Source organism: Nonomuraea soli (genome assembly GCF_013761175.1).
Taxonomy (GTDB): Bacteria; Actinomycetota; Actinomycetes; order Streptosporangiales; family Streptosporangiaceae; genus Nonomuraea; species Nonomuraea soli.
This window is the reverse complement of the sequence record NZ_JACDUR010000003.1, coordinates 110,786-167,472: the sequence shown is the minus strand read 5'-3', so window position 1 is coordinate 167,472 and position 56,687 is coordinate 110,786. Positions and strand designations below refer to the sequence as shown.

General features: G+C 69.9%; 51 protein-coding genes (2 of these 51 running past the window's edge). 29 read left to right on the top strand and 22 right to left on the bottom strand.

Annotated features, from left to right (window positions below; all coding sequences use genetic code 11):
- The 5 genes in view from HNR30_RS13580 to HNR30_RS13560 are tightly spaced (at most 23 nt apart) and all read right to left on the bottom strand, a layout consistent with a single transcriptional unit that may run on beyond the window.
- Positions 1-848 carry the 5' portion of a glycosyltransferase gene (locus HNR30_RS13580; RefSeq protein ID WP_181610202.1) on the bottom strand. It extends 280 nt beyond the left edge of the window, so the window shows 848 of its 1,128 coding nt (coding positions 1-848); its start codon is at positions 846-848; the stop codon falls past the left edge of the window.
- Positions 845-1,552 carry a polysaccharide deacetylase family protein gene (locus tag HNR30_RS13575; protein ID WP_220133567.1) on the bottom strand — a complete coding sequence of 236 codons (708 nt, stop codon included), beginning with the start codon at positions 1,550-1,552 and terminating at the stop codon, positions 845-847. Before HNR30_RS13575 ends, HNR30_RS13580 begins: the two co-directional genes overlap by 4 nt.
- Before the next feature lie 2 nt (positions 1,553-1,554).
- On the bottom strand, positions 1,555-3,096 hold the full coding sequence (gene murJ / locus HNR30_RS13570; RefSeq protein ID WP_181610201.1) for a murein biosynthesis integral membrane protein MurJ: 1,542 nt from the start codon (positions 3,094-3,096) through the stop codon (positions 1,555-1,557).
- On the bottom strand, positions 3,093-4,394 hold the full coding sequence (locus HNR30_RS50105) for an O-antigen ligase family protein (RefSeq protein WP_220133566.1): 1,302 nt from the start codon (positions 4,392-4,394) through the stop codon (positions 3,093-3,095). The genes murJ and HNR30_RS50105 overlap by 4 nt, the downstream gene beginning before the upstream one ends.
- A 23-nt stretch (positions 4,395-4,417) precedes the next feature.
- Positions 4,418-5,767 carry a sugar transferase gene (locus tag HNR30_RS13560; RefSeq protein ID WP_181610199.1) on the bottom strand — a complete coding sequence of 450 codons (1,350 nt, stop codon included), beginning with the start codon at positions 5,765-5,767 and terminating at the stop codon, positions 4,418-4,420.
- An 804-nt stretch (positions 5,768-6,571) separates the two neighbouring features.
- On the opposite strand from HNR30_RS13560, the gene HNR30_RS13555 reads away from it, so the two are divergent.
- The 3 genes from HNR30_RS13555 to HNR30_RS13545 all read left to right on the top strand — a co-directional run bounded on the left by HNR30_RS13555 (position 6,572) and on the right by HNR30_RS13545 (position 10,378).
- Positions 6,572-7,438, top strand: coding sequence for a hypothetical protein (locus tag HNR30_RS13555; RefSeq protein WP_181610198.1), 867 nt, complete (start codon positions 6,572-6,574; stop codon positions 7,436-7,438).
- A 782-nt stretch (positions 7,439-8,220) separates the two neighbouring features.
- The gene (locus HNR30_RS13550) at positions 8,221-8,862 is read left to right on the top strand and encodes a LamG domain-containing protein (RefSeq protein ID WP_246378557.1); all 642 of its coding nucleotides are present in this window, start codon (positions 8,221-8,223) and stop codon (positions 8,860-8,862) included.
- A 310-nt stretch (positions 8,863-9,172) separates the two neighbouring features.
- Entirely contained in the window at positions 9,173-10,378 is a 1,206-nt protein-coding gene (locus HNR30_RS13545; protein ID WP_181610196.1) for a GEVED domain-containing protein, read from the top strand.
- Between the two features lie 261 nt (positions 10,379-10,639).
- On the opposite strand, the gene HNR30_RS13540 is transcribed toward HNR30_RS13545, so the two are convergent.
- Positions 10,640-11,632 carry a DUF8814 domain-containing protein gene (locus tag HNR30_RS13540; protein ID WP_181610195.1) on the bottom strand — a complete coding sequence of 331 codons (993 nt, stop codon included), beginning with the start codon at positions 11,630-11,632 and terminating at the stop codon, positions 10,640-10,642.
- Positions 11,633-11,907: 275 nt separating this feature from the next.
- Here HNR30_RS13540 and HNR30_RS13535 point away from each other — a divergent pair, with 275 nt between their 5' ends.
- Positions 11,908-12,510, top strand: coding sequence for a C40 family peptidase (locus HNR30_RS13535; RefSeq protein ID WP_181610194.1), 603 nt, complete (start codon positions 11,908-11,910; stop codon positions 12,508-12,510).
- A 209-nt stretch (positions 12,511-12,719) separates the two neighbouring features.
- Here the strand turns inward: HNR30_RS13535 and HNR30_RS13530 are convergent, their stop codons facing one another.
- On the bottom strand, positions 12,720-12,989 hold the full coding sequence (locus tag HNR30_RS13530) for a hypothetical protein (protein WP_181610193.1): 270 nt from the start codon (positions 12,987-12,989) through the stop codon (positions 12,720-12,722).
- Positions 12,990-13,496: 507 nt separating this feature from the next.
- Here HNR30_RS13530 and HNR30_RS13525 point away from each other — a divergent pair.
- Together HNR30_RS13525 and HNR30_RS13520 are read left to right on the top strand one after the other, a co-directional pair.
- Positions 13,497-14,288 (top strand): NUDIX hydrolase, encoded by a 792-nt coding sequence (locus HNR30_RS13525; RefSeq protein ID WP_181610192.1) that lies wholly within the window; start codon positions 13,497-13,499, stop codon positions 14,286-14,288.
- Complete coding sequence (locus tag HNR30_RS13520; RefSeq protein WP_181610191.1) at positions 14,285-15,073, top strand: MBL fold metallo-hydrolase; 789 nt, start codon at positions 14,285-14,287, stop codon at positions 15,071-15,073. The genes HNR30_RS13525 and HNR30_RS13520 overlap by 4 nt, the downstream gene beginning before the upstream one ends.
- Here the strand turns inward: HNR30_RS13520 and HNR30_RS13515 are convergent.
- A complete protein-coding gene (locus HNR30_RS13515) occupies positions 15,055-15,735 on the bottom strand; it encodes a Crp/Fnr family transcriptional regulator (protein WP_181610190.1) in 681 nt (226 codons plus the stop codon). The genes HNR30_RS13520 and HNR30_RS13515 overlap by 19 nt on opposite strands.
- Positions 15,736-15,781: 46 nt before the next feature.
- Positions 15,782-18,046 (bottom strand): helix-turn-helix transcriptional regulator, encoded by a 2,265-nt coding sequence (locus HNR30_RS13510; RefSeq protein ID WP_181610189.1) that lies wholly within the window; start codon positions 18,044-18,046, stop codon positions 15,782-15,784.
- 228 nt (positions 18,047-18,274) lie between these two features.
- Here HNR30_RS13510 and nth point away from each other — a divergent pair, with 228 nt between their 5' ends.
- Genes nth through HNR30_RS13495 form a run of 3 tightly spaced genes read left to right on the top strand, consistent with a single transcriptional unit; the run spans position 18,275 to position 20,432 of the window.
- Positions 18,275-18,982: an endonuclease III gene (gene nth, locus HNR30_RS13505; RefSeq protein WP_181610188.1), complete on the top strand. Its 708-nt coding sequence runs from the start codon at positions 18,275-18,277 to the stop codon at positions 18,980-18,982.
- Between the two features lie 40 nt (positions 18,983-19,022).
- Positions 19,023-19,655, top strand: a complete 633-nt coding sequence (locus HNR30_RS13500; RefSeq protein WP_181610187.1) for an NUDIX hydrolase — start codon at positions 19,023-19,025, stop codon at positions 19,653-19,655.
- Between the two features lie 18 nt (positions 19,656-19,673).
- A complete protein-coding gene (locus HNR30_RS13495; protein ID WP_246378555.1) occupies positions 19,674-20,432 on the top strand; it encodes a PIG-L deacetylase family protein in 759 nt (252 codons plus the stop codon).
- A gap of 5 nt (positions 20,433-20,437) precedes the next feature.
- Here the strand turns inward: HNR30_RS13495 and HNR30_RS13490 are convergent, their stop codons facing one another.
- Positions 20,438-21,607, bottom strand: coding sequence for a WS/DGAT domain-containing protein (locus HNR30_RS13490; RefSeq protein ID WP_181610185.1), 1,170 nt, complete (start codon positions 21,605-21,607; stop codon positions 20,438-20,440).
- A gap of 33 nt (positions 21,608-21,640) precedes the next feature.
- Positions 21,641-21,862 carry a hypothetical protein gene (locus HNR30_RS13485; protein WP_181610184.1) on the bottom strand — a complete coding sequence of 74 codons (222 nt, stop codon included), beginning with the start codon at positions 21,860-21,862 and terminating at the stop codon, positions 21,641-21,643.
- Positions 21,863-21,943: 81 nt separating this feature from the next.
- On the opposite strand from HNR30_RS13485, the gene HNR30_RS13480 reads away from it, so the two are divergent.
- On the top strand, positions 21,944-23,137 hold the full coding sequence (locus HNR30_RS13480) for a MarP family serine protease (protein ID WP_181610183.1): 1,194 nt from the start codon (positions 21,944-21,946) through the stop codon (positions 23,135-23,137).
- Positions 23,138-23,145: 8 nt separating this feature from the next.
- Here the strand turns inward: HNR30_RS13480 and HNR30_RS13475 are convergent, their stop codons facing one another.
- The 5 genes from HNR30_RS13475 to acs all read right to left on the bottom strand — a co-directional run bounded on the left by HNR30_RS13475 (position 23,146) and on the right by acs (position 28,767).
- Positions 23,146-23,586, bottom strand: a complete 441-nt coding sequence (locus HNR30_RS13475; RefSeq protein WP_181610182.1) for a DUF309 domain-containing protein — start codon at positions 23,584-23,586, stop codon at positions 23,146-23,148.
- On the bottom strand, positions 23,583-24,488 hold the full coding sequence (locus HNR30_RS13470) for an alpha/beta fold hydrolase (protein ID WP_181610181.1): 906 nt from the start codon (positions 24,486-24,488) through the stop codon (positions 23,583-23,585). Before HNR30_RS13470 ends, HNR30_RS13475 begins: the two co-directional genes overlap by 4 nt.
- Entirely contained in the window at positions 24,481-25,299 is an 819-nt protein-coding gene (locus HNR30_RS46750) for a phage holin family protein (RefSeq protein WP_220133565.1), read from the bottom strand. The genes HNR30_RS13470 and HNR30_RS46750 overlap by 8 nt, the downstream gene beginning before the upstream one ends.
- A gap of 31 nt (positions 25,300-25,330) precedes the next feature.
- Positions 25,331-26,509 carry a Na+/H+ antiporter NhaA gene (gene nhaA / locus HNR30_RS13455; protein WP_181610180.1) on the bottom strand — a complete coding sequence of 393 codons (1,179 nt, stop codon included), beginning with the start codon at positions 26,507-26,509 and terminating at the stop codon, positions 25,331-25,333.
- A gap of 266 nt (positions 26,510-26,775) precedes the next feature.
- Complete coding sequence (gene acs, locus HNR30_RS13450) at positions 26,776-28,767, bottom strand: acetate--CoA ligase (protein ID WP_181610179.1); 1,992 nt, start codon at positions 28,765-28,767, stop codon at positions 26,776-26,778.
- A 209-nt stretch (positions 28,768-28,976) separates the two neighbouring features.
- Here acs and HNR30_RS13445 point away from each other — a divergent pair, with 209 nt between their 5' ends.
- The 5 genes from HNR30_RS13445 to HNR30_RS13425 all read left to right on the top strand — a co-directional run bounded on the left by HNR30_RS13445 (position 28,977) and on the right by HNR30_RS13425 (position 34,371).
- Positions 28,977-29,702 (top strand): Fic family protein, encoded by a 726-nt coding sequence (locus HNR30_RS13445; RefSeq protein ID WP_181610178.1) that lies wholly within the window; start codon positions 28,977-28,979, stop codon positions 29,700-29,702.
- Positions 29,703-30,489: 787 nt separating this feature from the next.
- Positions 30,490-31,536, top strand: coding sequence for a septum site-determining protein Ssd (ssd, locus tag HNR30_RS13440; RefSeq protein WP_181610177.1), 1,047 nt, complete (start codon positions 30,490-30,492; stop codon positions 31,534-31,536).
- A 3-nt stretch (positions 31,537-31,539) separates the two neighbouring features.
- Positions 31,540-32,697, top strand: coding sequence for a TadA family conjugal transfer-associated ATPase (locus tag HNR30_RS13435; RefSeq protein ID WP_181610176.1), 1,158 nt, complete (start codon positions 31,540-31,542; stop codon positions 32,695-32,697).
- A 247-nt stretch (positions 32,698-32,944) separates the two neighbouring features.
- Positions 32,945-33,628, top strand: a complete 684-nt coding sequence (locus HNR30_RS13430) for a type II secretion system F family protein (RefSeq protein WP_181610175.1) — start codon at positions 32,945-32,947, stop codon at positions 33,626-33,628.
- Between the two features lie 5 nt (positions 33,629-33,633).
- Positions 33,634-34,371 (top strand): type II secretion system F family protein, encoded by a 738-nt coding sequence (locus HNR30_RS13425; RefSeq protein ID WP_181610174.1) that lies wholly within the window; start codon positions 33,634-33,636, stop codon positions 34,369-34,371.
- Positions 34,372-34,586: 215 nt separating this feature from the next.
- Here HNR30_RS13425 and HNR30_RS13420 read toward each other — a convergent pair whose 3' ends face one another.
- Positions 34,587-34,994 (bottom strand): VOC family protein, encoded by a 408-nt coding sequence (locus HNR30_RS13420; RefSeq protein WP_181610173.1) that lies wholly within the window; start codon positions 34,992-34,994, stop codon positions 34,587-34,589.
- A gap of 79 nt (positions 34,995-35,073) precedes the next feature.
- On the opposite strand from HNR30_RS13420, the gene HNR30_RS13415 reads away from it, so the two are divergent.
- The 5 genes from HNR30_RS13415 (at position 35,074) to HNR30_RS13395 (ending at position 39,952) form a co-directional block, all read left to right on the top strand.
- Positions 35,074-35,679: a TetR/AcrR family transcriptional regulator gene (locus tag HNR30_RS13415; protein ID WP_181610172.1), complete on the top strand. Its 606-nt coding sequence runs from the start codon at positions 35,074-35,076 to the stop codon at positions 35,677-35,679.
- Positions 35,680-36,048: 369 nt separating this feature from the next.
- The gene (locus HNR30_RS13410; RefSeq protein WP_181610171.1) at positions 36,049-36,309 is read left to right on the top strand and encodes a DUF4244 domain-containing protein; all 261 of its coding nucleotides are present in this window, start codon (positions 36,049-36,051) and stop codon (positions 36,307-36,309) included.
- Positions 36,310-36,390: 81 nt separating this feature from the next.
- Positions 36,391-36,711: a TadE family type IV pilus minor pilin gene (locus HNR30_RS13405; RefSeq protein WP_181610170.1), complete on the top strand. Its 321-nt coding sequence runs from the start codon at positions 36,391-36,393 to the stop codon at positions 36,709-36,711.
- A gap of 194 nt (positions 36,712-36,905) precedes the next feature.
- The gene (locus HNR30_RS13400) at positions 36,906-37,277 is read left to right on the top strand and encodes an Rv3654c family TadE-like protein (protein WP_181610169.1); all 372 of its coding nucleotides are present in this window, start codon (positions 36,906-36,908) and stop codon (positions 37,275-37,277) included.
- A gap of 689 nt (positions 37,278-37,966) precedes the next feature.
- On the top strand, positions 37,967-39,952 hold the full coding sequence (locus HNR30_RS13395) for a fibronectin type III domain-containing protein (protein ID WP_181610168.1): 1,986 nt from the start codon (positions 37,967-37,969) through the stop codon (positions 39,950-39,952).
- A 374-nt stretch (positions 39,953-40,326) separates the two neighbouring features.
- On the opposite strand, the gene HNR30_RS13390 is transcribed toward HNR30_RS13395, so the two are convergent.
- Positions 40,327-43,047 carry a DEAD/DEAH box helicase gene (locus HNR30_RS13390; RefSeq protein ID WP_181610167.1) on the bottom strand — a complete coding sequence of 907 codons (2,721 nt, stop codon included), beginning with the start codon at positions 43,045-43,047 and terminating at the stop codon, positions 40,327-40,329.
- Positions 43,048-43,186: 139 nt separating this feature from the next.
- On the opposite strand from HNR30_RS13390, the gene HNR30_RS13385 reads away from it, so the two are divergent.
- The 5 genes from HNR30_RS13385 to HNR30_RS49230 all read left to right on the top strand — a co-directional run bounded on the left by HNR30_RS13385 (position 43,187) and on the right by HNR30_RS49230 (position 49,781).
- Positions 43,187-43,537 (top strand): STAS domain-containing protein, encoded by a 351-nt coding sequence (locus HNR30_RS13385; protein ID WP_181610166.1) that lies wholly within the window; start codon positions 43,187-43,189, stop codon positions 43,535-43,537.
- A gap of 2 nt (positions 43,538-43,539) precedes the next feature.
- Positions 43,540-43,968 carry an ATP-binding protein gene (locus HNR30_RS13380; RefSeq protein WP_181610165.1) on the top strand — a complete coding sequence of 143 codons (429 nt, stop codon included), beginning with the start codon at positions 43,540-43,542 and terminating at the stop codon, positions 43,966-43,968.
- A 763-nt stretch (positions 43,969-44,731) separates the two neighbouring features.
- The gene (locus tag HNR30_RS13375) at positions 44,732-47,041 is read left to right on the top strand and encodes a sodium-translocating pyrophosphatase (RefSeq protein WP_181610164.1); all 2,310 of its coding nucleotides are present in this window, start codon (positions 44,732-44,734) and stop codon (positions 47,039-47,041) included.
- Between the two features lie 295 nt (positions 47,042-47,336).
- A complete protein-coding gene (locus HNR30_RS13370; protein ID WP_246378551.1) occupies positions 47,337-47,798 on the top strand; it encodes a SixA phosphatase family protein in 462 nt (153 codons plus the stop codon).
- Between the two features lie 15 nt (positions 47,799-47,813).
- Entirely contained in the window at positions 47,814-49,781 is a 1,968-nt protein-coding gene (locus tag HNR30_RS49230) for an FUSC family protein (RefSeq protein ID WP_181610163.1), read from the top strand.
- Here the strand turns inward: HNR30_RS49230 and serB are convergent.
- Complete coding sequence (gene serB, locus HNR30_RS13360) at positions 49,721-50,929, bottom strand: phosphoserine phosphatase SerB (protein WP_312894388.1); 1,209 nt, start codon at positions 50,927-50,929, stop codon at positions 49,721-49,723. The two genes, HNR30_RS49230 and serB, sit on opposite strands and share 61 nt — an antisense overlap.
- 104 nt (positions 50,930-51,033) lie before the next feature.
- On the opposite strand from serB, the gene HNR30_RS13355 reads away from it, so the two are divergent.
- Positions 51,034-51,711 carry a GNAT family N-acetyltransferase gene (locus HNR30_RS13355; RefSeq protein WP_181610161.1) on the top strand — a complete coding sequence of 226 codons (678 nt, stop codon included), beginning with the start codon at positions 51,034-51,036 and terminating at the stop codon, positions 51,709-51,711.
- Complete coding sequence (locus HNR30_RS13350; RefSeq protein WP_181610160.1) at positions 51,708-52,547, top strand: lysophospholipid acyltransferase family protein; 840 nt, start codon at positions 51,708-51,710, stop codon at positions 52,545-52,547. Before HNR30_RS13355 ends, HNR30_RS13350 begins: the two co-directional genes overlap by 4 nt.
- Here HNR30_RS13350 and HNR30_RS13345 read toward each other — a convergent pair.
- The 3 genes from HNR30_RS13345 to HNR30_RS13335 all read right to left on the bottom strand — a co-directional run bounded on the left by HNR30_RS13345 (position 52,544) and on the right by HNR30_RS13335 (position 54,833).
- Positions 52,544-53,080 carry a DUF11 domain-containing protein gene (locus HNR30_RS13345; protein WP_181610159.1) on the bottom strand — a complete coding sequence of 179 codons (537 nt, stop codon included), beginning with the start codon at positions 53,078-53,080 and terminating at the stop codon, positions 52,544-52,546. The two genes, HNR30_RS13350 and HNR30_RS13345, sit on opposite strands and share 4 nt — an antisense overlap.
- A 98-nt stretch (positions 53,081-53,178) precedes the next feature.
- Positions 53,179-54,186, bottom strand: coding sequence for an S-adenosylmethionine:tRNA ribosyltransferase-isomerase (locus HNR30_RS13340; protein ID WP_181610158.1), 1,008 nt, complete (start codon positions 54,184-54,186; stop codon positions 53,179-53,181).
- Positions 54,183-54,833 (bottom strand): SDR family NAD(P)-dependent oxidoreductase, encoded by a 651-nt coding sequence (locus HNR30_RS13335; protein ID WP_181610157.1) that lies wholly within the window; start codon positions 54,831-54,833, stop codon positions 54,183-54,185. The genes HNR30_RS13340 and HNR30_RS13335 overlap by 4 nt, the downstream gene beginning before the upstream one ends.
- A gap of 141 nt (positions 54,834-54,974) precedes the next feature.
- Here HNR30_RS13335 and HNR30_RS13330 point away from each other — a divergent pair, with 141 nt between their 5' ends.
- Both HNR30_RS13330 and HNR30_RS13325 read left to right on the top strand, forming a co-directional pair.
- Positions 54,975-55,727 (top strand): ABC transporter permease, encoded by a 753-nt coding sequence (locus HNR30_RS13330; protein WP_312894387.1) that lies wholly within the window; start codon positions 54,975-54,977, stop codon positions 55,725-55,727.
- A 15-nt stretch (positions 55,728-55,742) separates the two neighbouring features.
- Positions 55,743-56,687, top strand: partial view of a taurine ABC transporter substrate-binding protein gene (locus HNR30_RS13325; RefSeq protein WP_181610155.1) — the 5' portion only. It continues 54 nt past the right edge of the window; the window shows 945 of its 999 coding nt (coding positions 1-945); its start codon is at positions 55,743-55,745; its stop codon lies off the right edge, out of view.

Genomic DNA, 56,687 nt, shown 5'->3' with positions numbered 1-56,687 from the left:
ATCGCCTCGATGACCGCCAGGCCGAAGGTTTCCTCCTGGGAGGGGGCGGCGAAGACGTCCATGGCCGACAACAACGCCGGTACCTCGTCGCTCGCGCCCGTCAGGATGACGCGATGGAGGATGCCCAGCCGTCGGGCGAGCTCGACCAGCCTGGCGCGCTCCGGCCCGTCGCCCACCAGGAGCAGCACCGTGTCGGGAATCGTCGCGATGGCCTCGATGAGCACGTCGAACCGTTTGCCCGGCTCCAGCCTGCCGACCGCGCCCACGACGATGCCGCCGGACGGGATGGTCAGCTGAGTGCGTGTGCTCTGCCGTACGGCGGGATCGAAGGCGAAGGCCTTCGCGTCGACACCGTTGGCGATCACCTCGATGCGCTCGGCGGGGATCCCCCAACCGGCCAGCCGCCGGGCAGCGGCCGACGAAACGGCGATGGTCACGTTCCCCAGCCGTTCCACGGCCCGCGACAGCGCGCGGATGGCACCGGTGATACGACGCCCTTCGAAGTGTTGGTCTCCGATGGAGTGCTCGCTGGCGACGACGACGGAGGTCCCGGCCATCCAGGCGGCGATCCGGCCGTACAGGCCCGCGCGGAACAGGTGGGTGTGGATCACGTCGTAGCCGCCGCTGCGCACCAGGCGCCACAGGGGCACCAGGACACGCACGTCCCGGTTGTTCCTCATGCCGAGGTGATGGACCTTGACCCCGTCGGCCTGCATGACCTGGCTGATCAACCCCGGCCGGGTGAGTACCGCCACCTCCGAGGCGAAGCGCTGACGCGCCACGAGGTCACGTAGCTGGCGTTCCGCACCGCCGGCCTCCAGGCCGGTGATGACATGCAAGATCTTCATCGCTGCCGTCCCCAGGTCCAGCGATGCAGTGCCCGCTTGGCCTTGAGCCGCAGATAGCGGTCCCGGTCGCCGACGTGGGTACGCGGCAGGCAGTAGCGGTCGGCCCCGTCGGGCTTGATGCCGCAGGCATAGGTGTAGCCGGCCGCGCGCACCGCGTCGATCGCGGCCCGATCGGCGTGGCCGTACGGGTAGGCCAGACCGGTCACCTCGTGGCCGAGCACGGCACTCAGCTGCTGGCGGCTGTCCTCCACCTCGGCGCGAATCTCGGCCGCGGTCGCGCCGGGAAGCGACAGATGGGTCTGGGTGTGAGAACCGACCTCCATGCCGTGGCCGGTTATCGCCCGCAGCTGCTGGGCGTCCATCAGGGGCTTGCGCGGTCCGAGCGGATCCCAGCTGTTGTCGCCGCCCAGGCGGGAGGTGACGGCGAACACGGTCGCCGTGAAGCCGTGCTGCAGGAGCACGGGCAGCGCGTGGATGGCGAAGTCGGCGTAGCCGTCGTCGAAGGTCAGGCCGACGAGCCGGTCAGCGCGGGCCGCCTTCTGGGCCCGCAGGAGCTCCTTCATGCTGACGCCTCGAAGCCGGTGCCGTTTCAGCCACGCCATCTGCGCCCTGAAGCGCTGCGGCTTGACCGTGATGAGATAGGGGTCCTCTTGGTAATCGTCGACCGAGTGGTACATGAGGACCTGTTGCCTGGTTGGGCTCATGGTCACGACTCCTCTCCACCTCGTCTCAGCGTCAGGCTGAGATCCCGTCGGCAACCGGTCAGGACCGCGCCGACCGCGAACAGCGCGGTCGTCACGACCGCTTCGAACGGCACCGCCACGGCCAGGGGCCACGTGGCGGAGACAGGGCGGAGCAGGAACGCCCCGCCGGCGGCGGCCGCGGCCGCCACGCTGAGCCTGGCCAGCGTGCTCAGGAGCGCGGCCTGGGGAAACACCCGGATGGGCCCTCGCATCCCCCGCAGCAGGAGCAGCGCGGTCAGCGAGATCCCGGCCGCGTTGGCCAGCGCGATGCCGCCCACTCCCAGGGGCGCCGTCAGGAGGGGAGCGGCCAGCCCGGTCACGATCAGACCGGCCGCCATGACGAGCGCCGGATACCAGGCCGGTCGCGTCCCGCAGAAGTAGACGCGGCACAGGACCCCGACCAGGGCCTGGCCCATGAGGCCGAGGCAGTACAGGCGCAGGCTCCAGGCCGTGGCCTGGGTGTCGGCGGCGGTGAAGGCGCCGTGCTCCAGCAGCAGGCCCACCACGTCGGGCGCGTGGGCCACGAAGAAGGCGGTCGACAGCAGGACGAGGGTCGCCGCCACCCGCGCGTCGGCCATGACCCGCCTGGCCGCCGCCGCATGATCGCCCGCGGCGAGGCTGCGGGCCAGGAGGGGAAAGGAGATCGTGGCGAGGACGAGGGAGGCCACCATGGGCACCTGGGCGATCTTCTGGGCGTAGTTGAGGTACGAGATCGACCCGGCGGGAAGCGACGAACCGACGAAACGCTCCACGAACACCTGGGCCTGCCGTACGAGGGTGTAGACCGCGATGGGCGCGAACAACATCCAGGGGATGGCCGTGTGGTACCTGCTGCGAACCGGTGGCCCGACGTGGGTGAGGAGGGCGGGGGCCTGGATCAGCACCATGAGCAGGCTGCCGAGGGCGACGCCGTAGGCCGCGGAGATGATGCCCCACCGGTCGTGGCCGATGGCGATGGCGGCGATGATGGCGGCGTTGTAGACGAGGTAGATGGCCGCCGCCGGGCCGAAGATCTTCTGGGTGCGCAGCGCGGCGCTGCACAGCCCGGTGAGCCCGAAGCCGAGGACGGTCAGCGAGATGACCTGCATGCTCTGGCTGGCCAGCGCGTGCTCCTGCATCCCTGGAGCGATGGCGCGGGTGATCAGCGGCGCGGCCGCGGCCGTGACACCGGTCAGCAGGACCAGCGCGAACGCGGCCTTCGGCAGCATGGCCCAGACGACGTGGTTCAACGACTGGCCGGCTTCGACCGCCCGGCTGAAGTAGGGGATGAGCAGGAAGGACAGCGCGCCCTCGATGAGGAGGGGCGCGGCGGTCTCGGGAACGCTCCAGGCGACCATGAAGGCGTCGGTGCCCGCCCCGGCGCCGAAGAGGTTGGCCAGCAGGAGGTCCCGGGCGAAACCGGAAGCCGACCCGGCGATGAACAGCAGGGTGGTCACGGTGGCCGCGCGGGCGACCACCTTGCTCTCGCGCGACTGCGATCCCTTGACGTCGGCGACCACCATCATGCCGCCGCCCGGGTCCAGGTGCCCAGCGCCCAGCAGGTCAGCAGGCCGAGCATGATCGACATGGCGACGGTGGGAGGTCCGCCGATGTCGGAGTAGAGGAAGTTGGTGGACTGCCAGGCCAGCAGGCCGATCGCCGCCGGCGTCGCGGCACGTTCTGGAGCCGGGTCGCCGAGCGACCTTCGCCTGAGGGTGTACACCAGCAGTCCGCCCCACAGCAGGACGAAGGCCAGGAGCCCGATCAGTCCCTGCTCGCTCAGGACCAGCAGGTACATGTTGTGCGGCGAGCGCAGCTCCTGGCGTTGGAACCCGTTGACCGGATCGGCGATGTCGCTGCCGGCCGAGACCTGCAAGGGGGCGTAGGTGTCACGGAAGGCGACGAACCCGCGGGGGCCCACGCCCACGATGGGATGATCTCGCCAGATCCCCGTCGCCGCCTCCCACAGCCCGTACCGGTCGTTGACGGACTGGTCGGGCTGCGAGGAGACCGAGGCCAGAGACTCCACGCGCTCCTTGAGCGTCGTCGATCCCCACCCGCCGGCCAGGCCGGCGCCCACCACCAGACAGGCGAGGCAGGCCACGCCCAGCAGCTTGCGCCACCCCGACAGAATCAGCATGATGACGGCCGCCATGAGGCAGGCCAGCCAGGCACCACGGCTGAGGGACAGCACGAGCGCGAGGGACAGGAAGGCCACCACGACGACGGCGGCGGTGCGTATCCAGCCCCGCTGCGACAGGGCGACGGCCAACGCGATGACGAATCCGTAGCTGACGACGGTCGACATGCCCATGATGTCGGACGAGCCGAAGGTGCCGACCGCGCGGATGGAGAGCCCCGCGTAGGAGGCGCCGCTCTCGGTGGCCGACTGCCAGCAGCCCACTGCGGCCTGGACGAGGGCGGCGAACACGACGGCCCCAGCCACCAGGCGCAGGTCGAAGGCGTCGCGGACGACGATGGCCACCGCGAGGGGCACCAGGACGAAGATCTCCACGTAGCGGACGAACCCGGGCAGCGAGGCGATGACGTCGGTGGAGGCGAGCGTGGCCAGGACGACGGCCATCGCGGGCAGGAGCAGCAGGACGACACCCCTGGGCAGGCGCTGCCGATGAACAAGCGCGCTCAATCCCGCCACGCCGACCAGCACCCCCGCGGCGACGTCCGCGGGAGTGACGTTGAAGGCCGCCCCGAGCTGGGAGCGGCCCTGCGGCAGGCACACCAGCCCCACTGTCACGACGGCGAACCAGCTCGGCCGCAGCCATCGTGGCCGCGGCGCATGGGAGACCTTCGCGGGTTCGATCACCACACCTGGTTGCATCGGGGGCACTACGCCCCGCCCAGCCGGAACACGCAGCCGATCGTCCTGATGATGATCTTCAGATCCAGGATCGGCGACCACTTGTCGATGTAGTAGTTGTCCAGGCGCGCCCGCTCGGCGATCGAGGTGTCACCCCGCAGACCATGGACCTGCGCCCAGCCGGTGATCCCGACGGGTACGCGGTGGCGCCGCTCGTAGTGGGGAATCTGCCGGGAGAACTGGGCCACGAAGTAGGGGCGCTCTGGACGCGGGCCTACCAGCGACATCCTGCCCGTGACCACGTTCCACAACTGCGGGAGCTCGTCGAGGGATGTGCGACGCAGGAAGCCGCCGATCGGGCCGGTGCGGGTGGACTCGCCGGCCGCCCACCTGGTCGCCGAATCGTGGGCGCTGGTCTGCTTGAGTGTCCGGATCTTCAGCATCTCGAAGGGACGGCCGTTCATGCCGATGCGCACCTGGCGGAACAGGACGCCCCGGCCGCCCTCGACCCAGGCGGCCAGCAGGCATGCCACGAGCACGGGCGCGCACAGGAGCAGAAGCAGCGACGCCAGCACGACGTCGCACACCCGCTTGACCGTCCACCAGGGCCGTCTCGGGGCGGAGGGCGTCAGGGCCAGCAGGGGGAAGCTGCCCAGCTCCTGGCCGGTCGGGACGAAGTCCTGGACGAAGTCGCCGGGTTCCGGCGCGAACATGACCTGGCAACCGTCCCGGTCGAGATCCTGCAGCTCCGCCCGGGAAAGCGTGGGCCGGCCCGCCAGAAGGAGAACGCTCGCCGCGGAACGCCGTACCGTCTGCAGGCAGTCGGCAGGCGAAGCCGGCAGCGGCAGCCCGGAGCCGGCCTCGACGCCTGCCTCGCCGCCGTCCACGACGGCGACCGGCTCCATCCCGTACTCAGGGCATCGCTGGAGCATCTGCGCCAAGGCCATGCCGTGCTCGCCCTCGGCGACGATGACCGTCCTGCGCGGACGGCTCCTGCGCAGCAGGGCGGCCCTGGCGGCTTCCGCCCCGCGGACCAGGCTCGTGAGCACCACGTAGGCCACGCCTGTCAGGAGCCAGGTCGTCGAGGGGCCCGCCGGAACGGACGCGCACGCCCAGGATTCGAGACTCAGCGCGCACAACGCCGCCACCAGCAGGCCTGGAGCGAACCGCAACACCGCGGTGCTCGATCGGGGCGGCGTGATGAGGACGACCAGGGCGTAGACGAGCGTGATCGCGACCAGTGTGTTGGTCGTGGTCCACCCGGTCAGGGCGGCGGCGGACAGGAGGCAGGCGCCTTCACGGCAGAAGACCCAGCTGTTGCGGGCGAGTCCACGCAGAGCCTGTCGTGCTCGCCGGCCCGAGGCCGGGACCGGGCGCATGGAGGGAGTCCCGGGTGCAGAAGGAGGGCCCGGCATACCTTCGGCTGGGTCGCTGGTGCCAACAGCAATGGCCATCTGTTGTCTCCAAAGATCGCGGTCACATGCCGGCGCTACAGCAGTGCTGGTCGCGGTAGGCCAGGGAGTCGAGGGTTTCTCTCAGGTGCTGGCGCGAGGACAAGAAGGAATAGGAGTCATTCGCATCCCAAGATCATTGAGATGGTATCCGGGCGAACGGCATCTGCGACTTATTGACGGTCTGCGAAATATTCAGTTGTCGGCAAACATTTCTCCATTGCCGGGTCGGCGAAATTCGGCGAGCCGGGAAGTGGTGTCAAACAAAGCCGGGTCGAGCTGTGCATTCTTCGCTGCCGGAGGTCCTGATCCGCCCGTGTGCGTGATTGAATATCACTTACCTTTCGAATGAAGGGATATATCCGGGCAAGTACGGCCTTCTCCCTCCGAAGGCGCTGCTCACCCCCTCTCCGGGGTGGCCCATCCACTATGTGGCTCAGAAGGCGCGTTGTCCGGTATGGGGCAAGCAGGATCGGCGCCGCATTCGGCCGCGCGCATACAAGGCAATGAAGTCAAAGCCTGTTCTCGCTTCGTTCAAGGGCAGCGATTGTCGCGGAGCGGCGGTGATAGAACTTCTCGGGTAGCTCGACCGCGGCGCCCATTGCGTAGTGCCCGCAGTAACAGGCGTCGCGGTATTCGGAGTAATCGGTTCGCGAGTCACGCTTCGTGATGAATGAAATCGATCACAACGCCGGAAAGGCAAATATGAATCGCGTACTCAAGGGTGCGTCCATGGCAGTCGCGTGCCTTGGAATGGCCGCAGCATTGGCCGGCACCGCCCAGGCCCAATCCGTAGCCGACGCGGGAGACCCGGTCAGCGGGCTGCTCGGCGGAGGCGGCAGCCTGCTCGGCGGCAAGGGTCAGAACCCGATCATGTCGCTCACGGGCCCGGTCACCTCCCTGACCGGAAGCAAGAGCCCTCTGGACGGGCTCACCCGTTCGACCGACGGGGCCGCCCAGTCCCTCGACGGTGCCGCTCGGCTCCTGCCGCAGGGCGCTTTCCGCAACGGCGTGCCGCTCAACGACGCGGCGCAGGCCGCCGGCGTGATGCCCTGGACCAAGGCCGACGGGCTGACCGGCGCCGGGAGCGCCCCCATGCGCCTGGCCCTGCTCGACGGACGCGAGATCGTCGGGCTGAGCCACGAGGCCGACCCCATGCCCGGCATGCTCGGGGCCGTGACGGGTCGCACCGAGGCCGTCACGACCTCTCCGGCCCTGGCGCCGGTGACGGGCGCGGCCGTCCCGCAGGTCACCGACCGGCTGGCCGCCCACACCGACCAGGCCTCCTACATGGCCAGGACCGCCACCGGTCAGCTCGCCGCTGTTCCCACCGGCGACCTGCTGAACGGGCCCACGGACGCGCTCAAGTCGGCGGTGCCGGACGCGGTGGCCAACGAGCTTGAGCCCGTCATCGGGGCTCCGGCGATCCAGCCTCAGAGGTCGAAGACGGACGTTCCTCTCGACGAGATCGCCCCGCTCGTCGAAAACCCGCTGTCGTCCCCGCTGACTCAGACCAAGGGCGTTCCCGACATGGTCGGGGACACGCTGCAGTCGACGACCGGCTCGACCGGCGGCCTTCCGAACCTGGCCGGCTCCTAAGACCTCAAGGCAGTGCTGAGCCCGGAACGTTCTTCGTCTCCGGCCAGACGAACTTGAAGCCACTATCGTCGCCGCAGCAATGACACGGTGCCTGTTGTCGTGCGCGAAGCGAGTGTGGCTTCAGCACTTCCCGCGGGGAAAGCCGACCAGTGCCCATGCCGGCTGGCTCCCGCAGAACCACCTCAGGCCGTGGAGACCCAACCACGGCCGGAACGAATGAGATCTTGACAGTGCGAACCACCGAGAGTGGTGAAGGTGCCCGCTTCGCTCCCACTCGGTGGTCTCACTCCGTCATGGCTATCCATCCTGGGGCCGACGACGACTGTGCCTGGCAACGCTCGTCGTCGCCCCGGGGGCCTGACCATCGCCTCCGGCTCCGGCCGGAACGGTTCTTCTCACCCAAACGCGGCAGGCCGGATCCCCGCGCTCCGCGCTCCAGAGTGCAAGCCCCCGATCAGCCCAGTCGCTGCCGTGCAGGAGCGCCGCTGACTACCGGGAGTAGCGTGAATCCTGCCGGCCTCACCTCTTGGCTCCTCTCACGGGCCGCCCGCGAACGCCCTCGCCTGGCTCACGCCGCAGCCGTGGTCCTGCTGGTCCTGACCACGTCCGCCTGCGGTCTGGCCGGCTTTCGCGAAGACGGCTTCCGGCCGGCGAAGAGCTCCCTCGGGATCGCCGGCTTCCCGCCGGCGAATGACGAGGCGAGCGGGCCAGGGCCGCGATCGTGGCAGGGCCGCCGACCGGTCCTGAACGAACCGTTCACCTATGGGCGCGTAGGCCCGGCCATGCCGTGGGGCTGGCAGACGGGCGCCTATCCCGACTGCCGGACCAACCCGGACAACAACAAGCTGGACCTGCTGTCCAAGCGCGCGCTCGCCTTCTCCCGCGGCAGGCTGCGCATCACGGCCTCGAAGGCTCGTGACGGGCGATGGCAGACCGGGCTCGTGACCACCGGTGACTCCTGCGGTTCCGGAGGGCTCGGCTTCGAGGTGATCACGGACGACCTCGTGACGGCCCGCGTCAAGCTCCCCCGCTCCAACACCGGAGCCTGGCCAGGCATCTGGACCTGGCGGGAGGGAGGCAATGAGGTCGACCTCTTCGAATGGCACTCCGACCGGCCCCACACGCTGGAGTTCGTCAATCACCTCCGCGGTGACGGGAAGTACTGGACCGACCCCGCCGTCGTCGACCGGGGCAAGTGGTTGAACGTGGCCGTCCACCTCGGCCGCCGCCAGGTGACCTGGTACGTCGGCTCGACCCGCGGCCGGATGAGAAGGGTGTTCGCCGACAGGTTCGGCGTCGGCCCCGGGTTCCGAGCACACTTGATCGTCAACCTGTCCGTCGACGACGGACGGCTGCACGCGTCGCCTCAGACGTCCAGCCCCTTCACCTTTCAGATCGACTCGGTCGCGGTCCACCGCCGGTAGACGAAGGCGGGGCGGACGCGAAACGCCGAGAAGAACAATCCCGAGCCCGTCGCGAGCGTGAAAGCCGCTCATTCCTTTAACCATTCATCGGCGGCCACCGCTTGCCAGAACTTTATGTCGCGCCACCTCCGGTCCAGTTGCTTTGGAGTACGGACACCGGGCAGCATTCCAAGCGAAGCCGACATGGGTGTCGCACGAGCATGCCCTTCCTCAGCCGTTTCGCTGAATCGCCTTCCTGAAAGAACGTCACCTGCGCACGCATGAAAGGGTAAGCAGATTGCACTACCAGCGGAATGGATTCTCGCGATCCATGGTCATCCTGCTGTCAACGGTTCTTGTGGCCGCAGCACCCTCGTCCATCGCATTCGCCGCGGCACAACCCGGTAAGAGCCACAGCGCAGGCAAGGACTCCGCCACCTCTCCGTGGGCCATGGTGAATTCACCGGAGCGAGCCCGCGCGGTCGCGCCCTCCGGGATCACCATGACGGTCGTCAAGAAGATGGCCTCGGGAACCCGGATCACCCAGGCCGAGGTTCTGCCGGCCAACGCGAAGGCACCCGCGGACGAGTACCTGATTCCGGTCAACGCGAAAGCGGCCGCGGGAATCAGTGACCTGTACGAGGGTTTCCGGGTTCGGCCCAACGGATGGAGCGACGTCGCGAGCCTGACCTTCAGCTTCTCCAAGCCGGTGCGCAACCCGCGACTCCATGTCGCGGGGACGGGAGGCGCCAGCGCCGACAAGTCGGGAAACCGCGAAGACTATTGGCCCGGATTGCGCATGGCCCAGGGCGGCGCAGGCAGCCCCACCTTCACCAAGGTGGCCGGCTTCCCCGGTTTTGAGGTCAGCCCCCGTGTCATCGCCCCCGCAGCCGTCGGCCCCGAGCAGGAGACGACCTGCGGCGTGGTCTACATGTGCGGAACCGCGCAGGTCAATGGCATGATCTCTTCGTTCACGCTGGACCTTCTCGCCCGCAACGTCCGTCGTGGACTCCCCGCGGGTGATCCGTTCGTCTGGGGTGTCTTCCGCGTCACGTTCGAGGAGGACGCGTCGGACGCGCCTGCGTCGTACGGAGCGGCGACGCACTCGATCTCGGCCCTGTCGATCGGAGCCGACGTCACGGCGGACATCCCCAACACCATCAGCTTCACGCCCAGGGGCGTCCCCGCCGACGTCGACGACGGTGCCGCGGACGTCCTGCCGGAAGGCACGCTGCGGGCCCAGCAAGGTCACCAGATCCGCATGCCGGTCCCGATGAGGAGCGCGTCGGCGGCCGTCCTGGCCGGATGGATCGACTTCAACGGCGACGGCGCCTTCCAGCCCTCGGAAAGAGCGTCGGTCTCGGCGCCGGCCGGGTCGTCCAGGCCCGTGCTGACATGGACCACACCGCGCGCGGTGAAGTACGGCACGTCGTGGGTGCGGCTGCGTGCGGCCGCGACCCCGGAAACGCTGGCCACGCCTTCGGGCTGGGCCGCCACGGGCGAGGTGGAGGACTACCGCGTCACCCTGGGCCGATAGCCGGAGCCCATGCGCGACTTTATCCCTTGTCCCGGTTTCCAGATGCGGCGGCGGCATAACTAACCGCCGAAAATTGTCGAGAAGTGGTCTGGAAAACCTCCAGGGATCACCATGTGGGCTATCCGGCAGGGAGCATCGGCTACAGTTCTCTATGTGGTCGCCCGCCACGTGGATGGGCTTTCCCTTCCATCCTGGGCCCGGCGTTGCGTCGAACTTGAAATGCCTTCCTCAAGTTTGGGCGCAGAAAAAGCCGGGCCCTCTTCATGCTTGTGAGTCCGCACCAGTCCACAAGTATGTGACCTTGACCCAGCCGTTGGTGGTCATGCCGAGATCTTTCCAGAAGATCCCGTCCGCGAGATCAATACCGGCTGGGTTGAGGACCTTTCTCGAACGGTCGTCGAGACCCTGGTTGTGACCCTGGAGATAGGCGCTTTCTGCTTGCGGCCGGCCGCGCGGCAGGTCTTTCCACATCTGGCGCACCGATCGCACGTTCCAGTAGTCGTCACGGATGTTCCACGGCCCGACGTCCCACACCGGTGCCACGGTGCACCTCTTCTTGTGGCAGACCCGCACCTCGTAGGCCCGATCGTCGATCGCGATATTGAGCGCGCGACGTGAAGGCAGGGCGACGAAGCGGTCCGACGGCTGGATCGTGTGCCCGTTCGCGGTCGTGCCGCCGACCAGTCCTATTCTCGTGGCGAACACCCGGCTCGAAAAGGGCTTACGGCCCTGCCGCCGCTCGGCCGCGCTCTGGTCGGCCACGAGAACCAGGCGCAGGCTCTTCACCTCCGGGCTGGCGGCGCCCTCGTCGCGAAGCAGGGTGATCCTGGCCTGCACACTCTCCGCGGGGTGCGGCAGGACGATCGCCTGGCCGTCCGCCGACGACTCTCTCCACTCCGTCCATTTTCCGCCGGTCAGCCGGCCGCGCAGCTCGAGCATCACTCTCGAGCCGGTGGACGTCCGGGCGTCCAGGTAGGGCTTGACCTGGGAGACCCGCATGTCCGCCCGGATGATTCCGGTGACGTAGAAGCCCTCGGTCTGGCCGGCCGCCGCCGCGCGCTCGTGCTGTATCTCGGGCAGCCGCAGGCCCCGGCCCGCGTGATCGATGTTGTATTCACTCGCGCCGGTGGCGGTCAGATCAATGGTGAGGTCACGAGACGTTGAATGCGCTCGGCGTTCATCGGCGAACGCCACACAGGAGAAGGCGGTGACGGCGAAGGCGAGCAACGTGCCGACGATGATGAGATTCCGCAATGCCTTCCCTTTCGAGATTTGCGTGATTGCCGACCGGAATCACACGGCCGGCCATGCGTCACCCAACAGCACAAGGAATGTCACCCGGCTGTCGACGGCAGCGACTCTTTTAGCGGAATAAGCGGCACCGAATCAATGCCCTCTCGCCTTACCGCCAAACCTCGCATTACGCCTCTTCGGGTTGTCCTTGCTTGCCATCACATGGTCGAAATGTAACCCTATATCGGCACCTATCCGGGCATACCGCTCACGGTACTTTCCTGCTGAGAAAGGACGTGGACAACGTGCTGGCCATAGGCAAGGCTGCACTGTTGAGTGCGCTTTTGGCGGGGCCATTCGAGCCCGGCTCGGAAGAGCAAGATCACCGGTACGACAATCTCGCATGTTCCATCACGTTCGAAGAGCGCCCAGGCGGCAGGCCGCTCTATGGCTGCCGCACAGGAATGGTTCACGACAGCGGGCGGATCGCCGCGCGGTCCGCGCTGGGTGCCATCGGAGAGCCCTATGTGTGGGGAGGGGGAGGGCCGAAGGGCGCGACAACCGGAGTGAAGCGCGGAAACAACGTCAAAGGGTTCGACTGCGCCGGGCTGACCGAGTACGCCTGGGCTCAGGCGGGTATCGACATCGGCCCCGACACCTACGCGCAGTGGCGTTCCGGGCCGCGGGTCGCCCGTCGCGCGATGCGACCTGGCGATCTGGCGTTCTTCGAGACGGACGCCAAGCGTCGAGGGCCTGACCACGTGGGCGTGGCGATCAACGTGGAACAGATGGTCGTGGCGCCGTTCACGGGGGCGTCGGTCCGCATCGAGAAGATCGACCGAAGGAGCTTCGCCGGTGCCGTCCGCCCTGTTGAGGACCTTCGAGGTGATGACCGATAGCGGGCAGCAAATTGCCCCCTGATCCGGCTCCCCGGGAGCGGGGGCGGGATCAGGGGGCAATCTATGACTGAGCGACGGAGAGTGCCCGTCTCCGTCCACCTTCGTACCGCGTCGGGAAGGTTAGTACCTTCCTGCGGAAAGATGCCCCCCGCCAGTGCTAACCGCTAGAGGCGCACCGGCGGGAAAGGGAGCTAGTCGGGTGCCTGGACTCAGCCGTCGTTGCCCTCGACGTCGGTGAGGCTGGTGTTGTTGGTCAGCAGGTTGAGGTTGATGCGCTCCAGGTGCGCGATCGTCAGGACGTCAACCTCGTTGTTGTTGAGCGCGTGGTTGAGCACCGGCACGACGATCGACGCCGGGCTGTGAGCGTTGCCGACGTTGTCGTCGTTGCCGCCCTCCCACGTGGCCGCAGAGGCGGCGGTGGACGAGGCGGCCAGGAAAGCCCCTGCGGCGAGCGCACCGATGACAATGCGACGAAGCATGTTTACTTCCTCCAGTATGCGAACGGAATTGGTGGCGCCGCCTAATGACTACGGCAGCTGCGCCATGACTACCTTGCCGCGCCACGGGGATTGGTTCCACCATGTCACGGCGCAATAAGGTCAAGGCCAGCCATTGATTCTTTGGTACTGCCCCCGGCGGCCATGCCGGAGTGCGGCGACTTTTCGATTGCCCTGCATGTTCGCTGATCTCTTATGCGCGGCATGAGATAAGTCTGAACCTTTCCTTGCCCGTACTGCCGAGGGCGCTGGATGGGAATCCGGGAGGCCTGTGGCCGCCAGTCGCGGCGCGGTCGGATTCGTGAATTGGAATAGCCGGACCGCCGGGAATTACTTAATGATCTTGTGTCTCCGGGCGCCGGAAGAAGCGGCGCGGCCGCCCCGGCCGGGGTGTGGACCCCCGGGCGCCCAGCCGGATCCCTGACCGCCCTTCCCCATACGAAAGCGCTGCTCGTAATATGACCGAGTAATGTTCTACTGGGGGCCGCCGTGACACTTCCCGACCAACTCCTCGACCGCGCCAGGGCGATCGCCGCCGGCACACTCGAACCCGTCCCCGCCAAGGACGCCGCCACCGTCGTCCTCCTGCGCGACGACATGCACGTCTACCTGCTCAGACGCAAGGCCACGATGGCCTTCGCCGCGGGCGCCTACGTCTTCCCCGGCGGCTCGGTCGACCCGCGCGACACCGACCACGCCATCGCCTGGGCGGGACCGAGCGTCCAGCAGTGGGCGAGCGTCCTCAGATCGGACGAGGCGACGGCACGCGGACTGGTCTGCGCCGCCGTACGGGAGACCTTCGAGGAGTCCGGCGTCCTGCTCGCGGGCCTGAGCGAGGACGAGGTGGTCGCCGACACGACAGGCGACGACTGGGAGGCCGACAGGCTGGCCCTGATCGACCGCAGCCTGGCCTTCGCCGACTTCCTGGCCAAGCGCGGCCTGGTGCTGCGCACCGACCTGCTGAAGGCGTGGGCCCACTGGATCACCCCCGACGTCGAGACCAGGCGCTTCGACACCCGCTTCTTCGTGGCCGCCCTGCCGTACGGCCAGCGCACCCGCGACGTGGGCGGCGAGGCGGACAAGGTCGTGTGGCAGCGCCCCCAGGAGGCGCTGGAGCTGGCCGACGACGGCAAGATCTTCCTCATGCCCCCGACGTACGTCACCCTCCAGGAGCTGACCGCGTACGCGCAGGCGGAGGAGGTCTTCGCGGCGGAGCGGGAGATCACGCCGATCCAGCCGCGCGTGATCGAGGTCGACGGAGAGGTCAAGCTGGTCCTATGAGCGGCCTGTACATCCCCATCGACACGCCGGACGGCTCCCGCACCGAGCATGCGGAGAACCTCCTGGCGCCCAACCCCGGCATGATGACGCTCGACGGCACCAACACCTGGGTCATCGGCGGCGAGCAGTGCATCGTGGTCGATCCGGGCCCCGACGACGAGGCTCACCTGCTGAGGGTGCGTGATCACCTCGGCGACCGGAACGTCACCCAGATCCTCCTGACCCACGGGCACGTAGACCACAGCGGCGGCGCCCGCCGGTTCGCGGAGCTGGTGAAGGCCCCGGTCAGAGCGCTCGACCCCGCGCACCGCCTGGGCGAGGAGGGCCTGCGCGACGGCGACGTCGTCACCGTCGCGGGCGTGGAGCTGCATGTGTACGGCACGCCGGGCCACTCGTTCGACTCGCTGTGCTTCTGGCTGGCGCAGGACCGGGCGATGCTGACCGGCGACACCGTGCTGGGCCGCGGCACCACGGTCATCGCGCAGGACGGCGGCCTGGGCGACTACCTGCGCAGCCTCGACAGGCTGAGGGCGGCGGCCGAGGAACTGGAGGCGATGGCGCTGCTGCCGGGGCACGGCCCGGTGCTGCCCGACCCCCTGAAGGCCCTGGACGGCTACATCGCCCACCGGCGCGAGCGCCTCGACCAGATCAGGAAGGCGCAGGCCGCGGGCGCCAGGACGGCGAGCGAGGTCGTGGCGATCGTCTACGCGGACGTGGACCGGGCCCTCTGGCCGGTGGCAGAGGTCTCGGTCCGCGCGCAGCTGGACTACCTGGAGCGGTTGTAGAGCCGGTCGAGGTCGAGGATGGTGACCGCCTTGGCCTCGATGCGCAGCCAGCCGCGCTGGGCGAAGTCGGCCAGGGCCTTGTTGACCGTCTCGCGGGAGGCGCCGACGAGCTGGGCGAGCTCCTCCTGGGTGAGGTCGTGGTGCACCCGCACGCCGTCGTCGGTCTTGGTGCCGAAGCGCTCGGCCAGGTCGAGCAGCTGCTTGGCGACACGTCCGGGCACGTCGGTGAAGACCAGGTCGGCCAGGACGTCGTTGGTGCGGCGCAGCCGCTGGGCCAGGGCGCGCAGCAGGTGGAGCGCGACCTCGGGGCGGCCGGTCAGCCAGGGGCGCAGGTCGTCGTGGCCGAGCCCGGCCAGCCGCACGTCGGTGAGCGCCGTGGCGGTCGCCGTACGCGGGCGGGGGTCGAACAACGACAGCTCGCCGAACATCTCGCTCGGCCCGAGCACGCTGAGGAGGTTCTCGCGCCCGTCCGACGAGGTGCGCGACAACTTGATCTTGCCGTCGAGCACGACGTACAACCGGTCGCCGGTCTCGCCCTCGTTGAAGAGCGTCTGTCCCTTGGACAGCTGGACCTCGGTGATGCTCGTGCGCAGCGCCGCGGCGCTCTCGCGATCGAGCGCTGCGAACAGGGGGGCCTTGCCCAGCACGTCTTCGGTGTTCACTCTGCCTCCTCTGTTCTCATTGTGACGTACGGCACGCACCGGGTGGCTAATCGGGGCGGGTCAGCTCCAGCACGTCACGAATATAGGCGCGTCGCGACACATCCAGCTTCGTGAGGATATGGTCCATGTGGGCGTCCACGGTGCGTTTGGAGATGACGAGCTTCTCGGAGATCTCCCGGTTGGACAGCCCCCGCGCCGCCAGCACCGCCACCTCGTACTCCCGCTGGGTCAGCGCGGAGATCGCCGGCGCCGACACCTTGCGCAGCAGCCGGTCGCTGTCGTGCTCGGCCGAGGCGATGGTCAGCTCCAGCGGATGCGCCGCGCCCGCGCGCCAGGCCTCCTGGTGCCGCCCCTCGTCCATACCGGCCTGGATGGCCTTCATCGCCCGCTGGTGCAGGCTCTCCAGCACCACCTGGCCGCTGAGCCGCTCGCTGGCCCGCCGCCACAGCATGTCGGCGGCCCCCAGCAGCCACGAGGCGCGCTCGAAACGTTCCTGGGCGGCGCTGATCCAGGCCAGCACCTCCAGGCCGTAGGCGGTGCCCACGGGGTCCTCCAGGTCGTGTTTCATGCGCATGGCCAGGCGCGCGGACTCCGTCGCCTCCTCCATCCGGCCCTGCAGGAACTGCGCCATGCCGCTGATGAGGTAGGCGTAGCTGTTCATCCACCGCTCGGCGGGATCGAGCTGGTCGCGCGTGCGGCGGCAGTCGGCGATGGCCTCGTCGAGCTTGCCGATGTGGAGCATGAGGTTGCCGCGCACGCCGTAGAACAGGCCGAGCCCGGCGTAGTTGTCGTGGGCCTCCAGCAGCCGGGTGGTGATCTCCGACGCCTTGATCGCGGTCTCGAAGTCGCCGAGGAAGTCGGAGCCCATCAGGATGTACAGCTGGCCCCTGCCCTCCAGCCACGGATCGCCCAGCAGGCGGCCGATCTCGGTGGCCTCGCGGGCGTCACGCACGCCCTCGCGCGAATGGCCGCAGAACATCGACAGATGGGCGCGGATGTTGAGTGTCCACGAACGTTCCCTGGACGGCTCGGGCGGCAGCAGGTCGAGCACGCGGGTCTGCCAGGTGCAGCCCTCGGCGGGCCGGCCGACCAGGTGCCAGTAGCACCACAGGCCGCCGCTGAGCGCCGTGGCCCGCTCCAGGTCGGGCTTGGTGACCGCGTGCTCCAGGGCGACCTGCAGGTTCTCGTGGTCGACGCGCAGCCGCCTGGTGCGCGGGAGCTGGTCGGCGGCGAAGGTGTGCTCGCCGTACTCCACCGCCAGCGCGGTGAAGCGCGCCAGGTGCAGGTCACGCATCCTGACCAGGTCGCCGGCGGCCTCCAGTTGCTCGGCGCCGAACTCGCGGATCGTGTCGAGCATCCGGTAGCGGTCGTCGCCCACCCGCCGCACGATGCACCGCTCGACCAGCCCGGCCAGCGACTCCAGCACGTCGTCGCCGGTGAGCTCCCGGCTCCTGCACACGTCCTCGGCGGAGTCGAGGTCGAAGCCGCCCGCGAAGACCGACAACCGCCGCCACAGCAGTCGTTCCTGCTCGGTGCACAGCTCGTGGCTCCACTCGATGGCCATGCGAAGCGTGCGGTGGCGCTCGACGCGCGAGTGGCGGCTGCCTGTGAGCACCTTCAGGCGTTTGCCCAGGTTGGCGGCGAGCCGGTCCAGCGGCATCGTGCGCAGGCGTACTGCTGCCAGCTCGATGGCCAGGGGGATGCCGTCGAGGCAGCTGCAGATGTCGACGACCCGCTGCCGGTTGGCCGCCTCCACGGTGAAGCCGGGCACGACCGCCGAGGCCCGCTGCTCGAACAGCTCGAGGGCGTCGCCGCCGCCCGCGGTGATCGGCAGCGGTTCGAGGACGAAGATGTGCTCGCCGGGCGTGTTGAGCGGCTGGCGGCTGGTGGCCAGCACGCACGCCCATCCCGTACGGCTCAGCACCTCGTCGGCCAGCGCGCCGCAGGCGCCGATGAGGTGCTCGCAGGTGTCCAGGATGATCAGGAAACGGGTGTCGCGCAGGAAGTCGATGATCGCGTCCATCGGGGCGCGCTGGTCCGGCAGGCCCAGCCGGGCCGCCAGGGCGCCGGGCAGCAGGTCGGGATCGCGCAGGCCGGACAGCTCGATCATGCAGACCCCGCCGTCGTACCTGTGGGAGATCGCCGCGACGGCCTGCAGGGTCAGGCGTGTCTTGCCCACCCCGCCGGGGCCCACCACCGTGACCAGGCGATGGGAGTCGAGCGCGTCCACCAGGGCTGGGACCTCGAGCCGGCGTCCGACGAAGCTGGTGACGGCGGAGGGGAGGTCGACGGCGCGGGCGGCGGGGGACATGGCGCCTCCAGTGATCGACATATGACGCTGAGTCAGCAATTCACCCTAGTCCGGCATGGCGGACGGTGACGGCCCAATCACATACCTACAAGGCCCTCGCGGCCTCGAATACGTATGTGTCCCGATGCCGGTACGACAGGGCGACGGCACCCTGGGGGTCCGGCCGCGTCACCGTGTCGGAGGGGACATCGAGGGTGGCGCGGCCGCATCGGCCTCTACCCTTGCCGCATGGCCATGGACGAGCGTCCCTCACTCGCGCTGGTACGACGCGCCCGCAAGATCAACCGCATCCTGGCGGAGACCTACCCCGACGCCCACTGCGAGCTCGACTTCGCCAACCCGCTCGAGCTCCTGGTCGCCACCATCCTGTCGGCGCAGTGCACCGACAAGCGGGTCAACATGGTGACCCCGACGCTGTTCGCCAAGTACCCCACGGTGGAGGACTACGCCGCGGCCGACCGGGCCGAGATGGAAGAGATCATCAAGTCCACGGGCTTCTTCCGCGCCAAGACCAACAGCATCATCGGCATGGCCCAGGCGGTGTGCGACCGCTACAAGGGCGTCGTGCCGCACCGGCTGAAGGACCTGGTCACGCTCCCCGGCGTCGGACGCAAGACCGCCAACGTCGTGCTCGGCAACGCCTTCGGCGTTCCTGGGCTGACCGTCGACACCCACTTCCAGCGGCTGGTGCGCCGCTTCGGCTGGACCGACGAGACCGACCCGGTCAAGATCGAGCACATCGTCGCCGAGCTGCTCCCGCGCAAGGAATGGACGATGTTCTCCCACCGCGTCATCTGGCACGGAAGGCGCATGTGCCACGCCCGCCGTCCCGCCTGCGGCGTGTGCCCGCTGGCCGCGCTGTGCCCGGCGTACGGCACGGGCCCGACGGCGGAGAAGGAAGCCTCCAAACTGGTGCGACCCGGACCGTTTTCCTGACCGGGGAAGCATTTCCCGCCGGGCGAGCGTTGGAGATCGCATGGCCCCCGACTGGCTGCACACCCTCGTGGCGAAGGCAGCACGATCCCCCGTGCCCGCGGGCATGCGTCCGCCGGCCGACGGCAGCGGCCGTCCGGCGGCGGTCCTGATGCTGTTCGGCGAGGGCCCCGACGTCCTGCTCATCCAGCGCAGCTCGCGCGGGAGGCGCCACGCCGGCCAGCCCGCCTTCCCCGGCGGCGGCCTCGACCCCGACGACGACGGAGCCGTCGGAGCGGCCCTGCGCGAGGCCCAGGAGGAGACCGGCCTCGTCCCCGACGGCGTCGAGATCGTCGGCACCCTGCCCGAGTTGTACGTCTGGCGCAGCGACAACCGCGTGACCCCCGTCGTGGGCTGGTGGCACACCCCCTGTGCCGTGCACCCCGCATCGCCCGACGAGGTCGAGGCGGTCGAACGGGTGCCCATCGCCGAGCTCGCCGACCCCGCCAACCGGCTCAAGCTGCGCCACCCCAGCGGTTACTCCGGCCCCGCCTTCCAGGTGCGAGGCCTGCTGGTGTGGGGCTTCACCGCGGGCATCCTCGACAACATGCTGCGCTGGTGCGACTTCGAGCGTCCCTGGGACCACCACCGCGTCGAGGACCTGCCGCCGGACGTGGTCAACCTCGCCGCCCGCTAGTGCGGAAGAATGTCCGGCATGACGACTCTGCCTGCCCTGCCCGAAGAGTCCTTCCAGCGTGTGCTCTGCGTCGTCGCACACCCTGACGACATGGAGTACGGCACGTCCGCGGCCGTCGCCCGCTGGACCGCACGCGGCATCGAGGTCGGCTACCTCCTGCTTACTCGCGGCGAGGCTGGCATGCCCAACCCTCCCGAAGAGACGGCACGCCTGCGCGTGGCCGAGCAGCAGGCCGCCTGCGCCGCCGTCGGCGTCAAGCACCTGACCGTCCTCGAACACCCGGACGGCGTGCTCGTCTACGGGCTCGACCTGCGCCGTGACATCTGCCGCGAGATCCGCCGGTTCAAGCCCGACGTCGTCCTCGGCTCCGGATTCGACATCGAGACGCCCTACGGCTTCGACCAGGCCGACCACCGCGCGGCCGGGCTCGCGACGCTCGACGCGATCCGCGACGCCGGCAACCGGTGGGTCTTCCCCGAGCAGATCGACGACGAAGGACTCGAACCGCACTCCGCGCGCTGGTACATCGTCCCCGGCCTCGCCGCCTCCGCGACCCACGGCGTCGAGGTCACCGGCGAGCCGCTGCGCAGGGGAGTCGCCTCGCTCGAGGCCCACGCCGCGTACCTGGCCGCGCTCCCTGGACACCCCGTGCCGTCGGACTTCATCCCGAAGTTCGCCGCCATGAGCGGCAAGGCCATGGGCGTCGAGCACGCGGTGCTGTTCCGCGCCCACGACCTGCAGGCGCCGCCGGAGTTCCCCGACGACACGCAGGACTGACGGGGCTACAGGGCGAGGTCGTGCAGCTCCTGCTGCAGCTCGTTGGCGAACTTGTCGGCGAACTGGGCCCGCTGCGCGTCGGAGACGACGCTGATCGTCACCGTCTCGCCGTAGCCGTGCAGCATCATGCAGATGCCGTGCGGCGGCTGCAGGATCGTCGCCCCCACGATGTCGGTGACCGGACGGCCCGCCAGCGCGAGCGGCTCCGTGGGAATCGGGACGTTCGAGCAGACGATGTTGCTCATCAGCGGCATCCAGATCGTGCGCATGAGCGCGACCTGGCCCGCCACGCCCATCGCGGCCGTCGCCTGGGTGAGCAGGGCCAGCCCGCGTGCCTGCGACAGCCGTTTGGCCCTGGCGGTGCGCGCGTGCACGGTGGCCAGGCGTCCCTTCGGCAACGACACGTTGAGCGGCAGGCGCACCCTGATCATGGCGAGCTGGTTGCCGAGCACGTGCGCGGTGCCCGCCGTACGCAGGTCGACCGGGACCATGACGAAGTGGGGGCCCTGCGTGCGGCCCATGCGGCGTACGGCGCCCGCCACGGCGGCCAGGTAGACGTCGTTGAGCGTCTCAGGACGGGTCCTGGCGGTGTCGAGGAGCCTGCGTGGCACTCTGACCACGGCCAGGTGCCTGCCGGGGCCGTGCGGGCCGTTGAAGGGCAGCCTGCGCCCCGGGCGTTCGGCCAGCGCGGTCAGCAGCCCGGCCAGATGGCGGCGGGTCGCGGGCTGGCTGACCGTGGCGGGCTCCCGCGACCAGTCAGGGTGCGGCTCGCCCTCGCCGAGCAGGTGGCGCAGGATGAGCGAGGCGGCCACGCCGTCGAGCAGCGCGTGGTGCGCGCGGAACAGCAGGGCGAACTCCCCGTCGGCGTAGCCGGTGAGCAGGTCGAGCCGCCACGGGGGATCGAGGCGCGCGCCGAGCAGGGCCGCGGCGGTCTCCGACTCGGAGGCGGTGGCGTGGATGCCGACGTGCTCGGTGGGGTCGAGGCGCTCGCGCACCACCCAGCGGCGGCCGTCGAAGCGGCACCGCAACCGGGCCAGCGGCGCCAGCCGTACGGCCACCAGGTCCTGGAGCTCCTCGCACGACGGCGCGGCCCCCTGGAAGCGAACCAGGAACCCGAATGTCGCGGCGCCCTGGAGCCGGTCCTGGGTGAGGAAATGACGATCGACACGATTCATGCCCGCCTCCTACGCAAGGTAGCGGACCAAATACTAAACGCGAGTATCGGCGGATTGCTCGGCTTTTCCGATATCGGTGAGTGCGCCGTCGATCGCCCACAGCAACGTCTCGTCCGTCTCGCTCGCACGCAGGTACCGCAGCACCAGCAGTGCCCGGCGCCGCTCGGGCACCGTACGCATCATCTCCACCCCGCGCAGCCGCTCGCTGAGCGTCTCCCCGGCGCACATCCGGCGGGCCAGCATGAAAGCTTCCACAATCCGACGGTATTCCCGCAGGTCAACCGCTCCTCACAGAAGAGGTGCACAATTGACTTCCGCGCTGGATACCTTTGAAGCGTGCGCGGCGATCTGCTTGACCTCATTTTGATCGGCCTCGTGATCGCCTTCGGCATCTCGGGCTACCGTCAGGGCTTCATCATCGGGGCGATGAGCTTTGTCGGCTTCGCGGGTGGGGTCGTGCTGGGCGTCTTCATCGCGCCGCCCATCGCCAAGGCCGTCGTCGACGGCGACATCGAGCAGGCTCTGCTGGCCATCGTCATCGTCTTCCTGACCGCCACCATCGGCCAGTTCGCCTCCTCCACCATCGGCGCCGTCGTCCGCAGCCACGTCACCTGGGAGCCCGCCAAGGTCGTCGACGCCCTCGGCGGCACCCTGGCCAGCGGCCTGTCCGTGCTGGTGTTCGCCTGGCTCGTGGGCAGCCTGCTGGTCTCCAGCTCCTTCACCCCGATCGTCGACCAGATCCGCAACTCCCTGCTGCTCAGCACGGTCGACGAGGCCGTGCCGGAAGCGGCCAAGGACTGGCAGAAGCCGTTCAAGGAGTTCATCGACCGCTCGGAGTTCCCGCCGGTCTTCGACGCCATAGGCGGCAGCAACCTCATCGAGGTCGCCGAGCCCGACGTCGGCGTGCTGAAGGGCAACCCGCGCCTCGAACGCGCGCGCAACAGCATCGTCAAGGTCCAGGGCACCGCCGAGAGCTGCGGCAAGCGCATCGAGGGCACCGGCTTCGTCTTCGCCCGCGACCACGTCATGACCAACGCCCACGTCGTCGCCGGCGTCACGGCCGACCTGCGGGTCACCGACTACCGCTTCGACACCAAGGAAGCCGTGGTCGTGCGCTACAACCCCAGCCGCGACATCGCCGTCCTCTACGTGCCGGGGCTGAGCCTCCGGGCGCTGTCGTTCGACGGCTCCGCCAAGTCGGGCGACAACGCGATCATCGCCGGCTATCCCAAGGGCAAGGGCTTCACCCCCGAGGCGGCCCGCATCCGCGGCACCCAGAAGGCCACAGGACCTGACATCTACCGCAGCGAGAACGTCACCCGCGAGGTCTACGCCATCCGCGGCAGGGTCCTGCCGGGCAACTCGGGCGGCCCGCTCCTGACCGACCAGGGCCAGGTCTTCGGCGTCATCTTCGCCGCCGCCACCGACCGCAAGGACACCGGCTACGCCCTCACGGCGGCCGAGGTCTCGCAGGACGTGAAGCTCGGACAGGCCGACACGACACCGGCCAGCACCCAGTCCTGCGACTAAGGGATCGGCTAGGGGAGTGCCCGCAGGATGACGCCGATCGCCTGGCCGGCGTCGCTGTCGTCGGCCAGGCCCGAGGCGACGCGGCCGACCTGGTGGTACGGCCCGCCGTACGCCTGCACCTTGGCCGCTCCCCGGCTGAAGAGCGTCACCGCGCCGCGGCCGTTGCCGCGCTGCAGATGGGTGAGGCCGACGCAGATCTGGGCCAGGCCCTGCCACAACTCGCGCTCGTCGTCGGGGGCGCACTTCCAGCGCCCCTCGAAGATCTCGTGCGCGTGGAAGGGGCGCTGCGCCGCGAGCATCTCGCGCGCGTCGGCCAGCGCCTGCGCCGTGGTGGGCGCGTAATCGTCGGGCACGCGTTCCACACCTTCCGAGCCGTACGGCAGCGGCCTGCCGTACTCGTCTCTGGGCCTGGCGTTGCGCGGGCGGCCCAGCGGGTCTCTGTCTCTCACCGGTCGGGCTCCGGATCGGCCAGCCAGCCGGCCAGCTCGGTGTCGAACGCCTCCGGCTGCTCCTCGTGCGGGAAGTGCCCGGCGCCCTCGATGAGCTTCCAGCGGTACGGCGCGGCCACGTAACGGCTCGAACCCTGGGCGGTACGGGGGAGCGTGCAGCGGTCGAGCGCGCCGTGCAACTGCAGGGTGGGCGCCTCGATCTCGGTGTGCATCGCACGCGCGTAGCGCAGGCCGTCAGGGCGCAGCTGCGAGCGGGCGAACCAGCGGTGGTACTCCAGCGCGGAGTGCGGCACCGCGTTGATCCGGAAGGCCTCCTCGTAGACCCTCGCGGTCTCGTCGTCGGGAAAGCCGGGACCCGCCCAGTCGGTCAGGATCCGCCTGACCTGCTTGGGCAGCCGCCTCTCCGGCAGGAACGGCAGCTGGAAGCCCAGGGAGTAGGCGCTGGCGCGCAGCTGGCCGAACGGGTCGGTCAGCAGCGAGCTGCGCAGCCGCAGGGGGTGCGGTGCGCCGACCACGACCAGGCGCTGCACCGACTTGGGCGACAACGCCGCCATCGTCCAGGCGAGCAGCCCGCCCCAGTCGTGACCGACCACGATCGCGCCGGTCTCGCCGAGCGCGCGGATCAGACCGGTCGCGTCGCCGGCCAGCGTCGGCAGGTCGTAGCCGCGCGGCGGCTTGTCGCTTCCGCCGTAGCCGCGCAGGTCGACGGCGACGGCGCGGTAACCGCGCTCGGGCAGGCTCCTCAGCTGGTTGCGCCATGTCCACCAGAACTGCGGGAAGCCGTGCAGCAGCAGGACCAGCGGGCCCTCGCCCGCCTCGACCGCGTGGAAGCGGGTGCCGGCCGCGTGGATGGACCGGTGCGTCCAGGGGCCGTCGAGCTGGACGACCGACTCGTCAGCCATCGGCGGGCTCCGCCACGTCCTTCAGGCCCTTCAGCGAGTCGCGGGTGCGCTTCATACCGGTCAACCCCTTGAACCGGCGCGTGCCGACGAGGACGGCCACCCCCGCGACCAGCAGGTAGAAGAGCGTCACGATGAGGAAGGCCGCCGAGCTCGGCAGTCCGGCCGCCAGCTTCGGGACGAACAGGTAGGCGAGGTAGCCGAAGAGCACGGCCAGAGCCAGGTAGGCCAGACCGAACAGCGTGATGGCCGCTCCGGGCGCGATGCCCTGGGCCAGGCGCCGCGCCAGCAGCGAGGCGAGGTAGCCCAGGACCCCCGCCACGATCACCGCGATCACGACGGGCAGGCTGGCGGTCAGCCACGCCGGCATCGAGAACGACTCGATCCAGCGCTGGAGTGGCGGGAGGCCGAAGAAGAGGACGGCGCCGGTGACCTCCAGGAAGAGCACGCCCGCGAGCGCGGCGCCGACCGGCTGCGACGGGCCCTTGCCGAGCGTGCGCGCGCCCAGGAGGGCGAGATAGCCCAGGAACGCGCCGGTGGCCAGGTAGGCCAGCACCGTCAGCACGACCGCCAGCCACGTCCACATGCCCTCGGACAGCAGGAAACCGAGGGTGAAGGAGGCGAGGATCAGGCACAGGTGCGCGATGAAGGCCGCACCGGCCAGCAACCCGACGCCCGTGCCCACCCGCTGGGCGTCGAAGCGCAGCTCGGACTTGGCGAGCTCGATCTCGGCGCGTACCAGCGTGGAGATCTGGTCGCTGGCCTTGGCGACCAGAGAGCCGAGGGTCTCCTCGACTTCGGGAGCTTGTGACATGAGGGTCTCCTATCTGGACACGCCGGCCGTGTCAAACATCATCCTGTGTCCGCAGGCGCTTGCGCACCCTGACATGCAACAGCACCGCGGCGAGAACCGAGGCGATGAGGCTGGCGATGAGGACCCCCGTCGTCACCGCCCTGAACCGTGTCGGATCGTCGCCGTAGGCCAGCTCCCCGATCAGCAGCGAAACCGTGAACCCGATGCCCGCCAGGCACGACACCGCGGCCATGTCACGCCATTGCAACTCCTCCGACAGTCTGGCCAGGCCGAGCCGTACGGCGAGCCAGGCCCCGCCGAACACGCCGAGGAACTTCCCGATCACGAGCCCCGCAATCACGCCGAGCACCACACGATCGGAGAAGATCGCGCCGAAGTCGTCGAGCACGACACCCGCCGACAGGAAGGCGAAGACGGGTACGGCGAAGCCGGCCGACAGCGGGCGGACGTAGTGGTCGGCCTTCTCGGCGTGGTCGAGGTTGGTGAGCAGGCCGAGCGCGACGCCGGCGACGGTCGCGTGCACGCCGCTGAGCTCGACGAACAACCACGCCATCAGGGCCAGCGGAAGGTAGAGCCACAGCGCCTTGACCTTCCTGCGCTGCAGGACACCGTAGACGGCGATCGTCAGCGCGCCCAGCACCAGCATGAGCAGGTCGACGTTCTCCGTGTAGAAGATCGCGATGATGCTGATCGCGCCCAGATCGTCGACGACCGCGCAGGTCAGCAGGAAGGCGCGCAGCGCCGCCGGCATCGCGCTGGCGGTGACGGCCAGCACGGCCAGGGCGAAGGCGATGTCGGTCGCGGTCGGAATGGCCCAGCCGTCCGCCGCTCCTGGCGCGCCCCAGCTCACGGCCAGGAAGACGAGCGCCGGGACGATCATGCCGGCGACGGCGGCGATGATGGGCAGGGCGGCCTTCCTGACGTTGGACAGCTCGCCGTGGACGAACTCCTCCTTGACCTCCAGGCCGGCGACGAAGAAGAAGATGGCCAGCAGGCCGCTCTGCGCCCAGTGATAGAGCTCCAGCGGGCCCAGAGTGGTGTGCCGGAGTGCGGCGTAGCTGTCGTGCGCCACGTTCGCCCAGATCAGGGCGGCGACGGTGGCGACGAGCATAATGATGCCGCCGATGGTCTCCGTGCGGAGCGCCTCGGCCAGCGTGCGGGCGTATCGGACGGTTGGGCGGATGGGCCACATTTCCGCGGCGCGGCGCACAGCATGTCCCCCTTGGTGACGGGTATCGCGGGTCGGTCCCCCGAATGCCGACCAGACTTCCCGGCTCACCTGGTGATCAGCTTACATGTCGTGCTTTCGCCGCGTTCGCTGTGGTGGCGGGCCTGGGCCAGGCCGATGCCGCTGGTGCCGCCGGTTCCGCCGCCCTGCCCGGGCATGGGAACGCCCCCGCCTGCCGTACGGCAGGGGCGGGGGCGTCGTGGCGCGAGCTCAGTCCTCGGGTTTGGCGCTCGGCAGCTTCTCCCAGCTCAGTCCTCGGACTTGGCGCTCGGCAGCTTCTCCGAGATCAGGTTCATCACCGTGCTGTCGGCCAGCGTGGTGACGTCGCCGATGCTGCGGTTCTCCGCCACGTCGCGCAGGAGGCGACGCATGATCTTGCCGGAGCGGGTCTTGGGCAGCTCGGGCACGACCAGGATCTGGCGCGGCTTGGCGATCGGGCCCAGCGTCTTGGCGACGTGGTTGCGCAGCTCGGCGCCGATGTCGTCGCTCTCCTCCGCGTTGCCGCGCAGGATCACGAACGACACGATGGCCTGGCCGGTGACCGGGTCGGTGGCGCCCACGACCGCCGCCTCGGCGACCTTCGGATGGCTGACCAGGGCCGACTCCACCTCGGTGGTCGAGATGTTGTGCCCCGAGACGAGCATGACGTCGTCGACGCGGCCGAGCAGCCACAGGTCGCCGTCCTCGTCCTTCTTGGCGCCGTCGCCCGGGAAGTACATGTTCTCGAAGCGCGACCAGTAGGTGTCGATGTAGCGCTGGTCGTCACCCCAGATCGTGCGGAGCATCGACGGCCACGGCTCCTTGACGACCAGGAAGCCGCCACCGCCGTTGGGAACGCTGTTGCCCTGGTCGTCGACCACGTCGGCGACGATGCCGGGAAGCGGCTTCATCGCGGCGCCCGGCTTGGCGTGCGAGATGCCGGGCAGCGGGCTGATCATGATGGCGCCGGTCTCGGTCTGCCACCAGGTGTCCACGACAGGCGTCTTGCTCGCGCCGATGTGCTCGCGGTACCAGACGTAGGCCTCGGGGTTGATGGGCTCGCCCACGGAGCCGAGAACCCTGAGCGACGACATGTCGAACTTCGCGGGGATGTCGTCGCCCCACTTCATGAACGTCCTGATCGCGGTGGGCGCGGTGTAGAGGATCGTGACCTTGTACTTCTGGACGATCTCCCAGAACCGGCCGCGGTGCGGGGTGTCGGGGGTGCCCTCGTAGATGACGCTGGTGGCGCCGTTGGCGAGCGGGCCGTACACGATGTAGCTGTGCCCGGTCACCCAGCCGATGTCGGCGGTGCACCAGTAGATGTCGGTTTCGGGCTTGAGGTCGAAGACCGCGTGGTGGGTCCAGGCGGTCTGGGTCAGGTAACCGCCGGTCGTGTGCAGGATGCCCTTGGGCTTACCGGTCGTGCCGCTCGTGTACAGGATGTACAGCGGGTCCTCGGCGTCGTGCGGCTGCGCCTCGTGCTGGTCGCTCTGCTTGGCGACCACGTCCTCCCAGAAGACGTCGCGGTCGTTGACGGCGATCTCCTGGTTGGTCCGGCGCACGACCAGGACCTTCTCGACGTTCGGCGTGTTGGCGACGGCCTCGTCGACGGTCGGCTTGAGGGCCGACGGGTTGCCGCGGCGGTAACCGCCGTCGGCCGTGATGACCAGCTTGGCGTCGGCGTCCTCGATGCGCGACTGCAGCGCGCTGGCGCTGAACCCTCCGAAGACGACGCTGTGGATCGCGCCGATGCGGGCGCAGGCCAGCAGCGAGATCGGCAGCTCGGGGATCATCGGCATGTAGATGGCCACCCGGTCGCCCTTGCGGACTCCGAGCTCCTGCAGGGCGTTGGCGGCCCGGTTGACCTCGCGCTGGAGGTCGGCGTAGGTGATGGTCCTGCTGTCGCCCTCGGGCTCGCCCTCCCAGTAGTAGGCGACCTTGTCGCCGTTGCCCGCCTCGACGTGGCGGTCGACGCAGTTGTAGGCGACGTTCAGCTGCCCGCCCACGAACCACTTCGCGAACGGGGGGTTCCACTCGAGCGTGGTGTCCCACTTCCGGGACCAGGTCAACCTGTCGGCCGCCTGCTCCCAGAAGCCCAGTCGGTCGGCGGCGGCCTGCTCGTAGGCGTCCGCGGTGATGTTCGCGGCGGCGGCGAGCTCGGCCGGTGGTGCGAACCGGCGGGTCTCCTGCAGGAGATTGGACAGCGTCTCCTGACTCTCTGGGGCGTTATCGGCCACTTTGCACTCCTTCTGCGGCATAGGTCGGATCCAACTCCACCAGCTCAGCGGGTGTGAAGGCAAGAGGTCTAGACAGGTATGTACCGATCTGTCGGAGCCGCCTGCTTGTCAGGTGCCGCTGACTGCTGCAATTAAACCGTTGTCACATTGACATCTTCTAAATATGGAACGAGCCAATTGGGCCCCCTTTATGTGGGAGGTTTGGCTACTCGCCGGTAAGGTCGGGCCTTGTGAGCGATCCGCTGGTTGTCATCGCCGAACTCCCCGGCGTGCAGGAATCCATCGAACAGGCCCGCCAGGCCGTCGACCGGCTCTATCGTCACCGGGTGCTGCGCCGGCGCAGCCCGGAGGTGTCGGCGGAGTCGTCGCTGCGCGGGGCCAGGGCCTCGGCCGCGCTGTCGGGCGTCGACGTCGGCCTCGACGACCTGCGATCAGGCTCGGTGACCGACCCGGTCGTGCAGGGAGCGCTGCGCGCCTCGGCGGAGATCGGACGCCTCGGCTCGACATGGCGCTCGTCGCCCCGCCAGGTGCTCGCCCGCCTCCACACCCTGGCCGCCCGCGGCCTCGCCGACGACGCCACTCTCGGACGGCCCGCCGCCGGAACGCCGCGGCTCGACGCCCTGATGTCCCTGGTGACCTCGGGCTCCAAGGCCCCCGCTCTGGTCCTGGCAGCCATCGTGCACGCGGAACTGGCCGTGCTCGAACCCTTCGGCACCGCCGACGGCGTGGTGGCCCGTGCCGCGGAACGGCTGACGCTGGTCGAGTTCGGGCTCGACCCCAAGGCGCTGGTGCCTGCCGAGCTGGGGCACCTGGGCGCGGACTACCGGGCGGCGCTGGACAGCTATGTGACGGGGACGCCGTCGGGGGTGGCCGCCTGGGTCCAGCACTGCGCTGAGGCCGTCGTGGTGGGGGTCAGGGAGACCACGGCCATCTGCGAGGCCATGCAGCGAGGGTGACGCATTACGGTCATGGCTGACGGCTGGGGGGCGTGTTGCGGACATAGCTGACGGCGCCTCGCAACCGAGACGCCGTCTGCCGTACGTCGCACCTGGCTACCAAGCGTGCACCTCTAATTCGTCGGAGCGGGTCAAGCCCAACTCGACGCGCCTCCCGCGGCTGGTCGCGCGTGGGTACCTGGTCGACGTACCGGACAAGAGGTCCGTGCCACCTTTGTACGTCGGATTCGGCCTGATGGGAACCCCTGGGACCAAGACCTTTACCCATGGTTGGCCGCCAGGCTTGATCACTGGCTGTGATGGGGTGCTGGCGGCCTCGAAAAAACTTAGCGAAAATGCGAGATTGCTCCTCGACGAAACTCGTTCGGATCGGGCAGCATACGGTGGTATCTCCCGAAACTGGAGCGACTGTGCACGGGTTTGCTTTGCAAGTCTCTTGCCATGCTCTGGTCAAGTGATGAAAGCTTTCTTCTGAAACGGGACCGGCTCTACCCCCCCGGAGCCGGACCGGTCAGGCGACCCCCGCTCTCCCCCCCGGCGGGGGTCGCCCCTTTTCCGGCGACTTCCTGAGCCTCCTGAGCCTCCTGCTCTTCGAGCCCCGCGCCGCGCCCCCGCCTCGCCCCCTCCGCGCCGCGCCCCCGCCTCGCCCCCTCCGCGCCTCGCCCCCTGCCCGCCTCGCGCCCTCCGCGCCTCGCCGCCTCCGCGCCCTCGCCGCCCTCTGGCGCTTCATCCACAGAACACGGTTCGGCCCGTCGCCGAGACCCCCGAACCCCCGATCCTTGCCGGCATGAACCGCCGCCCCCTGGTCATCACCGAAGACCGGGCCCTCCTCGACGACCTGGTCCGCATAGCCGCAGCCGCCGGCGCCCAGCTCGACGTGGCCCACGCCCCCGCCCACGCCCGCCCCCACTGGAACCTCGCCCCCATGGTCGTGGTCGGAGCGGACCTCGCCGACGCCCTCGCCGCCACCGCCCCACCTCCGAGAGACCGCGTCCTGCTCGTCACCCAGGCCGCCGACGACCCCGACACCTGGCGCAGATGCGTGGCCGTGGGCGCCCGCACTGTCATCGACCTGCCCGCCTCCGAACGCCGCCTCGTCGAGGAGTTCGCCGACATCTCGGAACCCGAGCCGAGATCCGGCACCCTCGTCTGCGTCATCGGCGGCCGAGGCGGCGCCGGAGCCAGCGTCCTGTCCGCTGGCCTCGCCCTCCACGCCTCGGGCGCCCACCTCCGTACCCTCCTCCTCGACGCCGACCCACTGGGCGGCGGCATCGACGCCCTCTTGGGCCAGGAAGAGGCCCAGGGAGCACGCTGGCCCGACCTGGTGGCACGAGAGGGCAGGGTCAGCTCCACGGCACTCAGAGACGCCCTTCCCGCCTTCGGAGACCTGGCCGTGCTCTCCTTCCACCGGGGCGACACCCGCCCGATCCCCGCGGAGGCCATGCGCTCGGTCCTCGAATCCAGCCTGCGCGGCTTCGACCTGGTGATCGCCGACCTTCCTCGCCACGTCGACCAGGCCGCCGTCGAGGCGCTGACCCGGGCCGCCGGCACCCTCCTGGTGGTCTGCGCCGACGTCAGAGGAGTGCTCTCGGCCGCCCAGGTGCTGGAGTCCATCCGCCACCACACGGCCGACATCCGCCTGGTCAGCCGCCCGGGAGCGATCGCCCCCGACACGATCTCCGCCTCCCTCGACGGCGCGCCTCACGTCGCCCAGATCCCCGACCATCCCCGCCTCGACGCCTCGCTCAACCGCGGCGAGATGCCCGCCCTGGGCCCCCGCACACCCCTCGGCCGCCTGTGCTCCACCCTCCTCCAAGACCTCCTCCCGGCCTGACCCATGACCGTCACACCCGACCTGATGGAAGCGGTCAGGGTCCGCCTGGCCAGAACGGGCGTCGAGCCGACGGCGGCCCAGGTCGCGCTGGCCCTGCGCGCGGAGAAGGCCGTGTACGGCGACGCCGAGATCCTCCACGTCGCCCGCGCCCTGTGCGCCGACCTGATCGGCGCCGGACCTCTCGAGCCGCTCCTCGCCATGCCGGAGACCACCGATGTCCTGGTCAACGGCCCGAGAGACGTGTGGATCGACGACGGCCGGGGCCTGCGCCGCACCACGGTGTCCTTCCCCGACGACCCCGCGGTCCGCCGTCTCGCCCAGCGCCTGGCCGCCTCGGCCGGCCGCCGCCTCGACGACGCCTCGCCGTACGTCGACGCCCGCCTGCCCGGCGGCGTCCGCCTCCACGCGATCCTCCCGCCGGTGGCCTCCGAGGGCACCTGCGTCTCCCTCCGCCTGCCGCCCAGGCGCACCTTCACCCTGCCTGACCTGGTCGCCGCCGGCACCATCGCCCACGACGCCGTCCCGGTGCTGTCGGCGATCGTGCACTCCCGGCTGGCCTTCCTCGTCACGGGCGGCACGGGCACCGGCAAGACGACGCTTCTGAGCGCCCTGCTCTCCCTCGCCGACCCCGGCGAACGCCTCCTGCTCGTCGAAGACTCCGCCGAACTCCGCCCCCTGCACCCCCACGTGGTCCGCCTCGAAACCCGCCCCGCCAACCTGGAGGGCGCGGGCGGGGTCACGCTCCGAGACCTCGTACGGCAGGCGCTGCGCATGCGCCCCGACCGCCTCGTCGTGGGGGAGGTGCGCGGCGCCGAAGTGATCGACCTGCTGGCCGCGCTCAACACCGGCCACGAGGGCGGTTGCGGCACCCTCCACGCCAACGCGGCCGCCGACGTCCCCGCCCGCCTCGAAGCCCTCGCCTGCGCGGGCGGCATGAGCCGGGAGGCGGTGCACAGCCAGCTGGCGGCAGCCCTCGACGTGGTCGTCCACCTGTCGCGAAGCCGGGTCGACGGACGGCGTCGGGTATCGGAGATCTGCCTGCTCACCCGTTCCGCGTCAGGGTTCGTATCGGCCGTCCCGGCGCTGACCTTCGACGCCGAGGGAGGCACTTGCGTAGGGCCGGGCTTCGAGACGCTGATGAACCGAGCCCCGTCACCCTGACCATCCGCCCCTCGGGAGCGCCCACCCACCCATCGCGAGGGCGCATCCACCTGCGGCGGGGGCACACTCACCCGCGCTTGGGGCTCATCCGCGCGCTTTACTCCCCTCGCGCCCGGGCACCCCGCTCGTGCTCCGCCCCCCGCCAAGTCCCATCCCACCGGTGCTTCACCCACCCCCTGTTCGACCCGCGCGGGGGCATCCCGTCACCACCATCACCGTCACCATCCCCGACAGCAGCCGAGGCACCATGACCACCATCCTCGCCACCCTGACCGCCGCCCTCGCGGTGTGGCTCCTAACCGGCCCAAACACCCCCACCACCCGCCTGTCCCACCTCCTCACCCCCACCCATCCCCCGAACTGGCGCCCCCTGCTCCACCGCCTCACCCGCCCCTGCCCGACCCGCCTCCAGGCAGCCTGGCGCGCCGCCTCCATCGACCTCTGCCAAGGCCTGTCCGCCGAACTCTCGGCAGGCCTGACCCCCGCCGACGCCCTCACCAGAGCCGTGGCCACCGTCGACTTCCCCACCCCCGGGCCGGCCCGGCTCCTGACCGCAGCCGCCAGAGACGGCGGCGACATCCCCAAGGTCCTGTCCAGCTTCGGCTTCCACCATCTGGCCGCCTGCTGGACGGTCTCGACCACGGTCGGCGCCGGCCTCTCACCCCTCGTCGACCGCGTGGCCCAGTCCCTGCGCGCCGACCAGGCCCACCGTCAGGACGTGGCCGCCCAACTGGCAGGCCCAAGAGCCACGGCCAGGATGCTCGCCGTCCTGCCCGCCCTCGGCCTCCTCATGGCCGCCGCCCTGGACATGAACCCTCTTGGCTTCCTCTTCGGCGGCCTCCCGGGCCTGTCGTGCCTGACCGCCGGCCTGGCCCTCGACGCTGCCGGCCTGTGGTGGACCCACCGCATGGCCGTACGAGCGGAGTCGTGACGGAGATGTCCCTCCTGATCGCCACCATCAGCGCCGCCCTCGCGACCTGGTTCTGGCTCACCCCGAAAACCCCGGCCGACCGCCTCGCCGCCCTACGCCCAGCAAAGTCCCCCGCAGCCGACGCGCCACCAAAGCTCCCAAGTGCGGCCCGCAAGTCCTGGCTGCCAGCCCTCGCCGCAGGCGCCCTCGCTGCCCTGGCCGCCGGCGGCTGGCCCGCAGCACCGGTAGGCCTCGCCACCGCGATCGCCGTAGCCGCGATCCTCCGCAGACGCGACTCACCAGAAACCGAACAAACCAGACGCAGAATCACCACGGACCTGCCCTTCGCCGCAGACCTGATGGTCGCCTGCCTCCGCGCGGGCCAGCCGGTCAGCGCAGCCACCTCCACCGCCGCCACCACCGTCGGCGGCCCCTTGGGCGAACGGCTGACCTGGGTGAGCACCCAGCTGCGCCTGGGCGCCGACCCCGAGCCCACTTGGCACCACTTCGGCAGCGACCCATCTACCCGCCAACTGGCAAGAGCCATGATCCGCGCCGCCCACAGCGGTGCCCCCGTGGCCGACGTCCTGACAAGGGTCGCCGACGAAGCCCGCTCGACATCCCGCGCAGCCTCCGTGGCCCGCGCCCGCCGAGTCGGCGTCACCGCCGTCGCGCCCCTGGGCCTGTGCTTCCTTCCGGCATTCGTCCTACTCGGCATCATCCCCGTGATCGCCGGCCTGGCCCAGGGGATCGTCCTGCCCTAGATGGCCCATCCTCCGCCGTGCGCCACACCGGTTGATCAACGAGAGCTCAGAAACGAGTGCCCACGGTTCAGGAGGCGAAGGTTTCTGGGAGCAGCAGGCGGCCGTGAACTGGGGTAGCAGGGGCGGCCAGGCAGGATGCCTCCCGGTCCCGACCACCCACCCTGCACGACCGCAGCCCGGCTGGCCGCCCCCCATCACCCCTCACAACCAACCATCTACGCGTACTGCTCGGCGTACTCCTCCGACGGCGGAATGGGCGTGATCACATCGATCAACACCCCGTTCGGATCGGCCACCATGAAGTGACGCTGCCCGAAGTCCTCGCTCCGCAGCTCAAGCTCCGCCTTCAGCCCGCCGCGCACCACGAGCCGCTCGTACTCCGCGTCCACATCCTCAACCTCGAAGTTGAGGAGCAACCCCTGCACAGGCACACGGTAGGCAGCAGGCAACGTCGGATGGTGAAAGTCCAGAAGCGCCAGCTCGTACGGCACAGGCCCGGGCAACCGCAGGCTGACGTACCAATCCGCTTCGAAGGTCGTCTCGAACCCCATCACCTCCGTGTAGAACTCACGCGACTCATCAATCTTCGCCGTGGCGATGACCGGATAGAAGCTCGTCAACATGACACACCCTCCTTCACATACCGCTGGTATGTGAAACCTAGCTGACATACCATTGGTATGTCAAAGCGAGCGGAGGACGATGAGCAGGGCAGAGCAACGCGACCAAACCCGCCGAACACTGCTGCAAGAGGGCAGAAAACAGTTCGCGTCAGCGGGCTACAGCGCCGTGGGCCTAGCCCAGATCGTGAGCGCGGTAGGCGTCACCAAAGGCGCCTTCTACCACCACTTCCAGAGCAAGGAAGACCTCTTCCGCGCCGTGCTGACCGAGATCCAGCAGGAGGTCGCCACCCGCGTCGCCCAAGTGGCCGACGCCGAGCCCGACCCATGGGACCAACTGGTCGCCGGCTGCCACGCCTTCCTGGCGGCGAGCGCCGACCCCGACGTCCAGCAGATCATGCTCATCGACGCCCCAGCCGTCCTGGGCTGGAACGAATGGCGCGCCCTCGACGAAGCAGCCTCCGCCCGCCACCTCACCGAAGCCCTCACCCACCTCATGAAAGTGGGCGTGATCGCCACCCAGCCAGTGGAACCGCTGGCCCGCCTCCTGTCCGGCGCCATGAACGAGGCCGCCCTCTGGCTAGCCGCCACCCCCGACCCCACAGCCCTGGCGACCACCAAAAGGGCCCTGACCACGATGCTCCAAGCCTTCCGCACCACCCCACCCGCTGCCCCCAGCACCCCTTGACCCAAGCCCGCCTACGACCCCGACGTGCACAGATCCCGGGCCGGCCCCTCACCCGACCGGCGCAATCCTCGACCGGCCACCGGCGGCCCCGGCCTCCGGGGCCTGAGCGGCCTCGACAGACCCTGCCCCCGTCGCGCCCCAATTGACCTCGGCCGCCCCGGCCCGCGCGTCCCGATTGCCCCGACCGGCCACTCGGCCGCCCCTCCATCGCCCTTGCGCCCCGGCCCCACATGCCGCGTTTCCTCCCCATCCCCGACGATCTCGCGTTATCCACAGAGCCCCGTTCGGCCCCACCCCACCCCCACCGCTTCGAGCACCCTGAACCTCACCCGCCGGAGCCCACTTCCGGCACCAGGATGAGGAGGCACGATGCCCGACGAGCCCAACGCCGTGGTCGCCGTAACAAGCTCGCCCAAGCCGCCGCTCCAGCGCCTCGCCACCCGACGACGCGCCCTGCTGGCCCGCCTCAGAGCCGACCGCCTCGACCGCGGCATGTCCACCGCCGAATACGCCGTAGGCACCATCGCCGCCTGCGCCTTCGCAGCCCTGCTCTACAAGGTCGTAAGCAGCCCAGAAGTCCAGGAGATGCTGTCCAGCCTCGTAGACCAGGCCCTGAACACCAACGGATGACACCCCGCCCACACCCCCGAAGGCGGTGACCTCCTGCCCCCCACCGACCGGTTGCGCAGCCCAAGAGCGAGCCGCGGCTCGGTGACCGCAGAGACCGCGGCGGTGCTCCCAGCACTCGTCGCGGTCCTCGCGGCCGCCCTCTGGCTCGTCCAGGTCGTGGGCGCCCAACTCGAATGCGTCGACGCCGCCCGCGCCGCCGCCAGAGCGGCCGCCCGCGGCGAACCCCTCGCGGACGTCGAGCACCGCGCCCGCGCAGCCACCCGCCCAGACGCCCTGATCGCCGTTGACCGTGCCACCGACCTAACCCACGTCCGCATCACCGTCCACGTACGGCCAGCCTGGGGTCTTCCACTGCCTCCAGCGACGGTCAACGCCAACGCCATCGCCGCCACCGAGCCATAGGCCGAGTGGGCTTGAGGCCCGCGAGAGGTTCCTAGTCCCAGAGTTTCGTAGTCCCAGAGGTTCATGAGCCCAGGGGTTCATGAGCCCAGGGGTTCATGAAGCCAGGCGTTCATGAGCCCAGGAGTTCATGAGCCCCAGAGGGCTTAGCCAGGAAATGCCACGAACCAACGAGAGCGACGAGAGGACCGCCACACATGAGCCCACCCACCGCCGACCGCGGGTCAGCCACCCTGTGGAGCGTCGCCCTCATGGCCCTCCTGATGATCGCCGCCACAGCCATCACCACCGTCGGCGCAGCCCACGTAGCCCGTCACCGGGCCCAGACAAGTGCCGATCTGAGCGCCCTGGCCGCCGCCAAACTCGCCATCGCCGACCCCGACGAAGCCTGCCGCGCCGCCAAACGCATAGCCGAAGCCAACCGAGCAGCGCTCACCAATTGCGCCCTCGCCGCAGAAATGGTCGACGTCGACACCGCTGTGCGGATCACTCTTCCGGCCATCGGCGAGCGCATCATCACCGCCCACGCCCGAGCCGGCCCAACCCGCATAGGCCCGCTCCGCCCATAGCCTCAGCGCTCAATCGCGCCGCGGCGCGTGTACCTGGCGTCAGGCGCCTCCGGTCCCCGCCCCAGGTCCCGTACCTCGGCTAATGCGCCCGGCTAATGCGTCCCGGCCCTAAGCCCTTCGCTGCCAAGCCAAGGCACCTTGGTCCCAAGGGCCTCAGTCCCAACGCATCTCAGCGCCTGGATCGCGGCTCCCGTGCCCAGGTCTCGGGCCTCGGCTCCCGTGCGTCGGTCTCGGGCCTCGGCTCCCGACTGCACCCCACCTGCTCCTGCCCCTGCTCCCGCTCCTCGCTCCTCGCTCCTGCTCCCGCCCCCGTCCCCGCTCCCCGCTCCCGCTCTCGCCCCGCTCCCGCTCTCGCCCCGCTCCTCGCGCCTGCTCATCTTGGGTCCGACTCCCGGTGCCAGCAGCCCCTGAATCCCCGTCTCTCCTGAGGTGAAAGTGCCGCAAGTGGCAAGGTCGCAAAAGAATCACGACTTCTTGGACGCGGTGTCCAAAAGTGGCACGGCTCACATAAGGTCGCGCTTACCTCCGGGTCCATGCCGTCTGGGCTGAGATCTAGGACATGTCGTGATCCAGTGGCTAGGCTGCTCGGCACCTTGAGGTGGGTATGTCCTAGCACTTCCGGATGCCGTACGAGCGCTTGTGGGGGCGGGCGGAGCGACGGCGCGAGGCTTTCGTTGGAGGGAAGCGTCGTGACGGTGGTTCGCAGACTGTTAGCCGCATCGGCGGTCACGTCGATCGTGACCACCTCCCTGGTCTTGGGCTCGGCGGCGCCGGCGCAGGCCAAGGCGGTGCTCAACGCGCCGGCGAAGGTGACGAGCAACTCCTCGGTGACCATCACCGGCACCGTGGACCCGCTCTTCGACGCGATCCTCTACGTCGACGGTTCCGAGGTGGCCAAGGGTGACCAGCGGGTCAGTTACACCTGGAATCCCTCCGAGCGGCAGAACGGGAGTTACACCCTTAAGCTCGTCCAGAAGGGCAAGCTCGTAGGTGCCCGGTGGGATGAAACGAGCGCCACCCTCAAGCAGGCCATCCCGCCGGCCACGCCTTCAGGGGTCGATGCCAGGCTGCAGGGCAACGACCAGATCGTCGTCACCTGGCCCAAGGGTGACGAGCCGGACCTGCAGAGCTACGAGGTGGCCACGACCCAGTCCGGTGTCGTGGGAAAGCTGCCCGTGGGCCAGGCCTGTTCGAGTTCGTCGTGCAAGGCGGTGCTCGCCGTACCACCCAAGGCCGCCGGGCAGCCGGTCGGATTCACCGTGAAGGCCCACCGCAGCGACGGCGAAGGCGGGAGCATCGCGTCGGGGTTCTCGGCCCCCGCCGTTGTCATGATCCCGGCTCCGCCGGCCGCGAAGCCCAAGAAGACCACCCAGCCGACCACGGCGCCGAAGGACAAGAACAAGCAGGGCGTCGAGGCGTTCCCCACGCTCCCCGCCAAGGACAAGAGCAAGCCCGCGACCACCACCAACGCGCAGACTCCCAAGGTCAAGCAGAAGCTCCCCGAGATTCCCGAAACCGACGAACAGGGCAATTTCCCGCTGCCTTCACCCGAGGCGAGCGGGCCGAAGGCGGACGGTGACGCGGGCACTCTGACGCCGGAATCCGACGGGAGCACCGACGGTAAGGAAGCGCCCGCCGTCGAGACGGGCGTCAAGGCCCAGTCCTCGGAGTCGCCGATCGGCACGATCGGTCAGTACGGCTTGTACGTGGCGGGTGGCCTGATCCTGCTCCTCCTCGCCGCCCATGGTGGTGCCTGGGCCCGCCGCCGCGCCCTGGCCGCCGCCGGCGCTGCCGCTGCTGGTCCAGGCGCGGGCCCGACTAGGGGCTCCGCTGCTGGGGTATGGACCTCTGGCGCCACGCCCCGACCCGGCGGCCAGGTCACCGGTCCGGTCTCCGCTCACAGCCATCTCGCCAACGACAGCCTGCCTCCGACCTCCAGCGCCCCGCGCCGCTCGGCCGTGGTCCTCGCCGTGGCCAAGGTCCGTACGGCCAAGCAGCCCGAGCAGCCAGCGGTGCCCGATCAGTTACGGCAGGACGCGTCACCTGTCTCGCTGCCGCTGTATCTGAGTGCCGACGATTTGAAGGCGGGTCAGCGGGAGGCTGAAGCGGTTCGCTCAGGTCAGCGCGACGCTGAGGTTGTTCGCTCGGGTCAGCGCGACGCTGAGGCGGTTCGCTCGGGTCCGCGTGAAGCTGAAGTGGCTCGCGCAGGACAGCGAGAGGCTGAGGAGGTTCGCTCGGGACAGCGCGATGCCGCTTTCACGGGGGCTGCGCACCAGCTTGACGCTGACATCCCTCGTCCTGAGCTTGGCGCTGGCTCTGGTCTTGGTTCTGGCTCCGTACGGCAGGCGGGTGCCCATGAGGCTCGGGCGGACGCCGTACGAATCTCGGTGGAGCGCGAAGGCGGCCCCGTCAGGGCAGACCTGGGGCCTCGGCATGAGCCCGTACGGCTTGCGCTGCCCAGTTCGGCGGTGACCGTCGTGCCTGAGGGTGAGCGGGGTGCGGCGCGTCCTGCTATCAAGATCGAGGAGCGTTGGGACGACTATCTGCCGCCCAGCCCTCGCTCCATGGAGGACAGCGGCTTCTGGGAGCGGCCGCAGCCGGGGGCAGGAGACTTCTGGGCGGCCGACGAGGACGAGCTCGCCGAACGGCGGCGGCGCCGGGACGAGGAGAGCTGAGCTTCCTCCGCCGGCGGGGGCGAGCGGCCGGGCACTCGGTTGGGTGCCCGGCCGCCTGCCGTCCGCTTGGTCGGTCGGGGCTTGGGCGTCGTGCGTGCTCCGGCTTCGGGGCGCTGGCTGGTTGAGCTCGTCGCGGCCCGTGTGGAGCGGCTGGCCGAGATGGCCTCAGCGCGGGCGATTGGTGTGACGTCGGGCCGGGACGAGGTCAGGGCGAGGGGCCTGGCATCGGGATGACGGCGCGAGTTCCGGTGTCACGGCGCGGGCTGTGGGATTTGGGCGCGGTGCTGGGACGAGGACGCGGGTTCGCGTGAAGGCAGGGTGCGATTCCAGGGCGGGTCCGGGGTCCGGGGTCAGGGTCCGGGTTAGGGGGATTTTCAGAGGGCGGGGTCAGAGGGCCGGTCAGAGGGCCGGGTCAGGGAACCTCGCGTCGCTGGTGTCTCGGCGCTGAGCAGCGTGTCAAGCAAGCGCAACGCCCCCGCCTTGTCCAGTGGCTCGTTGCCGTTCCCGCACTTGGGGGACTGGATGCACGATGGGCACCCCCGCTCGCACTCGCACGACCCGATCGCCTCCCGTGTGGCCGTCAGCCACTCCGAGGCGCGTGAGTAGCCGCGTTCGGCGAAGCCGGCGCCGCCCTCGTGGCCGTCGTAGACGAAGACCGTGAGCGTGCCGGTGTCCGCGTGGAGTTCGGTCGAGACGCCGCCGATGTCCCAGCGGTCGCAGGTGGCGAACAGGGGGAGCAGGCCGATGGCGGCGTGCTCGGCGGCGTGGGCGGAGCCGCCGAGGTCGAAGCCGGCCTCGGCGAGCGGGGCGACGACGTCGGCGGGGAGGGTCCACCAGACGGCGCGGGTGCGGAGGGTGCGCGGGGGCAGGTCGAGGGGCTCGTCGCCGAGCATTTCGCCGGTGTGCATGCGGCGTTTGAGGTACGACACCACCTGACGCGTCACCTCCACCTCGCCGAAGTGCAGGTCGGCGGCGCCGAGGGCGTGGGAGCGGATGGTGGACAGGATGCTGATCTCGGTGATGTCGCGGGCGAAGGTGGAGTAGTCGGGCTGGGCGGCGCACACCAGGGCGACGCCGGAATCGAGGTCGAGCTCTTCGACGAGGAACGTCTCGCCCTGGTGGATGTAGACCGCGCCCGTGTGGACGGTGGTGTGGGAGGAGGGCTCGTCGACGGTGCCGAGGAGGCGGCCGGTCGCGGACTCGACCACCTGGACGGGGGACGCTCCGGAGCCGCGGATGTCGGCCAGGTCGGTGGCGCGTTCGCGGCGGGTCCAGTACCAGCCGGCGGGGCGGCGGCGGAGCAGGCCGTCGGTGACGAGGCCGGCGAGGACCGCTTCCGTGGTGTCGCCGAAGATCTCCAGGTCGGCGTCGGTGAGGGGGATCTCGGCGGCGGCGGCGCACAGGTGCGGGGCCAGGACGTACGGGTTGTCGGGGTCGAGGACGATCGCCTCGACGGGCCGGCCGAACAGCGCCTCGGGGTGGTGGACGAGGTAGGTGTCGAGGGGGTCGTCGCGGGCGATCAGTACGGCCAGCGCGTCCTGACCGTCTCGGCCCGCGCGGCCTGCCTGCTGCCAGAGGGAGGCTCGGGTGCCGGGCCAGCCGGTGATCAGGACGGCGTCGAGGCCGGAGACGTCCACGCCGAGTTCGAGGGCGTTGGTGGAGGCCAGGCCCATGAGGGTGCCGGAGCGGAGCGCCTTTTCGAGGAGGCGGCGGTCTTCGGGGAGGTAGCCGGCGCGGTAGGCGGCGACCTTGTCGGGGAGAGCGCTCCAGTCTTCGGTGCCGGAGGAGCGGGGGGCGGGGACTGTGGGGGTGTGAGCCCCGGGGAGCGGCTCGCCGGGGGGTGGGGTGGTGGGGGACGAGGGTGAAGTGGGGGACGAGGGCGAGGCGGAGGGTGAGAGTGAGGGCTCGAGGGCCGACGGCGAGGCGGGGGGTGAGGGCTGGGCAGCGGTGAACGGCTCGGAGGCGGGTGAGGGCTCGGTGTCAGGGGGCGGCACCGGCGCGGTGGCTGGGCCCGGCGCGGGAGCGTCGTCGGGCAGGGAGTACGGGTCGTCCCATGACATGGGGAACGGCATCGCGGGCCGCTGTGCCGTACTCGACAAGGACACCGCGACGTCGGCGAGTTTGGCCCTGGCCGAGAGGGCCACGCTCTCGGCGCCTCGGCGCGAGCGGACGAACGCGAGGGTTCGGACGTCGGACAGGACGAGATCGGCGAGCAGGTCCGCGGCCTCGGCCGTGGCGGTGCGGCGGACGGGAGCGCCGCCCTCGCCCCGCAGATCGGTCAGGGGCGGCTCCCAGAGCGCGAAGGTGGTCGCCCCACGCGGAGACGCGTCCGTGGCCACCTCGGCCATCTCCAGCCCCGTCAGCCGCATCCCTGACAGCGCCGGGTCGCTCGCGGTGGCCGAGGCGAGGAAGAAGACGGGCCGTGAGCCGTACCTGGCGGCGACGCGGCGCAGGCGCCTGAGGATCTGGGCGACGTGGGAGCCGAAGACGCCGCGGTAGCCGTGGCACTCGTCGACGATGACCATGCGGAGGCGGCGGAAGTAGGACGACCAGGACGAGTGGCGGGGGAGCATGCTGCGGTGGAGCATGTCGGGGTTTGTCAGGACATAGTTGGCGTGCTGGCGGACCCAGGTGCGTTCCTCGAAGGGGGTGTCGCCGTCGAAGGTCGCGGCGCGAAGCTGGGTGATCTTGAGTTCGCGCAGCGATCTGAGCTGGTCGGCGGCCAGAGCCTTGGTCGGCGTGAGATACAGCACAGTGCCGCCGTCGAAGATCGAGGAGACGGCCGGGGTGAGGTACGCGAGCGACTTGCCCGACGCGGTGCCTGTGGCAATGATCACGTTTTGGCCGCGATGTGCCAGATCTGCGGCTTCGTACTGATGTGGCCAGAGACCCGGGATGCCGTGGTTCGCCAAGCGCGTAACCAGCAGCTCGGGCGCCCAATTCGGCCATCTCACTTGACCCGCCTGACGTGCTGGAACATGCTCCACATGAGTGACGCGCTCATGACGTGCAGGAACTCCGAGCAGGTGCTGGAGGAGTGGACCGGCTCGGCGTGGGGAGGAAGTCGAGGAAGTCACTGGTTTCCAGTCTGGCATCCATGGGCAAAGTCGCCGGGAATCGTGATTTCGTATAGACGTAAGCAAGACCCGTGGTTGAATGCCGCGCGTCGGGGTCGGGCAGCTCAAGGCTGTCAGACCTGAAAGAGTACTTCGCAGGCGAGGCGCTGGAGGATCTGTGGATCTGAAGTTGGATCACCACAACGAAGACCGGCTCACCATCGTGGAGGTCGAGGGTGAGATCGACGTCTACACGGCGCCCAGGTTGCGTGAGTTGCTGATCGATCTGGTCAACAAGGGCAACTTCCACCTGCTCGTCAACATGGAGAAGGTCGACTTCCTCGACTCGACCGGCCTGGGTGTCCTGGTCGGCGGGCTGAAGAGGGTTCGAGCGCACGACGGCTCACTCGAGCTGGTGTGCACTCAGGAGCGCATCCTGAAGATCTTCCGGATCACCGGACTCACCAAGGTCTTCGGAATCTACGCTTCGGTCGACGAGGCCAAGGAAGCTCACGGCCGAGACAAGTAGTCATGGCTACCGTCGAGCTGACGTTCAGCGCTCTCCCCGCGCACGTGCGGACCGCCCGGCTCGTGGCGACGGCGATCGCCCGTCGTACAGGCGTCGAGGAGTCGCTGCTGGACGAGGTCAGGCTCGCAGTCGGTGAAGCATGCTCCCGGGCGGTCGAGGCGCACCGCGCCCACTGCCCGGGAGAGCCGATCCGCATCGAGCTGAGTGACGATTCTGGGCGTTTCGAGGTCACCGTGAGTGACCAGGCGCCCAGTGACGAGCATGAGCATGATCGACCACTCGATCTGAGCATGCTGTCCGACTCCTACACGAGCGGCTTCGGCATCGCGGTCATCGCGGGCCTGGCCGACGACGTGGAGGTGTTCCCCAGCCCCAAGGGGATGAGGATTCGGATGAGCTGGCCGGCGTCCGCCAACGGGCGCGCGGGCTGACGCAGCGCGGTTGTTCGTGTTGCGGGTGTGTGTTTGTAGGGCGCTTCCTTGTGAGGGTTTCTCTCGTTTCTCTCGGTGCGGCGCTCTACGGGCGTTTTCTTCACTTGCGGTTGCCGGACGGCCGGCGCGGCGCGGGGTTCCTGCGGGGGCCGGCGCGAGGTTCTTTACGGCCGGTGCGAGGTTCTGTACGGCTGCCGCAAGGTTGGGCCCAGTCGCCGTCCGGGGCCGGGCTCTGTCCAGGGGCACGGCCGGCCGGTGCGCGTGGCCGGGCGCCGTTACGGCCTCATAGCCGGGCGGGCTCACAAGGCAGCCGGGCGGGCTCACAAAGGCAGCCGGGCGAGCTCACGAGAGACAGCCGGGCGCGCTCACGGGAGCGGGGGCGCCGGGGACGGCTGCGTGTGGACGCGCCGTTGACTCCACGACCTGACGCGGCCTTCACAGGGCGCGCGGCTTGGAGCGTTCCTGCCCCGGATTTCGGTTAGGACTTTTAGCCCTTCAGTTGCGACCGTAACGTAAGTGCAATACCCGCAAATCGGCCCACTCCCTGGGGATTACTGGACGCGCAGCCAATTGGCCGACCAAAGAGCCTTCATATCTGTTGAAGCCCTGCGTAGACTCCCGGCACCGGCCAAGGTGATCCGACGTAGCTTCGGACTCAACCGGAAGCGGCTGCCCATAACCCGGATGGCCGCCGCTCCAAAAGATCCCGCCGATTGCGACGTCGCCATCCGGGCAGGACGTACCCGTCTTGCCGAGGAGAACGATGTCTAGGCTCTATCTGGCCGCCGCGCCAGAATCCACGCTCAATCTGAGCGGTAACAACCTCACAATAGTGGTCGTGGTCGCCGCTGTGGCGCTGATCGCACTAGCCGTCGCCGGCGGTTTGGTGCGCGAGGTGCTCAAGGCCGACCAGGGCACCGAGCGCATGCAGAACATCGCCAGGGCTGTCCAGGAGGGCGCGGCGGCGTACCTGTCCAGGCAGTTCAAGACGCTCGCCGTCTTCGTCATCCTGATCCCGATCGTCCTGTTCCTGCTGCCGGGCTCGATGGACGTCAAGATCGGCCGTTCGATCTTCTTCGTGGTCGGCGCGGGATTCTCCGCCCTGACCGGCTTCATGGGCATGTGGCTGGCCGTACGCGGAAACGTGCGCGTGGCCGCCGCCGCCCGGACGAGCGGTGAGAAGAAGGCCATGCGCATCGCCTTCCGCACCGGTGGTGTGGCGGGCATGTTCACCGTCGGCCTGGGCCTGCTCGGCGCCGCCGTGGTCGTGCTGCTTTACAAGGGCGACGCCCCCGGCGTGCTGGAGGGCTTCGGCTTCGGCGCCGCGCTGCTGGCGATGTTCATGCGAGTGGGCGGCGGCATCTTCACCAAGGCCGCGGACGTCGGCGCGGACCTGGTCGGCAAGGTCGAGCAGGGCATCCCCGAGGACGACCCCCGCAACCCGGCGACCATCGCCGACAACGTGGGCGACAACGTCGGCGACTGCGCCGGCATGGCGGCCGACCTCTTCGAGTCGTACGCGGTCATGCTGGTCGCCTCCCTGATCCTGGGCAAGGTGGCCTTCGGTGAAGAGGGCCTGATCTTCCCGCTGATCGTCCCGATGATCGGTGTGCTCACCGCGATCATCGGCATCTTCATCACCGGCATGCGCGACCGCGACCGCAACGGCATGGCCGCGATCAACCGCAGCTTCTTCATCTCCGCCGCGATCTCCGCGGTGCTCGTGGCCGCGGCCGCCTTCTGGTACCTGCCCAGCAGCTTCTCCCAGCTGAGCGGCGCCCAGGTGCAGTCCGACGCCGACCCGCGCCTGGTCGCGATCGGCGCGGTGCTGGTCGGCCTGGTCCTGGCCAGCGCGATCCAGCTGCTCACCGGCTACTTCACCGAGACCAACCGCCGCCCCGTCAAGGAGATCGGCGAGAGCTCGCTCACCGGCCCGGCGACCGTCATCCTGGCCGGCATCAGCGTCGGCCTGGAGTCCGCGGTCTACACGGCGCTGATCATCGGCGGTGCGGTCTACGGCGCGTTCCTGCTCGGCTTCGGGAACGTGACGCTCGCGCTGTTCGCGGTCGCGCTGGCCGGTACCGGCCTGCTGACCACCGTCGGCGTCATCGTCTCGATGGACACCTTCGGCCCGGTCTCCGACAACGCCCAGGGCATCGCCGAGATGTCCGGCGACGTCGAGGGCGAGGGCGCCCAGGTGCTCACCAGCCTCGACGCCGTGGGCAACACCACCAAGGCGATCACCAAGGGCATCGCGATCGCGACCGCCGTGCTCGCCGCGACCGCGCTGTTCGGAGCCTTCCGCACCGCGGTCGAGGGCGCGCTGGCGGAGGCGAGCGCCGGGGTCAAGGCGGTGCTCGGCGACTTCGCGACGTTCAGCCTCGGCATCGACCAGCCGAACGTCCTCGTCGGCCTGATCATCGGCGCCTCGGTCGTCTTCCTGTTCTCGGGTCTGGCGATCATGGCCGTGGGCCGCGCCGCGATGCGCGTGGTCTTCGAGGTCCGCGAGCAGTTCCGCAGCAAGCCGGGGATCATGGCGGGCACCGAGACTCCGGAGTACGGGCGCGTCGTCGACATCTGCACCCGTGACTCGCTCCGCGAGCTGGCCACCCCCGGCCTGCTGGCCGTCATGACGCCGATCGCGGTCGGCTTCGCGCTCGGATACGCGCCGCTCGGCGCCTTCCTGGCCGGCGCCATCGCGTGCGGCACCCTCATGGCCGTCTTCCTCGCCAACTCCGGTGGCGCGTGGGACAACGCCAAGAAGCTGGTCGAGGACGGGCACCACGGCGGCAAGGGCTCCGAGGCCCACGCCGCCACCGTCATCGGCGACACCGTCGGCGACCCGTTCAAGGACACCGCCGGTCCGGCGATCAACCCGCTGATCAAGGTCATGAACCTGGTCGCGCTGCTGATCGCGCCGGCCGTGGTGCTCTACGCGGACAGCCCGGCGATGCGGATCGGGATCACCGCGGTCGCGGTGGCCGTGGTGGTGGCGGCGATCATCGCCTCCAAGCGCCGCCACGTGTCGATCGCGCCGACCAACGACCGTGAGAAGGAGCCTGTCGCCTCGTAGGTGACGTGGTTCACGCGAAGGCCCTCCGGCTGGTTCCGGGGGGCCTTTTCACGTTTCCGCAGGAGAAGCGGGGCTTCCCAGCAGGGCAGGGAAATGGCAGCGGGCAGGGAAAGCACGAGAGGGCAGGGGGCAGGCGGCGCGGGGGCGCGGGCCGTACGCGTGGGAGACTGAACCCATGGAAGAGCAACGGCCGAACGGCGGGAAGACCCTGGCCATCATCCTCCTGGCGATGCTGGTGATCCTGGCCGTGATCACCGTGCTGGCCGTGTGGGCCACGAGCAGGGGCTGAGCGACGATGACGACCCGCACCCTCATCCTGCTCCGCCACGCCAAAGCCGCCCAGGTCCTCGGCCTGGCCGACCGCGAGCGCCCCCTGACCGACCGGGGCGAGCGCGACGCCAAGCGGGCGGGCGACGCCATCCGCGAGGCCGGCCTCGCCCCCGACCTGGTGCTCTGCTCGCCCTCGACCCGCACCAGGCGTACGGCGGAGCTGGCCTTCCCCGACACGGAGACGAGCTTCGAGCGCGAGATCTACGAGGCCTACCCGGAAGATCTGCTGGAGGTCGTGCGCAGGACCGACGACGCGGTGCGGACCGTGGTGTTGTGCGGGCACAACCCCGCCATCGAGGAGCTCGCCGGCGGCGACCATCACATGCGCCCGGGCGCGTACGCGGTGATCGAGATCGAGTGTCCGTGGGTAGACCTCTGGCCAGGGGAGGGACGCCTGGTCGCGCGCTGGGATCCCAAGGAGAACTGACCGGGGACACTGCCTATGCGGGCGACGGCCGCCAGAGCGTTGCGACGCGGATTCGAGCTGCCCGCCCGGCCGCCGTGGGGCTACGGCGTGCTGTGCGCGGTCTCGATGGCGCTGCCGCTGGTGGCCGGGCTGGTCGGCGGGCATCCGCATTACGGGTCGATCGCCGCGCTCGGCGCTTACTTCACGGCGTTCGGCGACGTGTACGGCAAGCCGTACGGCGTGCGGGCGCGCAGGGTGCTGGCCACGGTGGCGCTCATCTCGGCGGCGTTCTGGCTGGGCGCGTTGTTGTCGCCCTTTCCTGCGGCGGCGATCGTCGCCGTGGGGCTGGTGGCGGCGGCGGGCGCGCAGTGGCGCACGTTCGGGGTGCCGCCGGCGCTGGCGCTGGTGGTGGGGTACTACGACGCGCTGCCGATCGGGTGGACGCCGCCGCTGATGCTGGCCGGCGGCGGGCTGCTGTACGCGGTGCTGGCGCTGGCGGCGTGGCCGTTCAACCGGCTGGATCCGCTCACGTCGGCGTTGAGTCAGGCCTGTACGGCTGCCGCGAGCCTGCTCGACGGGCTGAAGCTGGGCGAGGAGGAGTGGCACGAGCGGCGGCAGCGGTTGTCGAAGGCGATCGGGGCGGCGGCCACGGCTTCTGCCTCGTTTCACAGCTCGGACGACCATGATCGCACTCCGGACAACTACGTGGGGGTGCTGCGGCGGGTCTTCCACGAGACGGTCGCGCTGCGGGTGCTGGTGGAGGGCATGGGGCGGGCGCCGGATCCGCGTGCTGCGGTCGGTGCGCTGGCCGGGGCGCTCAGGGAGGCGGCCGCGGGGAGCGCGGTAGGGGTGCCGGTGGCGCTGTCGGCGGTGGCGGCCTACGCGGAGCAGGTCAAGCACGCCACAGCGAAAGCCGGCGAAACCTCCGCCGAGCTGGCCCGCCTGGCAGCCGTACGCCGCTGCCTGGATCGTATGGCCGCCGCCGTCCGCACCGCCGGCCTCCTGGCCTCCCAGGGCGTGCACGCGCCCGAGCGCCGCCCCCGCCTGGCCTGGCCGGAGCTCAAGGAGCCGGCCCACGCCGCCCGCGTCGGACTGACGACCGCCCTGGCCATGGCCCTGATGATCGGCTTCCACGCCCACCACGGCCGCTGGTTCGTCTTCATGGTCCTCATGGCCATGCGCTCCACCTACGGCGACACCGTCGAGCGCGTGGTCCTCCGGGTCGCCGGTACGGTCGTCGGTGCCACGGTGGCCGCGCTGATCCTCGCCCTCGTCCCCGGCAGGTTCACCATCGTCGGCATCGTTCTCGTCTTCGGCACCGCGGGTTTCGCCTTGCGGGAGGTGAGCTTCGGCTACTGGAGCATTCTCGCCACCCCGCTGGCCCTGATGTTGTCGGACTTCGCCACCACGCTCGACTGGCCCGCGGCGGCGGCGCGGCTGGGGCTGACCGCGGCGGGCGGTGTGCTGGCGCTGCTGGCGGCGAGGGTGTTGTGGCCCAGGGGCGAGGCGGGCAAGCCGAGGGGCTATCTCGTCGACCTGCTGGTCAGGCATGCGAGCCTGGTGCGGACCCTGGCGGAGGGCGATCTCAAGGCGGTGCCGGAGCGCATCGTGCAGGCGGGGGACGCCGCCGTGGCGCTGGACGAGTCGCTGGCGCGCCTGGCCAAGGAGCCGCCGATGCGCGAGGCGCCGAAGGAACTGGTCGAGGCGGTCGCGATCAGCAGGAGGATCAGGGACGACTCGATGCTCATGTCAGCGGTGCTGGGCGGCCAGGATGGTGCCGACGGCGCCGTGGTGGCGGTGCTCGACACCGTCGCCGACCAGCTGGAGGCCTTGGCGCGTGCCGTACAGGACGGCGAGGAGCCGCCGCGCCTGGGGCGGCTCGACGCGGCGGGCCGGGAGCTGACGGCGCGGCCCGCGCTGCGCGCGTTGTGTGAGGACGTGGTTCAGCTGGCGTCTTCCGCGTCGGCCGCCTCGATCTCGTCGCGCGGGATGCCGAGCAGGTAGAGGATCGAGTCGAGGTAGGGCGTGTTGACGGTGGTGTCGGCGGCCTGGCGCACGACGGGCTTGGCGTTGAACGCGATGCCGAGCCCGGCGGCGGCGATCATGTCGAGGTCGTTGGCGCCGTCGCCGATGGCCACGGTCTGGCTCATCGGGATGCCCGCGGCCGTGGCGAACCTCTCCAGCGCCCTGGCCTTGCCGGGACGGTCGACGATCTCGCCGGTCACGCGGCCGGTCAGCACGCCGTCGGCGACCTCCAGGGTGTTGGCCGCGGAGTAGTCGATGCCGAGGTCGTCGACGAGGGCGTCGGTGATCTGGGTGAAGCCGCCGCTGACGATGGCGAAGCGGTAGTCGAGGCGCTTGAGTGTGCGCACGAGGGTGCGCGCGCCGGGGGTGAGCACGACCTCGCGGCGCACCTTCTCGAAGACCTCGGCCGACAGCCCTTCGAGCAGGGCGACGCGGCGGCGCAGCGATTCTGCGAAGTCGAGCTCGCCGCGCATGGCCTCCTCGGTGACGCGGGCCACCTCGTCGAGGCAGCCGGCGTGGGCGGCCAGGAGCTCGATGACCTCGCCCTGGATGAGCGTGGAGTCGACGTCCATGCAGATGAGGCGCTTGGCCCGGCGCGAGAGGCTGATGCGCTGGACGGCGACGTCGACCTCTTGAAGAGCTGCTTCGAGGGCGAGTTCGGCACGCAACGTCTCGGGGTCGGCGCCGGAGACGGACAGCTCGATGGAGGTCACCGGCCACTGGGCCAGGCGCTCGATGCGGTCGATGTTGGCGCCGGCGGCGGCGATGCGCCCGGCGATGCCGGCGATGGCGGCCGGCTGCAGCGGCTGGCCGAGCACGCTGATCGACAGGCGGCCGCGCCGGCGGCGTTCCTTGACCGACGAGCCGGTGGACAGCTCCACCTCCATGCCCAGGTCCTCGGCCACGTGCTCCACCGCGGTCCACAGGCCGCCGATGGTGGTGCCGGTGCCGGTCGACGGCCCGCCCGCGTAGGCGATGAGCACGCCCAGGGTCAGCCGTCCCCGGATGACGACCTGTTCGATGTCGGCGACGGTCACCGGGAAACCGGACAGGACGGCGAAGAGGCGCGAGGTGACCCCCGGCCGGTCGGGGCCGGTGAGAGTGATCAGGAGGGTTCGCTGGTCCACACCGGCCACGCTACTGGGCGCGCCGTCATGGTCGTGCAGGAGGTTCACCATGTGGACGGGTGAGTTTCGGGTGGCGGCAACCATCGCCTGCGTTCATTGGACCCATGTACACCGTCGGGCTCGCGCAATCGGCCGCGGACCTCAGGGCCGCGCAACGTCTCCGCTATCAGGTCTTCGCCGACGAGTTCGGCGCCCGGCTCGACTCCCCGGTGAGCGGGCACGACGTCGACCGGTTCGACGCCTACTGCGATCATCTGCTGGTCCGCTCGGAGGGCGAGGTGGTGGGCACCTACCGCCTGCTGCCGCCCGGCCGTAGCGACCAGCTCTACTCCGAGACCGAGTTCGATCTGAGCCCGCTGAAAGCGATCAGGCCCGGCATGGTCGAGACCGGCCGGTCGTGCGTGCACCCCGATCACCGCACGGGGACCGTCATCGGCCTGATGTGGGCGAGCATCGCCCGCTACATGGTCGACGGCGGGCACAGCTGGCTGGTGGGCTGCTGTTCGGTGCCGGTCGAGGATGCCGGCGACGTGGCCGACCGGGTGCCGCTGGGCCCGGAGGAGTATCGGGTCAAGCCGCTGCTGCCCTGGTCGGACCTGGGTCAGGAGCGTCGCAGCGACTTCCGGCTGCCGCCGCTGCTGCGCGGCTACCTGCGCCTGGGCGCGTGGGTGTGCGGGCCGCCCGCGCTGGATCCGGCTTTCGGGACGGCCGATTTCCTGGTGCTGCTGCCCATGTCGCGGGTGAACGACCGCTACCTGCGCCACTTCCTGGGGGAGCGATGAGCTGGTTTCCCACCTCGCCGTGCACGCCGCAGGCCTGCATCCAGAAGCCGTCGCGGCCCGCGTCGTGGGTGCGCAGGCTGGTGCGGGTGCTGGCCGCCGTGTCCGTGGTCGCGGCCGCGCTGGTGGTCAGGGGCACCTCGCCGGCCTGGTCGCGCGCGCTGGTGCGGGCCCTGGGCATCAGGATCGAGGTACGGCGGGGCTTCGCCGTGTACGGCGGGGCGGGCTGGCCGAGGGAGGTGGGCGGCGACGGCTCGGCACTCATCGTGGCCAACCACATCTCGTGGCTGGACCCGCTGGTCATGGCGGCGGCGCTGGGCGGCACGCCCCTGGCCAAGCAGGAGGTCGCGACGTGGCCGCTGATCGGCGGGCTGGTGCGGCGCTCCGGCGCGCTGTTCATCGTCAGGGGCTCGCTGCACGCCCTGCCCGAGGCGGTGGCCAGGGTGAGCGCGGCGTTGCGTGAGGGGCGCAGCGTCGCGGCCTTCCCCGAGGGCACGACCTGGTGCGGCCGAGGTGGCGGCACCTTCCGCCCCGCCGTCTTCCAGGCGGCGCTCGACGCCGGGGTGCCGGTCAGGCCGGTGGCGCTGGCCTATCGCGAGGACAACCAGCAGGGCTCGACGGCGGCCGCCTACATCGGCCAGGACAGCCTGCTGAGCTCGGTGTTCAGGATGGTGTCTGTGCGGCGGCTCACGATCCAGGTCACCGTGTTGCCGCCGCTGACGGCGGTGGACCGCAGGCATCTGGCGCGTGCCGCCGAGGCGGCGGTCGTCTGCGTCACGGGGCAGGCGGTTCGTCAGACCGGAAGGGTGCTGCACCCTTCCGGCCTGACGGTGGGCTAGCGGACGATCTTGGACTTGACCGTCTTGCCGTAGAACCAGGAGTTGAAGCCGCCCAGGCGGTCGATCTCGTCCTTGGGCAGGTCGGTCATACCGGTGGGGATGTCGTAGACGATGGCGCCCAGCTTGGCGGTGGCGGTGCCCTTGGTGCCCTTCTTCAGCTGGATGTGAAGGGTCAGCCAGTCGCTGTCGCCCTTCTCCAGGACCCACGGGCCCCAGCAGAGGATGTTCCTGGTGTCGGCCATGGCGCACCGGGTGCCGGTCGGGCCGCTGTAGCGCAGCTTCTTCAGGTCGGTGCCCTTGGGCAGGGTGCCGCCGAGGTAGTAGTAGTCGGCCACGTGCGGGCCCTCGTTGTAGGCCTCGATCGTGTACCTGTAGGTCTTGCCGGCCTTGACCTTCTTGGGGCCCTTCACGGCCACGTCCATGACGGAGTACGGGTCGTCGGCCGTGGTGGCGGCGGAGGCGGGAGCGGAAACGAACAGCGCGGATGCGGCCACAGCGGCAGAAAGGCCGGTCAGCCACGTCTTCTTGGACATACAACGTCTCCATGAGGAAAGCGGAGGAGGACGTCGCGAATGACACCCCCGTAAATACCGGCTTTTCCTATCACGGAGGTCAAAGGCAAGTAAAGCTATTACTTAAGGATCAGGTGCACGTCGCCGAACTCGTGCCACAGATACCCCTCTCGCAGTGCTTCTTCGTAGGCGAGGAAAAGCGCCTCGGCCCCCGCCACGGCCGTCAGCAGCCGCACGTGGCTCGACACCGGTTCGTGCAATCCCGTGAGCAGCCCGTCGACCCAGCGCACCCCGGTCTCGGGCGTGACCAGATGGGTGGTCCACCCCGATGACCGCCCCGTGAGGGCCGTGGTCTCCAGCGCCCGCACGACGGTCGTCCCCACGGCGATCACCCGCCCTCCCGCCGCCCGCGTGTGCTCGACCAGCCGCGCGGTGGAGGCCGGTACGGCGAAGCGCTCGGCGTAGGGCGGCTCGCCCTTCTCCGGCGAGGCGACGCCGGTGTGCAGGGTGATGGGAGCCACGGTGACGCCGCGCGAGACCAGCTCGGTCACCAGCCGGGTGCTGAAGGGCCGGCCCGCGCTGGGCATCTCGGCGCTGCCCGGCACGGTCGCGAAGACCGTCTGGTAGTCCTCGATGGGCCATTCCCGCGGCACGTAGGAGTAGCGGATGGGCTTGCCGTACCTGCGCAGGTAGCTCTCGACGTCGCGGTCGAGCACGGCCCGCCACAGGCGCGGGGTCTCGCGGTCGAGCAGCCGCAGCGTGGCCCCTCCTGGCAGGGGGAGCCACTCGCCCTGTTCGCCGCCGCCGTAGGGCTGGGTGCCCTTGGGGCCGAGGCGGCGCAGCTCGACGAGCCAGGTGCCGTCCTCGCGGGCGGTGGAGAAGTGCACGGCCAGCCGGTCGAGGCGGACGGCCGCGGGCAGGGTGGCCGAGTTGTTCACCACGACCAGGTCGCCCGGTTCCAGCAGTTCGGGCAGCTCGGGGAAGCGGTGGTGGGAGACCTCGGCGCCGCGTGAGAGCAGCAGCCGCACCCCGTCGCGTGCCAGCCCGCGTGCCTCCGGCGGCTCGTGCGCCTCGGGCACGGACTCGAAGGCCATTCCCGCGAAGGGATCCTTGGTGAGCGCGCTCATTGCAGGTTCACCCGGCCGCTGGCGGGGCGGCTGCGCACCAGGTCGTGCAGGGTGGCGGCGACCTTGGCAGGGTCGGCGGCCCCCGCGGCCTCCTCCGCTCCGACGGCCTCGGCCAGCATGGCGGTGTTCATCTCGCCCGGATCGACCCACCACACCGCCACGTCGGGCTCTTCGGCGGCCAGCACGTTGGACAGTTGCTCCAGCGCGGCCTTGGTGCTCCCGTATCCGCCCCATCCGGCGTAGGAGCCGGTGGCGGCGTCGGAGGTGACGTTCACGATCGCGCCGTGCCGGGCGCGCAGCACGGGCAGCGTCTCCTGGACGAGAGCCAGGGGGGCGGTCACGTTGGTCTCCAGGAGCCCGCGGAAGGTGTCCAGGGGGAAGGCGTCGAGCGGGCGGATGCCGCCCAGGGCGCTGGCGTTGTTCACCAGGAGGTCGAGTTCTGGTACGGCGTCCGCGAGCCGGCGCCGGTGCGCGGGGTCGGCGACGTCGCCGGGCAGTGCCAGGGCGCCGAGTTCGTCGGCCGCGGCCCTGAGCGGCAGGGAGTCCCGCGCGGTCAGGACGAGGTTCCAGCCCGCGCCCGCCAGCGACCGCGCGAGCGCGAGGCCGAGACCGCGGGACGAGCCGGTGATCAGAGCTGTGTTCGTCATGCTCCCCAACGTAGGAACGGCGGCGCCCGCGCACATCGGGCGCTGGTCCTAGGACCTGGGACGGGGGTTGCCCGCGCCCGGCCGCCGGTATACCCTTCTTTTCCTACTATATAAGTCGGTTAAGGCGGATTAATGAGGGCCGTGGCACTGCGACTGGGCGGAGTCCTGGCGCTGCTGGGCATCTGGTGGGCGGTGGCGGCGGCGCAGATCTGGCCGCCGGTCTTCGTCCCCACCCCCGCGGCGGTCTGGGAACAGTTACTCAAGACCTCCGTCACCGGCTACAGCGGCTACTCGCTCGCCGACCACCTGCTGGTGAGCCTGGGCCGCATCCTGCTCGGCAGCCTGTACGGCATAGCGGCAGGCATCGTCGTGGGCCTGGCCCTCGGCCTGGTCCCCGCCTTCCGCGCGGTTTTCGGCCCCCTGGTCACCTTCGTCAGGACCCTGCCGCCCCTGGCCTACTTCAGCCTGCTGATCATCTGGCTGGGCATCGACGAGCCGCCGAAAATCGCCCTGCTCTTCGTGGCCGCGATGCCCCCGGTGGCGGTCGCGACCGCGGAAGCCGTGCGCGGCGTGCACGAGGACTATCTCAACGCCGCCCGCTCCCTCGGCGTCTCGCCCTGGGGTCTGCCCTTCCTCGTCGTGCTGCCTTCGGCGCTGCCCGAGGTGCTGGTGGGCGTCAGGGTCGCCGTCGGCGTCGCCTACACCACCGTGGTCGCGGCCGAGACGGTCAACGGCGTGCCGGGGATCGGCGGCATGATCCGCGACGCCCAGCGCTACAACCAGACCGACGTGGTCGTGATGGGCCTGCTCGTCATCGGGGCTTCCGGGCTGGCCATCGACCTGCTGCTGATCCGACTCCAACGCCTGCTCGTGCCGTGGCGCGGCAAGGCCTGACCCCCGGGAAACACCATGAGAAAAGCCCTCGTAGCAGCCCTGATGCTCACCCTCGCCGCCTGCTCCTCCCCGGCGGCCACGACCACCGCGTCCGGTGCCCCCGCCGAGCTCCGCATCGGCTACCAGCTCATCCCCAACGGCGACCTGATCGTCAAGGACCAGAAGTGGCTGGAGGAGGCCTTGCCCGACACCAAGATCACCTGGACCAAGTTCGACTCGGGCGGCGACGTCAACACCGCGATGGTCGCCGGGAGCATCGACATCGGCCTGGCCGGATCCTCTCCGGTCACCCGCGGCCTGTCGGCTCCCCTGAACATCAAGTACAAGGTCCCGTGGATCTTCGACGTCATCGGCGAGAACGAGGCCCTGGTCGCCAGGACCGCCACGACCGTCGCCGAGCTCAAGGGCAAGAAGATCGCCACGCCCTTCAGCTCGACCGCCCACTACAGCCTGCTGGCCGCCCTCCAGGACGGCGGGCTGGCCGAGACCGACGTGACCATCGTCGACCTGGAGCCGCCGGACATCCAGGCCGCGTGGGCCCGTGGCGACATCGAGGCCGCCTACGTGTGGACCCCGGTGCTCGGCGAGCTCCAGAAGAGCGGCAAGACCCTGATCACCTCCAAGGACCTGGCCGCCAAGGGCAAGGTCACCGCCGACCTGGCCGTGGTGCGCACCGAGTTCGCCGACGCCTATCCCAAGGCCCTGCAGACCTGGCTCGTCCAGCAGGACCGCGCGGTCAAGCTGGTGCGCGGCGACAAGCAGGCGGCGGCTGCTGCGGTGGGCCGCCAGCTCAACCTCAACTCCGCCGAGGCCTCCAGGCAGATCGACCAGCTCATCCTGCTCGACGGCAAGGAGCAGCAGGCCGCGCAGTACCTCGGCGGCGGGCTGGCCGACAACCTGCACAGCGCCGCGCAGTTCCTGTTCGGCCAGAAGAAGCTCGACGCCGTCCCCGCGCCGGAG

Bases quoted from the DNA above. Each gene is read 5' to 3' on its own strand.
- HNR30_RS13575 (WP_220133567.1), bottom strand. From the start codon at position 1,552: ATGAGCCCAACCAGGCAACAGGTCCTCATGTACCACTCGGTCGACGAT.
- murJ (WP_181610201.1), bottom strand. From the start codon at position 3,096: ATGATGGTGGTCGCCGACGTCAAGGGATCGCAGTCGCGCGAGAGCAAG.
- HNR30_RS13560 (WP_181610199.1), bottom strand. From the start codon at position 5,767: ATGCGCCCGGTCCCGGCCTCGGGCCGGCGAGCACGACAGGCTCTGCGT.
- HNR30_RS13555 (WP_181610198.1), top strand. From the start codon at position 6,572: ATGGCAGTCGCGTGCCTTGGAATGGCCGCAGCATTGGCCGGCACCGCC.
- HNR30_RS13550 (WP_246378557.1), top strand. From the start codon at position 8,221: ATGCCGTGGGGCTGGCAGACGGGCGCCTATCCCGACTGCCGGACCAAC.
- HNR30_RS13545 (WP_181610196.1), top strand. From the start codon at position 9,173: ATGGTCATCCTGCTGTCAACGGTTCTTGTGGCCGCAGCACCCTCGTCC.
- HNR30_RS13530 (WP_181610193.1), bottom strand. From the start codon at position 12,989: ATGCTTCGTCGCATTGTCATCGGTGCGCTCGCCGCAGGGGCTTTCCTG.
- HNR30_RS13520 (WP_181610191.1), top strand. From the start codon at position 14,285: ATGAGCGGCCTGTACATCCCCATCGACACGCCGGACGGCTCCCGCACC.
- HNR30_RS13510 (WP_181610189.1), bottom strand. From the start codon at position 18,046: ATGTCCCCCGCCGCCCGCGCCGTCGACCTCCCCTCCGCCGTCACCAGC.
- nth (WP_181610188.1), top strand. From the start codon at position 18,275: ATGGCCATGGACGAGCGTCCCTCACTCGCGCTGGTACGACGCGCCCGC.
- HNR30_RS13500 (WP_181610187.1), top strand. From the start codon at position 19,023: ATGGCCCCCGACTGGCTGCACACCCTCGTGGCGAAGGCAGCACGATCC.
- HNR30_RS13495 (WP_246378555.1), top strand. From the start codon at position 19,674: ATGACGACTCTGCCTGCCCTGCCCGAAGAGTCCTTCCAGCGTGTGCTC.
- HNR30_RS13490 (WP_181610185.1), bottom strand. From the start codon at position 21,607: ATGAATCGTGTCGATCGTCATTTCCTCACCCAGGACCGGCTCCAGGGC.
- HNR30_RS13470 (WP_181610181.1), bottom strand. From the start codon at position 24,488: ATGGCTGACGAGTCGGTCGTCCAGCTCGACGGCCCCTGGACGCACCGG.
- HNR30_RS46750 (WP_220133565.1), bottom strand. From the start codon at position 25,299: ATGTCACAAGCTCCCGAAGTCGAGGAGACCCTCGGCTCTCTGGTCGCC.
- acs (WP_181610179.1), bottom strand. From the start codon at position 28,767: ATGCCGCAGAAGGAGTGCAAAGTGGCCGATAACGCCCCAGAGAGTCAG.
- ssd (WP_181610177.1), top strand. From the start codon at position 30,490: ATGAACCGCCGCCCCCTGGTCATCACCGAAGACCGGGCCCTCCTCGAC.
- HNR30_RS13435 (WP_181610176.1), top strand. From the start codon at position 31,540: ATGACCGTCACACCCGACCTGATGGAAGCGGTCAGGGTCCGCCTGGCC.
- HNR30_RS13430 (WP_181610175.1), top strand. From the start codon at position 32,945: ATGACCACCATCCTCGCCACCCTGACCGCCGCCCTCGCGGTGTGGCTC.
- HNR30_RS13425 (WP_181610174.1), top strand. From the start codon at position 33,634: ATGTCCCTCCTGATCGCCACCATCAGCGCCGCCCTCGCGACCTGGTTC.
- HNR30_RS13420 (WP_181610173.1), bottom strand. From the start codon at position 34,994: ATGTTGACGAGCTTCTATCCGGTCATCGCCACGGCGAAGATTGATGAG.
- HNR30_RS13415 (WP_181610172.1), top strand. From the start codon at position 35,074: ATGAGCAGGGCAGAGCAACGCGACCAAACCCGCCGAACACTGCTGCAA.
- HNR30_RS13410 (WP_181610171.1), top strand. From the start codon at position 36,049: ATGCCCGACGAGCCCAACGCCGTGGTCGCCGTAACAAGCTCGCCCAAG.
- HNR30_RS13400 (WP_181610169.1), top strand. From the start codon at position 36,906: ATGAGCCCACCCACCGCCGACCGCGGGTCAGCCACCCTGTGGAGCGTC.
- HNR30_RS13390 (WP_181610167.1), bottom strand. From the start codon at position 43,047: ATGCCAGACTGGAAACCAGTGACTTCCTCGACTTCCTCCCCACGCCGA.
- HNR30_RS13380 (WP_181610165.1), top strand. From the start codon at position 43,540: ATGGCTACCGTCGAGCTGACGTTCAGCGCTCTCCCCGCGCACGTGCGG.
- HNR30_RS13375 (WP_181610164.1), top strand. From the start codon at position 44,732: ATGTCTAGGCTCTATCTGGCCGCCGCGCCAGAATCCACGCTCAATCTG.
- HNR30_RS13370 (WP_246378551.1), top strand. From the start codon at position 47,337: ATGACGACCCGCACCCTCATCCTGCTCCGCCACGCCAAAGCCGCCCAG.
- HNR30_RS49230 (WP_181610163.1), top strand. From the start codon at position 47,814: ATGCGGGCGACGGCCGCCAGAGCGTTGCGACGCGGATTCGAGCTGCCC.
- HNR30_RS13355 (WP_181610161.1), top strand. From the start codon at position 51,034: ATGTACACCGTCGGGCTCGCGCAATCGGCCGCGGACCTCAGGGCCGCG.
- HNR30_RS13350 (WP_181610160.1), top strand. From the start codon at position 51,708: ATGAGCTGGTTTCCCACCTCGCCGTGCACGCCGCAGGCCTGCATCCAG.
- HNR30_RS13345 (WP_181610159.1), bottom strand. From the start codon at position 53,080: ATGTCCAAGAAGACGTGGCTGACCGGCCTTTCTGCCGCTGTGGCCGCA.
- HNR30_RS13340 (WP_181610158.1), bottom strand. From the start codon at position 54,186: ATGAGCGCGCTCACCAAGGATCCCTTCGCGGGAATGGCCTTCGAGTCC.
- HNR30_RS13335 (WP_181610157.1), bottom strand. From the start codon at position 54,833: ATGACGAACACAGCTCTGATCACCGGCTCGTCCCGCGGTCTCGGCCTC.